The 57,671-nt window shown below is 45.0% G+C and carries 35 protein-coding genes (2 of these 35 running past the window's edge); 31 read left to right on the top strand and 4 right to left on the bottom strand.

From position 1 onward, the window contains the following. The 23 genes from STSP1_RS02830 to STSP1_RS02720 form a co-directional block, all read left to right on the top strand. A protein-coding gene (locus tag STSP1_RS02830; protein WP_085754903.1) for a LamG-like jellyroll fold domain-containing protein crosses the window boundary here: on the top strand, window positions 1–111 show its 3' end. Its footprint begins 2,202 nt before the window's first position; the window shows 111 of its 2,313 coding nt (coding positions 2,203–2,313); the start codon falls outside the window, past its left edge; it ends in the stop codon at window positions 109–111. A 188-nt stretch (window positions 112–299) separates the two neighbouring features. Continuing rightward, on the top strand, window positions 300–1,913 hold the full coding sequence (locus tag STSP1_RS02825; RefSeq protein WP_085754902.1) for a LamG-like jellyroll fold domain-containing protein: 1,614 nt from the start codon (window positions 300–302) through the stop codon (window positions 1,911–1,913). 113 nt (window positions 1,914–2,026) lie between these two features. Beyond that, a complete protein-coding gene (locus STSP1_RS02820; protein WP_085754901.1) occupies window positions 2,027–2,215 on the top strand; it encodes a hypothetical protein in 189 nt (62 codons plus the stop codon). 202 nt (window positions 2,216–2,417) lie between these two features. Next, complete coding sequence (locus STSP1_RS02815) at window positions 2,418–5,414, top strand: GH92 family glycosyl hydrolase (RefSeq protein ID WP_085754900.1); 2,997 nt, start codon at window positions 2,418–2,420, stop codon at window positions 5,412–5,414. A 69-nt stretch (window positions 5,415–5,483) separates the two neighbouring features. Continuing rightward, window positions 5,484–6,782, top strand: coding sequence for a sulfatase-like hydrolase/transferase (locus STSP1_RS02810; RefSeq protein WP_085754899.1), 1,299 nt, complete (start codon window positions 5,484–5,486; stop codon window positions 6,780–6,782). Between the two features lie 175 nt (window positions 6,783–6,957). Continuing rightward, window positions 6,958–8,598: a sulfatase family protein gene (locus tag STSP1_RS02805; RefSeq protein ID WP_226997498.1), complete on the top strand. Its 1,641-nt coding sequence runs from the start codon at window positions 6,958–6,960 to the stop codon at window positions 8,596–8,598. A gap of 103 nt (window positions 8,599–8,701) precedes the next feature. Beyond that, window positions 8,702–10,003, top strand: coding sequence for an FAD-dependent oxidoreductase (locus STSP1_RS02800; RefSeq protein WP_085754898.1), 1,302 nt, complete (start codon window positions 8,702–8,704; stop codon window positions 10,001–10,003). An 8-nt stretch (window positions 10,004–10,011) separates the two neighbouring features. Beyond that, a complete protein-coding gene (locus STSP1_RS02795) occupies window positions 10,012–12,273 on the top strand; it encodes a carbohydrate-binding protein (RefSeq protein WP_085754897.1) in 2,262 nt (753 codons plus the stop codon). Window positions 12,274–12,361: 88 nt separating this feature from the next. Further along, complete coding sequence (locus STSP1_RS02790; protein ID WP_085754896.1) at window positions 12,362–15,958, top strand: glycosyl hydrolase; 3,597 nt, start codon at window positions 12,362–12,364, stop codon at window positions 15,956–15,958. A 38-nt stretch (window positions 15,959–15,996) separates the two neighbouring features. Next, window positions 15,997–17,400, top strand: a complete 1,404-nt coding sequence (locus STSP1_RS02785; protein WP_085754895.1) for a sulfatase family protein — start codon at window positions 15,997–15,999, stop codon at window positions 17,398–17,400. Between the two features lie 160 nt (window positions 17,401–17,560). Beyond that, window positions 17,561–18,028, top strand: coding sequence for a glycoside hydrolase domain-containing protein (locus STSP1_RS02780; RefSeq protein WP_085754894.1), 468 nt, complete (start codon window positions 17,561–17,563; stop codon window positions 18,026–18,028). 71 nt (window positions 18,029–18,099) lie between these two features. Next, window positions 18,100–19,251, top strand: coding sequence for an MFS transporter (locus tag STSP1_RS02775; protein WP_085754893.1), 1,152 nt, complete (start codon window positions 18,100–18,102; stop codon window positions 19,249–19,251). Between the two features lie 1,068 nt (window positions 19,252–20,319). Further along, window positions 20,320–21,483, top strand: a complete 1,164-nt coding sequence (locus STSP1_RS02770) for a GntR family transcriptional regulator (RefSeq protein ID WP_085754892.1) — start codon at window positions 20,320–20,322, stop codon at window positions 21,481–21,483. 166 nt (window positions 21,484–21,649) lie between these two features. Beyond that, the gene (locus STSP1_RS02765) at window positions 21,650–22,450 is read left to right on the top strand and encodes a LamG-like jellyroll fold domain-containing protein (RefSeq protein WP_085756644.1); all 801 of its coding nucleotides are present in this window, start codon (window positions 21,650–21,652) and stop codon (window positions 22,448–22,450) included. Between the two features lie 98 nt (window positions 22,451–22,548). Next, entirely contained in the window at window positions 22,549–24,927 is a 2,379-nt protein-coding gene (locus STSP1_RS02760; RefSeq protein WP_085754891.1) for a LamG domain-containing protein, read from the top strand. A gap of 73 nt (window positions 24,928–25,000) precedes the next feature. Further along, window positions 25,001–25,867 carry a type II secretion system protein gene (locus STSP1_RS02755; RefSeq protein WP_085754890.1) on the top strand — a complete coding sequence of 289 codons (867 nt, stop codon included), beginning with the start codon at window positions 25,001–25,003 and terminating at the stop codon, window positions 25,865–25,867. A gap of 37 nt (window positions 25,868–25,904) precedes the next feature. Then, complete coding sequence (locus STSP1_RS02750; protein WP_161491575.1) at window positions 25,905–27,770, top strand: exo-alpha-sialidase; 1,866 nt, start codon at window positions 25,905–25,907, stop codon at window positions 27,768–27,770. Between the two features lie 143 nt (window positions 27,771–27,913). Further along, complete coding sequence (locus STSP1_RS02745; RefSeq protein WP_161491574.1) at window positions 27,914–29,020, top strand: sialidase family protein; 1,107 nt, start codon at window positions 27,914–27,916, stop codon at window positions 29,018–29,020. A gap of 16 nt (window positions 29,021–29,036) precedes the next feature. Next, on the top strand, window positions 29,037–30,680 hold the full coding sequence (locus STSP1_RS02740; RefSeq protein ID WP_161491573.1) for a sialidase family protein: 1,644 nt from the start codon (window positions 29,037–29,039) through the stop codon (window positions 30,678–30,680). Between the two features lie 69 nt (window positions 30,681–30,749). Continuing rightward, window positions 30,750–31,667 carry a dihydrodipicolinate synthase family protein gene (locus STSP1_RS02735; RefSeq protein ID WP_085754887.1) on the top strand — a complete coding sequence of 306 codons (918 nt, stop codon included), beginning with the start codon at window positions 30,750–30,752 and terminating at the stop codon, window positions 31,665–31,667. Window positions 31,668–31,677: 10 nt separating this feature from the next. After that, entirely contained in the window at window positions 31,678–32,604 is a 927-nt protein-coding gene (locus STSP1_RS02730; RefSeq protein ID WP_085754886.1) for a dihydrodipicolinate synthase family protein, read from the top strand. A gap of 43 nt (window positions 32,605–32,647) precedes the next feature. Then, on the top strand, window positions 32,648–33,769 hold the full coding sequence (locus STSP1_RS02725; RefSeq protein WP_085754885.1) for a uroporphyrinogen decarboxylase/cobalamine-independent methonine synthase family protein: 1,122 nt from the start codon (window positions 32,648–32,650) through the stop codon (window positions 33,767–33,769). A gap of 93 nt (window positions 33,770–33,862) precedes the next feature. Continuing rightward, complete coding sequence (locus tag STSP1_RS02720) at window positions 33,863–36,523, top strand: sodium:solute symporter family protein (protein WP_226997497.1); 2,661 nt, start codon at window positions 33,863–33,865, stop codon at window positions 36,521–36,523. 696 nt (window positions 36,524–37,219) lie between these two features. On the opposite strand, the gene STSP1_RS02715 is transcribed toward STSP1_RS02720, so the two are convergent. Both STSP1_RS02715 and STSP1_RS02710 read right to left on the bottom strand, forming a co-directional pair. Next, on the bottom strand, window positions 37,220–37,585 hold the full coding sequence (locus STSP1_RS02715) for a helix-turn-helix domain-containing protein (RefSeq protein ID WP_085754883.1): 366 nt from the start codon (window positions 37,583–37,585) through the stop codon (window positions 37,220–37,222). An 11-nt stretch (window positions 37,586–37,596) separates the two neighbouring features. After that, window positions 37,597–38,292, bottom strand: a complete 696-nt coding sequence (locus STSP1_RS02710) for a recombinase family protein (RefSeq protein WP_085754882.1) — start codon at window positions 38,290–38,292, stop codon at window positions 37,597–37,599. A gap of 1,653 nt (window positions 38,293–39,945) precedes the next feature. Here STSP1_RS02710 and STSP1_RS12805 point away from each other — a divergent pair. After that, a complete protein-coding gene (locus tag STSP1_RS12805) occupies window positions 39,946–40,083 on the top strand; it encodes a transposase (RefSeq protein ID WP_118158563.1) in 138 nt (45 codons plus the stop codon). Between the two features lie 294 nt (window positions 40,084–40,377). On the opposite strand, the gene STSP1_RS02705 is transcribed toward STSP1_RS12805, so the two are convergent. Next, complete coding sequence (locus STSP1_RS02705) at window positions 40,378–42,660, bottom strand: beta-L-arabinofuranosidase domain-containing protein (RefSeq protein WP_085754881.1); 2,283 nt, start codon at window positions 42,658–42,660, stop codon at window positions 40,378–40,380. Between the two features lie 118 nt (window positions 42,661–42,778). Then, window positions 42,779–45,286 carry a glycoside hydrolase family 127 protein gene (locus STSP1_RS02700; RefSeq protein WP_085754880.1) on the bottom strand — a complete coding sequence of 836 codons (2,508 nt, stop codon included), beginning with the start codon at window positions 45,284–45,286 and terminating at the stop codon, window positions 42,779–42,781. Between the two features lie 624 nt (window positions 45,287–45,910). On the opposite strand from STSP1_RS02700, the gene STSP1_RS02695 reads away from it, so the two are divergent. From STSP1_RS02695 to STSP1_RS02665, 7 genes are all read left to right on the top strand, one after another. Further along, entirely contained in the window at window positions 45,911–47,854 is a 1,944-nt protein-coding gene (locus STSP1_RS02695) for a glycoside hydrolase family 127 protein (protein WP_085754879.1), read from the top strand. A gap of 140 nt (window positions 47,855–47,994) precedes the next feature. Then, window positions 47,995–48,867: a type II secretion system protein gene (locus STSP1_RS02690; RefSeq protein WP_085754878.1), complete on the top strand. Its 873-nt coding sequence runs from the start codon at window positions 47,995–47,997 to the stop codon at window positions 48,865–48,867. Window positions 48,868–48,945: 78 nt separating this feature from the next. Beyond that, on the top strand, window positions 48,946–50,583 hold the full coding sequence (locus STSP1_RS02685) for a hypothetical protein (RefSeq protein ID WP_123806961.1): 1,638 nt from the start codon (window positions 48,946–48,948) through the stop codon (window positions 50,581–50,583). Between the two features lie 167 nt (window positions 50,584–50,750). Further along, the gene (locus tag STSP1_RS02680; protein WP_123806960.1) at window positions 50,751–54,389 is read left to right on the top strand and encodes an Ig-like domain-containing domain; all 3,639 of its coding nucleotides are present in this window, start codon (window positions 50,751–50,753) and stop codon (window positions 54,387–54,389) included. 89 nt (window positions 54,390–54,478) lie between these two features. Next, complete coding sequence (locus STSP1_RS02675) at window positions 54,479–56,044, top strand: sulfatase (protein WP_085754875.1); 1,566 nt, start codon at window positions 54,479–54,481, stop codon at window positions 56,042–56,044. 52 nt (window positions 56,045–56,096) lie between these two features. Then, complete coding sequence (locus tag STSP1_RS02670; RefSeq protein ID WP_085754874.1) at window positions 56,097–57,596, top strand: sulfatase; 1,500 nt, start codon at window positions 56,097–56,099, stop codon at window positions 57,594–57,596. A gap of 20 nt (window positions 57,597–57,616) precedes the next feature. Further along, window positions 57,617–57,671 carry the 5' portion of a DUF5695 domain-containing protein gene (locus STSP1_RS02665; RefSeq protein ID WP_085754873.1) on the top strand. It continues 2,735 nt past the right edge of the window, so 55 of the gene's 2,790 nt are visible here — the first part of the coding sequence; the start codon lies at window positions 57,617–57,619; its stop codon lies off the right edge, out of view.

Below are 57,671 nucleotides of genomic sequence, written 5' to 3'. Positions count from 1 at the left end.
GTTGATGTCAGCGGGCCTGAAGGAGAGCCAGACTGCATGATAGATATGCATGATTTCGCATATATAGCTGTGAATTGGCTAAACAGCGGAATTTATCCAGTAGTTGAATAAAAGCATCAATAATTATTATCGGCGGGCTCTCTGCCTGAGAGTCCGCCGATTTTTTCCGTTATCATGCGTAAATAATTGATAACTGAGAAACCGCATATTTTGTAAAGATATGGCAATAAAAGCATTATATCCTATTGTTTCCGCTGCAGCCATGAAAACCAAATCAAATTAAATTTAGGTATTATTTTATGAATTATTTTGCATCCAAAGCGAATTTGAACACTTTTATTCTGGTGTTAATAGGATATGTCTTTGCGTGGCCGGCATCGCTTTCGGCTGATATTACTTATAAACTTTATCAGCCAGATGATTGGCCCGCGGATATTCGCAGTGAGATCGAAACTTCCATCAAGGAAGCGGTTGACCTCTACAATAAGTACGGTTCGTTTAATAAAAATTTGTCTATCCGCTATGCTCCAGGTGTGCCGACAGCCAATGCAAATATACTGGGAATCATTAAATTTGGCGGGTCAAGGAGTACACGGACAGCCCTGCATGAGATTTCTCATACATTAGGTGTGGGGACGTACAGCGGCCTATATAATAGCTGGGACGCAAACCGCGACGGTAATGTGTGGACAGGCGAATATGCTACTTCGCAGGTAAAGGAGTTTAATGGGCCTGAGGCAGTGCTTCATGCAGACAGTACTCATATCTGGCCGTATGGTTTGAATTATGCCAATGAAGATGGGCAGCTGAAACGAGTCCGTCATATCCGAATGGTGGCAGCGCTGCGAGGCGATATGGGCCTTATGACCTTTTTAAAAGAACCAGATTTGCAATTGGCAGAGATTGGCGGTTCGGCCGTTTTTCAGGTGCAAGCCGCTAATTTTCAGAATTGCCAGTGGTATAAACAGGGTGATCCCGAGCCTGCTGCTCTGGCGAACAATGAAAAATATTCCGGAGTCTCAACAGATACCTTGCAGATATCCAATATTCAAAATGCAGATGAAGGGCAGTATTTCTGTAAGATAACGAACTCGACGGGCAGTTCGCTCAATTCAAGGCCGGGGAATTTAGTTTTGGAAGGTCTAGCAGCGCATTGGAAGATGGATAATGACCTAACTGATTCCAGCGGGAGCGGATTTGATGCAGCACATACTAACCCGCCGGCAGTTTTCGCTGCTGGTAAAGACGGAATCGCTTTATCACTCATTAACGACCCAAAGCATGTTCAGGTTCCGGGCAGTGAAGATGCATTCAATTTCTACCATCTCGGATTAACTGTTAATTTCTGGATGAAATCTGATCTGGAAGGATGGCACGGCTTAGTATGCAAGCAGGACCGTGATGGCTACAGCCCATGGCGAGGATATGTAATCGAGACAAATGGATTAGGGCAGGCAACTTTCGGCTACCGTGAGGTAGGCGGAGTTACGAGTGATGTCGCTGTTACTGATGGGCAGTGGCATATGATTACTGCAACTTATGATGGCGAGACGGGTGAAATGAAGCTCTATATCGACGGCGAAGAGAATGCCTCTGAAGCATATCCGAATGCAGAGCCGTTGCTTTCTGATAATCCGCTGGTAATAGGAGCCGAACAGGTTACAGGAGGAACACCTCTTGAAGGATTGATCGATGATGTACGGGTTTACACTTATGCAAAGGCTGATACAGAAATTCTGGATCTTTACAATAACCTAACCGAGCCTGATAAACATCTTTGCCTTCTTGATTACAGCGAGGCTGTTGATGTCAGCGGGCCTGAAGGAGAGCCAGACTGTATGATTGATATCCACGATTTTGCGTATATAGCTCTGAATTGGCAAAACAGCGGAATTTATCCCGCATCTGAATAGATAGTCTAAAATCTTTTGTATAAATTTGATTTTGTGGCCTTATGATGAAACCGAAGTAAAAAACACCTCGTGTCAGAGGCAATGGCTCCGGATTTGCGCCGGACAATGCCCATTTGTTTGACGTGGTTGTTCTAATTGAGAAGGTAAAACACCATACTGCAAAACGATGTCAGTTCAGGGAAACAACACGCAGCGAATACGACAATCAGATGTATCAGGATAAAAACGCTGTTCCGAATACTGCTTATCGCTATCGTGTCTGCGCTGCTGGACAGAGCAGCGAAACTTCTAAGAAATTATGATAAAAAACGGGTTCGGCCAGTGATACGGATAAGCAGTAATGATTTCTTAAGAAGCAGCTTTAACTGTGATAAAAAAATCGTATTATTGTGAAATCCGGCCTTTTCTAAGATATACAGATATGACAATTGATTTCAACGCAAGATGGAACTTATGCAGAAATATATTTCGTGATTCAAATTTAAAATATTTAAGCATGGAGAAATGATGAAGAAAAGAATTTTTCAGATGATAATGTTTAGCTTCTTACTTACGCCCTTTGCGGCCTTTTGCGAAATGGGAAGCGTAAAAGATGATTTTCCGCTTGTTCAAAAGGTAAACCCGTTTGTCGGAACAGATACAGTAGGCCACACCTTTCCCGGTGCAACTGTTCCTTTCGGTATGGTTCAGCTCAGCCCCGATACAGACAATAAAGGCTGGAATCACTGTTCAGGCTATCACTACAAAAAAGGCACAATTATGGGTTTCAGTCATACGCATCTAAGTGGAACGGGCGTTCCCGATTACGGCGATTTCCTCTTTATGCCTACAACTGGAGATCCTAAGCTTGTTCCCGGCAGCGAGAAAAATCCGGAAAAAGGCTACCGCTCACGATTTTCTCATGACAGAGAAGATGCCTCCCCGGGATACTACAGCGTTTATCTGGAAGATTATGATATAGATGTTGAGCTTACTGCCACAGAAAGGGTTGGCTTTCATAAATACACTTTCCCTGAGACAGATAAGGCTAACGTGATCGTTGATGTTACTCATATTATCGGTTGGGGCAGGATTGTTGAGAGTGAAATTGAAATTATTGACAATCGTCAGATTCAGGGGTTTTTCCGCAAGAACGGCTGGTCTAAGAATCGTTACCTCTACTTCACAGCAGAATTTTCACGTCCTTTTCAGAAAAGCGGTTTGAGAATCAACGGCCGGCTTGATGAATCTGCCAAGGAGGCGAAAGGAAAGAGCCTTCAGGGATATTTCCGTTTTGATGCAAGGGAAAAGCAAAATGTAATGGTGAAAGTTGCCCTTTCAAATGTTAGCTGTTACGGGGCGGCCAAGAATATGCAGGCCGAATGTCCGGGATGGGATTTTGAAAAGGTTCACAGCGAGGCCAAGTCTCTATGGCAAAAGCAGCTTTCAAAATTTGAAGTGAAGGGCGGGTCAGAATCGCAGCAGCGCACTTTCTACACTTCCGTTTACCACAGCTTCCTTGTGCCTAATATATTTATGGATGTTGACGGCAGATACCGCGGCATGGACAAAAAGATTCATACTGCTGAGGATTTTGATTACTACACAGTTTTCTCACTTTGGGACACATTCCGTGCCTTACACCCGCTTTATACAATCGTAGAGCAGGATAGGACGAACGATTTTGTGCATTCAATGCTGAAGAAATATGACCAGAGCGGCCTGCTTCCTTACTGGGAGCTTGCCTCCGGCGAAACGTGGTGTATGATCGGCTACCATTCGATTCCCGTAATTGCCGATGCATGGGTAAAGGGCATACGCGGCTACGACCCTTCTTATGCCTTAAAAGCTATGAAAAACTCGGCGATGCAGGACCATCAGGGTCTTAAAGCCTATAAAAAATATGGCTATATCCCTTTGGAGAGCGGAACTCAATCTGTCTCAAGGACTCTTGAGTATGCCTACGACGACTGGTGCATAGCTGCAATGGCTGATGATCTTGGAAGAACTGAAGACTGGAAAAAGTATCAGCGTCGTTCGCAGAACTACCGAAACGTCTTTGATGTCTCAACTGGTTTTATGCGGGGTAAGAATAAAAACGGTTTTTGGAGACAAAACTTCGACCCTGCAAAATTCCCTTCACAGGGAGCTTCTGAATATACTGAAGCTAATTCATGGCAATATACTTGGTTCGTTCCTCACGATGTTAACGGCTTGATCGATCTGATGGGAGGAGACGATGCGTTTATAGGAAAACTCGATAAGCTTTTTAATCCCTCAGCTGCTAAGGGCGAAGACGGACATAGCGATGTTGATATTACAGGAATGATAGGCCAGTATGCCCACGGCAATGAGCCCAGCCACACCTATGCATATTTATATTCCTATGCTGGGTCGCCATGGAAAACGCAGGAGAAGATTGCTCAGATTGTAAACACACTTTACAGCGACCAGCCAGACGGTCTATGCGGTAATGATGATTGCGGGCAGATGTCTGCATGGTATGTATTCAGCACAATGGGTATGTATCCGGTTTGCCCGGGGCAGCCGATTTATGTGTTTGGAACGCCGATGTTTCCAGAGGCGAGCATAAATCTTGAAAACGGAAAAGAATTCCGCATCATAGCTGAAAACCACTCAGACAAGAATATCTATGTTCAATCGGTTACTCTCAACGGAAGGCCTTACTCAAAAACATATATTCATCACGATGATATAATCGGCGGCGGTGAACTTGTTTTCAAGATGGGTTCTGAACCTAATAAGAGTTGGGGCTCTTCTCAGCAGGAAAGACCTTCTTCAAATCCGGGCAAAGAGCTAACTCTTATGCCCTATCTGAAAGAATTGGATCAGGCTTTTACTGAAGATATTATTGTTAATATCAACTGTGATGACAGCGAAGCTGAAGTATATTTTACGCTGGACGGAAGCGAGCCTGACAAATCCTCAAATCACTATACTGAGCCGTTTAAGCTCAGCGAAACTACAACGCTAAAGGCAAAAGCATTCAAACGCGGAGCAATGCCCAGCTACACCCTCTCAGCTCTTGTTGAAAGAAAAACCCTTGAAGAACCGGCAGATATCTCAAGGAATGAGCTTGCCAGCGGACTGAATTACTCGGTTTATGTAGGCAGCTTTAGAAGCGTATTAGACCTTGCAGATTCAAAGGTTAAAAAAAGCGGAACCAGCGATAATATCGATCTAACAGTTACCAATAGGCGAGACAATTTCGGCCTCAAATTTACCGGTTACTTTAAGGTCGAAAAGGAAGGTATGTATAGGTTCAAAACTATATCTGACGACGGCAGCAGGCTGTATGTAAATTCTGAGCTTGTTGTTAATAACGACGGCTTCCACGGTGCTCAGGCTGCAGATGGTATGGCTGCGTTAAAGGCCGGTTTCCATGAGATTAAGGTGCTTTATTTCGAAGGCAATGTTGATGAGGCGCTGAGCGTGGAGGTTGCTGAACCGGATGGAGATTTCAGGCCGTTTTCTCACTCTGAGCTGTTCCGAAAAAAGTAGCTTAACTTTTACTTTAACTTTAGTTTTATATGATATGGTTGAATCAAATTACGAATGGAGATAAATAAAATGGATAGAAGAAAATTTTTGCAAGGGTTAGGAGCTGCAGCAGCAGGTTTGAGCTTTAGGGGCATATGCGAAGCCTCTGAAAGAAAGCCCAATGTAATTATCATTTATACAGACGACCAAGGCTCAATAGATATGAATTGCTACGGGGCTGAGGATCTGAAAACGCCGAATATGGATAGCTTAGCCGAAAAAGGCGTTCGGTTCACGCAGTTTTATGCGGCTGGGCCTATGTGCTCGCCTTCCCGAGTTGGATTACTAACAGGCCGCACCCCCCAGCACGGGGGCCTCTGGGGCAATGTATATCCCGGTTCTGAAGGGATGCCCGGTAAGCAGGTAACAATCGCAGAAGAGCTCAAGGATGCCGGATACGCCACAGCACTTATCGGCAAGTGGCATCTGGGACACTCTGAAGACACTGTTCCAAACGGGCAGGGCTTTGATTATTTCTTCGGCCATCTACTCGGCTGCATGGACAATTATTCACATTTCTTCTACTGGAACGGGCCGAACAGGCATGCCCTATATCGAAATCGCGAAGAAGTTTATCGTCCCGGGCAGTATTTCCCTGATTTAATGGTCAAAGAGGCGGGCGAGTTTATCGATAAGAACAAGGATAATCCGTTCTTCCTTTACTTCTCTTTGAACAACCCGCATTACCCATATCAGGGTACACCTGAATGGCTGGAGTATTATAAAGACCTGCCATATCCCCGCAATCTTTATGCAGCCTTTCTTTCCACAGCTGATGAAAAAATAGGAGAGCTTCTTAAAAAGGTTGACCAGTACAATCTTAGAAGGGACACGATCATAATTTTCCAGTCCGACCAAGGGCATTCAGAAGAGGTACGTGCCCATCGCGGCGGCGGCAGCGCTGGGCCATACAGGGGACATAAAGGCCAACTGTATGAAGGCGGAATTCGAATTCCAGCAATCATTTCCTGGCCCGGGCATCTTCCAGAGAAAGAGGTGCGGACTCAGATGGCAACCAACTGCGACTGGTATCCCACACTCCTTGAGCTATGCAAGCTCCCGCCGGCAGGCCACCGTTTGGATGGAAAAAGCCTTATGCCTATAATCAAATCTGCCAAGGCGCCGACTGCCCATAAACATTTCCACTGGAAGTCAAGGGGAACTACTGTCGTGCGCAGCGGCAAATGGAAGTTGCTTATGTTCAAGAAAAAAACTGAGCTTTACGACATCCCCAGCGATCCGGGCGAATCCAAAAATCTTGCTGAAAAACACCCTGAGGTTGTTGAGGGTCTGAAAAAAATCAGCGATGATTACTGGAATAGCATTTAGCAGCAGCTGGAGACGAATCTGCCCGTACTGAAAAATTGTTTTTAGTTTCTGCAGGCAGATTTCCCCGCTTAAGCTTAAAGCGAGACGAAATTGAAAATGAACTGAATATATTCAGCAGGTTTTTATAAGACGGCCTGCTGAGGGTAATATAATAATTAGCATTGCAGGAGATAATATGAAAAGACGCAGTTTCTTAAGATATATGGGTATCGGTGCTATAGGGGCTGCAGGTGCAGGCTGTACGGGAGCGTCATTATTTAATCATTCAGGCACCGAAAGGCCTAACATCCTGTTTATCTTTTCCGACGACCATTCTCTCCAGACCCTCGGAGCATATAAGGCTCGTATGCAGAATTTTATCAAAAAACATAATATCACGCCCAACATAGATAAACTTGCCGAAGAAGGTATGCTCTTTGAGAACAGCTTTGTATGCAATTCAATTTGCGGGCCGAGCAGGGCAGCTATTCTAACCGGCAAACACAGCCACATAAATGGGTTTATGGAAAACGGCAATCGTTTTGATTCATCCCAGTGGACTGCACCCAAAGAGCTCCAGAAGGGCGGCTATCAGACTGCTGTGATTGGCAAGTGGCATTTGGGCACAAGACCAACCGGCTTTGACCATTACGATGTGCTGCCCGGGCAGGGAGCGTATTACAATCCCGATTTTATTACCAAAGGCAGAGATAAAAAGATCCGGAAGCAGGGATACTGCACTGACATTATCGGAGATATGACAACAGAATGGCTGGATAAAAAGTGGGATAAATCCAAACCGTTTTTCCTGTGCAGCTGGCATAAAGCACCTCATCGTACATGGATGCCCCATCCAAGGCATTTTGAATTTCTTGATGGATTGGAAATTCCGGAGCCTGAGAATCTTTTCGACGACTACGAAGGAAGAACGAAGGCCGCAAAAATGCAGGAGATGACAATCAAGGATCATATTAATATCGCTTCAGACCTCAAGGTTACTCCTCCCGTCGCTAAGACCCCTGTAAGCCGGATCAGGGAGAAAGCCCCTAAATCTAAATCCATGGACCCAGCCACTTTCGGAGAATTCAACCGGATGAACGATGAGCAGAAGAAGGCTTGGGATAGCTATTATGTTCCTCGAAATGAAGAATTCAGATCGCAGAATTTGAGCGGCAAAGAACTTGTCCGCTGGAAGTATCAGCAGTACTTGAAGGACTACATAAAATGCATTAAGGCTCTCGATGAAAACGTTGGGAAGGTTTTGGACTACTTAAAAGCCAAAGGCCTTGAAAAAAATACGATGGTTATATACAGCTCTGATCAGGGTTTTTATAATGGTGAGCATGGGTGGTACGACAAACGCTGGATTTATGAGGAGTCTTTGAGGAATCCGCTCATTATAAAATGGCCGGGAAGCGTAAGGCAGGGCAGCCGCTGCAGCGAGATGGTGCAGAATATTGATTATGCTCCAACGCTCCTGCATGCGGCGGGAATGAAAGTTCCGCAAGAAGTTCAGGGCAGATCTCTGATGCCTCTGCTAAAAAATAAAACTCCGAACGATTGGCGGGAAAGCATTTTATATACTTACTACGGAAAAGATGCGCATGCAGTGGTAAGTCATTGGGGCGTTCGAACTGAGCGGTATAAGCTGATTGAGTTTTTCCCGCTTGGTGAGTGGGAATTTTACGATTTAAAGAAAGACCCCCTCGAGATGCAGAGCGAATATAACAATCCCGATTATCAGAATGTAATTGCTGCACTAAAGAAAGAGATGGAAAGGCTGTTTGCTCAATACAAGCTCAATCCTGCTCCTCGAAGAAAGAAATATTCCGGCTGAATGAAATTGCGGTCCTCTTTGCTGCTAGCAGGGAATTGTCAATGTTATTTTGAGAAATCAGTTTTCTAAAAGTGAACTATAGTGACACAATAAAGGTTAAACTATGACAAAGAATAAGGTTTTTGCGTTTCTGATTGTTATCTACTTGGCAGCAGATCTTTTCGCTTCACAAAATATGATTGACTTTTTCAGTTTGCCTGAAAATGGGGTGAAGGTTTTGAATAATTTTTCAGGAAAACCTCAAGGCAAAAATGGTTCTCTGGTAACTTATGATATAAGACTGCCAAAGTTTAAAAACGGTGTTTTTACAAGTGCAGACATAGCAAGGTGGCCTACTGATACTAATCGTTGTCTTTCTTGGGTATTTGAAAACGATTTTAAAAGTCTTTTCTCAGAAGGTATCGAAAAACAAACCGTTTACCGGAAATACAAAAAACATTGGCTCGACAGACCTAACAGGGAATCGCCATTTGTTTTGCTTCAGCTAAACTCAGGGGACTATCTTGCTTTAGTTCCATTAGCTGGGCCACAAAATATTTCTTGGCTTTATGTTAATCAGGATGGTGAATTACAGGTAAAAGCAGGAACGCTGGGAACAGATTCGGTTTCCGGTGATGTTCCTCTGTTAGCTTGGAGACGCAGTCCCGATGTTTATACTGCCTGCCGCGAGGCGTGGGAAATAGCGGTCAACTCTGAGTCCATTAAAGGGCGTACTCGACTCAGGCACGAAAAAGACTATCCGAGCAATTCCTACAAAAGCCGCAGGGGTTTGAAAGGACTCGGTGTGTGGTATTGGGAGAGCGGGTTCAATCATGATCCGTTTGAAAAGTCGGAATATATTCGCGACTGGAACTTCAGGGCAATGTACGGGGCGTGGGACACCCTTAAAAACGTTGATAAACTTCATAAGAACCGGGCGCTGGGTTGGGCAGCTTATATCTCAGGTAAGCGTGAATCCCGAAGGCTGATGGGTGATATTATCTTAACAAAGAAAGATGTGATCGATTATAAGTGGTACGATGACGCGCTTGTGCCTACGGGATGGAAGATAGATGTGCATGTTTCTGACAAGGCTTATGATAAGGGTTTCGAAGGGGATGCTTTTATTTCAAAGGCTTTGTTTACGGATTATTCAATTCCATATTATGTGCCGTACCGATGTCTGTACTCCCGTACTATCGACAATTTGTTCATGGCAGGCCGTAATATTTCGGTTACACACGAGGCGTTGGGGACAGTACGGGTAATGCGCACGTGCTGCCTGATGGGGGAGGTCGTCGGACGTGCGGCATCGTTGTGCAGAAAATACAACGCTGCGCCGAGAGAGGTTTATCATCGGCATCTTAAAGAGCTGCTAGAGCTGAATGGTTATGCGAAGGAAATAAAGCATCTCAAAGAAAATTAGGTGAATCTATGGTATTGTTGAAAAAAGTGATTATGAAAAAGATAAAATTAATTGGAGTCATAGGCGTATTTTGTTTTGTCCTGTCGTCAGGATTTGCCAAAGAGTATCATGTTGCCATTGACGGCAATGACCAAAACAGCGGTTCTGCTATGAAACCTTTTAAGTCAATTTCGGCGGCGGCTCAGGCTGCAATGCCCGGAGACGTAATTACAGTCCATGAAGGGGTCTATCGAGAACGAATTAATCCACCCCGTGGAGGGGAAGCGGACTCAAAGCGTATCACTTACAGAGCTGCCGAGGGTGAGAAAGTTGTCATTAAAGGCTCTGAAGTTATAAAGGGCTGGACGAAGGTTAAAAATGATACTTGGAAGGTGAGAATCCCAAAGACATTTTTTGGTGATTTCAATCCCTATGAGGATTTGATACGCGGCGACTGGTTTAATCCGAAGGGCAGATCACATCATACCGGAGCGGTTTACTTGAACGGCCATTGGCTGACTGAAGCTGCCGAAAAAGAAGATGTCATGGCGCCGGCGGGTAAAGAGCCGCTTTGGTTCTGCAACGGTAAACAGGCTCATGGAACTGGTTATCTTTTCAATATCTCCAGCTTCACCATGGGGGATACGACAATCCCAGCTACAGCCTATGAGTCTCAATGGGGAATACAGGAGGAGCCCTCATCTGAAGGAGGAAAGTGTATTGGCTATATCAATGCTGGCGACGGGGCGAGATACGAACGCATTCACACCAGTCAAAATATCGATAAGGTCAAGTTCCGTGTGGCTTCCGCAACAAAAGGCGGTGTGATTGAATTGCGTCTAAACAATGCGAACGGTGAATTGCTTGGATCCTGCACTGTACCCGAAACCGGTGGTTGGCAAACGTGGCAGACAGTTGAGGCAAAAATGAAGCCGCACAGCGGAATAAAAAATCTCTGCCTCGTGTTCAAGGGTCATGGACAGGAAAAGACGCAGGATGACGAGCACACCATCATCTGGGTGCAGTTCAAAGATGTCAATCCCAACGAGGCAAATGTGGAAATCAACGTTCGACAATCCATCTTTTATCCTGACAAGCCGGGAAGAAACTATATCACTGTTCGCGGTTTTAAAATGATGCATGCGGCCACCAACTGGGCACCGCCTACCGCTGAACAGATTGGACTGATCGGTACCCATTGGAGCAAGGGCTGGATTATTGAGGACAACGATATTAGCTATTCGGTCTGTACCGGCCTTACACTCGGCAAGTACGGCGATGAGTATGATAACACTTCGCAGAACAGTGCAGAGGGGTATGTAAAAACAATCAAACGGGGCTTGGCCAGAGGCTGGTCCAAAGAGAACATCGGCAGCCACATCGTCCGCAATAATAACATTTCACACTGTGAGCAGGCTGGAATCGTCGGCAGTCTCGGGGCGGCTTTCTCGACCGTTATTGGTAATACCATCCACGATATTCACGTCCGTCGGCTGTTCGGAGGAGCGGAAATGGCAGGGATCAAGTTTCACGGCGCTGTGGATACTCTCGTCAGTAATAACCATATCTACCGAACAAAGCTCGGGATCTGGTTGGATTGGATGACACAGGGCACGCGTGTTACCGGGAACCTGTTGCATGATAATGGCCCTGGCCGGGATTTGTTTGCGGAAGTCAATCACGGACCCTTCTTGGTAGATAATAACATTATGCTGTCAGGTGAAGGTATCTTAATAAATTCGCAGGGAGGCGCTTATGTACATAACCTGATTGCAGGGAGCGTGCATGTCGTAGTTGATGAGAACCGCCGAACCCCGTATCTCAAAGAACACTCTACCGAGATTGCCGGGCTGGCCCCGAATCTCAGTGGTGACGATCGACACTATAATAATATCTTTGTCAATTCCGGATTGGAACCTTATGACAAAGCTGTATTGCCGGTCTTTATGGGTGGAAATGTTTTTTGTAACGATGCCAAACCATCAAAGCATGAAACCGGCTTAATTATACAGCCTGACACCGATCCCGCCATTAACCTTATCCCAAAAAATGGGAGTGTTTATTTGCACATTAATCTTGATAAGACATGGTCTGAAAAGGCAACTCGAAAGCTGGTTACAACTAAACTGCTCGGGAAGGCAAAAACGCCTGATCTGCCTTATTTACAGCCTGACGGTTCTCCCTATCAAATTGATACGGATTATTTCGGTAATAAAAGAAATGTTGAGAATCCTTTCCCCGGCCCTTTTGCAAAGCCCGAACGAGATGAGAATGATCTCAAAGTGTGGTAATAAGGAATGAAAAGAGGAGATTGATTAAGATCTCTCGATAACGAATAAAGAAGTTATAGGCGATTAATATTTTAAGGAATGGCAAATTATGTTTAGTGAACGACTAAGTGAGAAATATAAAATAAAAGTAAATCTGTTTTTTTTAATTTGCCTGAGAAATTTTCGCAAAACTGTCTTGACCCTTGTTCTACTTGCAATCGCAGGGCAAGCTCATTTGTTTGCCGGCAGCCTGAAGGAAAGTTTCTTAAATCCGCCCAAATCGGCCATGCCCCAGACGTTGTGGTACTGGTTAAACGGCAGTATTTCCCGAGAGGGAATTACCAAGGATCTGGAAGCAATGAAAGAAAATGGGATCGGCGGCGCCATTATGTTCAACATCGGCCGTGGTGTTCGTCTTGGGCCGCAGGTGCCTTTTATGTCGAAGCAATGGCTTGATCTTTTTCTGCACTCCGTGCATGAGGCAGACCGCCTTGGGCTTAACATGGGGATCAATAACGCTCCCGGATGGTCTAGCAGCGGAGGCCCATGGATAGACCCCGAACATAGCATGCAGATACTCACGTGCAGTCGGGCAGAGATTGAGGGTGGTAGTGAACACGAGATTACACTGCCCAAGCCGTGGAACACCTTCGGCTGGTATCAGGATGTAGCAGTGTTGGCGTATCCGGCAGGCAAAACGATGCAGCAGGCCAATCCTCGCATTACTGCTTCAAGCCCTATAGAAGGCGAGCTCCTTATGGATGGCTGCTTCAATACAAAGGTTGACCTGCCGCAGGTTAAGAAGGGGCAGAAGCGGTTCGTCCAGATTGAGTTTGAAAATCCGGTTTCTGCGCACGGCTTATGGTTCAGAGATTTCCAAAGCCCCCTTGGCGGCGGGCGTTTGCAGGTGTCCAGCGACGGAAAGGAATTTCGCAATATCTCGCATTTTAGCTTTCTTCGCCCGGGAATTGTTTTTAAGGGAAATATGATTCATATGGCGTTTGAGCCCGTGGAAGGAAAGATTTTCCGACTTGTTTTTAACAGGCCTCAGGGCGGGCCTTGTCGTATTGGTGAGTTGGAGCTGTTAATGCGGCCGGCAGTCAAGGGTTTTTTGCATAAAGCGGGCTACCGAGCCCCCTCTGCTTCAAGAGGTGCAGAGCATTATGCTTGGGGAGCCACCCGCTATAAAGGTGATATGATCAGTTCGGAAAAGATTATTGATCTTACCGATAAGATGGATTCTTCAGGGAAATTGAAATGGCACGCGCCCGAAGGGCGCTGGACGATACTGCGTATAGGCCATACCAGTAACGGCGTTTCGCCAGGGCCTATTCCTTGCGGCGTTTGGGAAGGCGTTGGATACCGGCCCGACACGCCGGAGGCACGCCCTGATGATGGAATCAGCAACTCACTTGAGAGCGATAAGTTCAGCAAGACAGCAACACGCATTCACTATGAAGCCTATGCGGGAAAGCTGGCCAAGCTTTGCGGTCCGCTTGCCGGTGAGGTGTTAAAAAATGTCCACATTGATAGTTGGGAAGTGGGCGCGCAGAACTGGACAGCAAAATTGCCGGAAGAATTTCAGCAAAGGCGCGGCTATTCGCTAAAGCCTTATCTGCCCCTGCTGCTTACAGGTTGTGTTATTGACAGTGTGGAGAAAACCGAAAGATTTCTCGAGGATTTTCGTAGAACGCTCCAGGAGCTTTTATTAGAGAACTACTTCGCTTACTTCCGCAAGCTGGCAAACAATGACGGTCTTGAGCTTTCTGTGGAGGCATACCACCATCTTTTCTGCGATACTTTGGATGTCCACGGCGTTGCAGATGTGCCGATGTCAGAGTTCTGGGTGTACCCATGGTCTGCAGAGCCAACAACGCATTGGTACTGGAGCGCGAAGGCTGCTTATTCTGGTTCGATGGTGTACGGCTCGCCTGTTGTAACCGCCGAGGCCTTTACCTCGAAGGCAAAGTATAATCTATCGCCCAAAATGCTCAGACGCAGAGGAGATTTGATGTTTGCCGCTGGCGTCAATCAGTTCTTTTTCCATGTATTCGAACACCACCCTAGGCTTGATGAGAAACCTGGAGCTATGTGGTTTGCTGGGCTTTATATGAACCGCAGTAATACCTGGTGGAAGGAAAGTGCGGAATGGATTGATTACATTAAATCTTGCCAAGGGGTGCTTCAGCAGGGGCGAGGCATCGCTCAGGTAACGGTGTTGACCCCGCGTTACCGACCTGTAGAATGGAGCATTGTCAGGCCGAAGGACAAGGAGATTCAAAAACAGTTGCCCCGTGGTTTCGGTTATCTATACTGCTCGCAGGACGGTTTGCTCAATAAGGGCACGGTCGATAACGGCACGCTCCGCTTTGAATTAGGTGAGGGCTGCCGTATGGTGGTTCTTCCTGATACTGATCGGGCATCCCCGGAACTGCTCAAGAAGTTTAGGCAGTTGCTCAATGCCGGCGTGTCTGTATATGCTACTCATCGTCCCAAGCGGGCGATAGGAATGCAAGATTCCCAAGAGCGAAACGCTCAGGTCTCTCGTGTGGCCGATGAACTTTGGGGGGATGTTGATGGTAAGAAAGTTACCTCCCGCCGGGTCGGTAAGGGATTGCTTATTCAAGGCGTACCGCTGGGCAAGGCCTTGGATATGGCTGATATACAGCCGGACTTTACTTACATAAACGCCGACGGCAGTTCTGTTGACAAATCCCCCAGCAGTGGGAACCTTCCCCCAATCAATTTCCTCCACCGCCGCACTGAAGAGACCGATTTCTACTTTGTAGCCAACTATACCGAGCAGCCTCAGCGTCTGGTCGGAAGATTCAATATTACCGGCAAGACTCCTCAGCGGTGGGATCCATTGACATCAGAGGTGGAAAAACTCGCTGCGTGGCGATGCGTTGACGGGAATACGGAGATTCCGCTTAACCTTAGGCCGGGCGGTTCTACATTCATCGTTTTTCAGCCCGAACAGAAGCCGTTAGATAATATTGTTTCGCTAAGCGTTGGTCAAAGAGGGCTGTTTCCGCTTGAAGAGAGTGATGATACTCCTTGCGATTGGCGGCTTACAGCCGAAGACAATGGGCGTTTGTGCCTGCAGACAACTATGGAAGGAACATTTAACGCCATTTCTGAAAGTGGAAAGACTTTCACGGCTGAAGCTCCCGAACTGCCTGATTCTGTTGAGGTTTCTGGGCCTTGGAAAGTTGATTTTGAGCCTGGGCTTGGTGCGCCGGCTGCCGCTGAATTTCCGAGTCTAATATCATGGAGCGAGCATTCTAATGAAGGCATCCGGTATTTCTCCGGCCATGCCAGCTATCACACAAGTTTCCATGTGCCTTCTTCGCTGCTCAGTTCCGAACGGAAGATATGGCTTGATCTCGGCAGGGTTGAGGTTGCTGCCACGGTGAAAATCAACGGTAAAAACCTTGGTGTTCTGTGGGATTCACCTTACGTCGTTGATGTTACCAATATTTTGAAAAAAGGTAAGAACGAGCTTTATATTCGTGTGGTAAATCTCTGGCGCAATCGTCTCATTGGCGACAAGCGCATGCCCGATGCGCAAAATATTGCCTATTGTGAGACCCCGATGTGCAAAGCCGGCGATAAACTTACCCCTTCCGGACTTTTGGGACCGGTTGAATTGCGTCCCGAGTCGAAGATGTTGCTCAGCCCAAACCAAAAAAAAGGCTGCAATTAAACAGCCTGATTGATATATTCACGAAAGGATAATTGTTAATGCAATCAAGAAGATATTTTCTAAAAAGTGCCGGCATAATGGTGGCTGGTGCGGTGGGAACAATCGGAAATGCTGGCTGCAGCGCTTCCCGCATGGCTATAGCGGGTGCAGAGAAAAAAACAAAGCCAAATGTTATCATTCTCTTGATAGATGATTTGGGCTATGGCGATGTCGGTGCATTTGGCTGCGAGGATATACCTACCCCCAATATGGACAGATTAGCCGAAAGGGGCGTAAAATGCACCAATTCTTATGTAACTAATCCTCCTTGCAGTCCTAGCCGTTGCAGCTTGATGATGGGTATGTATGCCCAGCGGTTTGGTAAATATGGTATGGCTCGCGGGCTGCCCTTGCCGGAAAATAAACCTACATTGGCCGAATATATGCGGGATGCAGGCTATGCTACCGGAATGGTTGGCAAATGGGACATCGGCTCACCAGAGCAGCCTCCGATGAAGTGCGGCTTTATGGAGGTTGCCAAAATCCCTCCCACAGAGGGCAAGAATCGTTACATTTGCATTAATCAAGACGGCTCTAAGGGGTGGCGTACTGATATTGAAGGTGATATGATGACCGATTTCATAGCCCGGCACAAAAATGAACCGTTCTTTCTGTATTTTTCCCCGCAGGCTGTTCATTCTCCAAGCAGTGAGGTTCCGGAGGAGTTGCGAAAGCGGTCAAAGGCCTCCGGTAAGCGCCGGGCACTGGCAGGCAATATAATTTCTGTGGATGATCAGGTTGGTAAACTATTGACCGCCCTTGAAAAATATGGACTGAAAAAGGATACCTTGATTTTTCTAACCGGAGACAACGGTCCGAATCTTTACGAAGGTGGCAGCTCCGATCCATATCGAGGCGGTAAAGGTTACGGAACCCAGCAGGAAGGCTGGGTTCATACGCCGACAATTATTTCGCATCCGGGCACTATTCCACAGAACAGTTTCTATGAGGGGCTGATGTGTACCTTGGATTTTTATGCCACAACTGCGGCCGCTGCCGATATCCCGATTCCTACGCATTGTGATGGTGTGGATCTGATTCCTTACCTGAAGAGGCCTGATTTGGGGGATGCTCATCCATTTTTGTTTTGGCTGAACAAAGACCCCACCGACCCTAAGCACCGCCATTTAACCGCTGTACGCTGGAAAAAATGGCGATTATATAAGCACAAAAATCTTGGATGGCAGTTATTTGATTTGGAAAGAGATCCTAAGGAGAAAAATGATTTGGCTGATAAGCATCCTGAGATTGTTCGAAAAATGGCTTCAAAGCACGCTGAGTGGGCAAAAACGCTTGCTCCAGTTAAAACCGCCTCCGCGAATGGGCTTCCTCAGGACACTGGAGGGAAAGTGCCTGTCGGTTATGGCTGGACATATGCGGTTGAAATCAATAACAAGGTTTAAGTGTAAACATTTTTGGTCTTACCGCATTAGGTGTCAGGCCGATTTGATTCTGCACAGGAATGGCCATTGCCAGCAGTGATTTAATTTGAAAGTGTCACTAGTCTCAGTACTTGCTCTCATGGGCCTCGCGACTGTGTAAGAAATATGAAGAGTTTCTGCTATGAAGAACTTTTGTGAAAAATGCTGCAACTATGCAGGCCAGCCTTGGAAGGCGCAGAAATGGATCAGAGAGGTTATGGACAGGCTCTACCAGCCCACCCCTGACGGTCTTTGCGGGGATGAGGATAACGGCCAGACCTCAGCGTGGTATGTATTCTCAGCTCTCGGCTTTTATCCGGTATGCCCTGGTTCAGGTGAGTTTGTGATAGGAAGCCCGATTTTTGAAGAGGCTGAAATGAAGCTCGAAAACGGAAATACTTTCACCGTGGAAGCGGAAGATAACTGCAAGGATAATATCTATATCGAAACCGCCCGTTTGAACGGCAAGCCGTATTCGAAGACTTATCTGAATTATGAAGATATCCAAAACGGCGGAAGAGTATCCTTCGATATGTCCGATAAACCAAACAAAGACTGGGGAGATGATCCTTCCGATGCACCTTACTCAATGTCTAAAGAATTGGAGTAAGAGCAGAGGCAGGCTTTAGAGTGTTAATGTACAAATCGCAATGACTGGTTAATTAAACGAAAGGAAGAACCGTGAGAATCCAAACAATTCCAATACTTTTTGTATTTCTGATGATGGGCGTTGCAGATGCAATGGGCCCGATGTCTGAGGCAGTAAGGGAGAATTACGAACTCAGCAACGTAACAGCAACCCTCTTATCGTTCTTTGTATTTATAGCGTTCGCTGTTTTCAGTGTACCTGGCGGTCTTCTGGCAGCAAGAATCGGCAAGAAAAGACTTCTTCTTCTCGGCCTTGGCCTCAATGCAGCAGCTATGCTGATACCGTGCCTTGTGGATCCTACATTTGCCGTTCTTCTCGGCTGCATTTTCGTTCTGGGGATTGGAACAACGTTCCTTCAGGTAGCCGGAAATCCTATTATGCACGATGTGAGCGCTGAAGGCAAATACGGCCGCAATCTCAGCTTCGCTCAGGGCTTCAAGGGAATCGGAAGCTCAGTTTCCTCATATCTGGTAACGGCTGTTGCAGGTTTTGCGATATTCAAAACACTTGGCTGGAGAGGCGTATTCCCGATTTTCTTCGTGCTTATGGCAGCAGCTTTTATTTGGGTTTGCACTATCAAAGTAAACGAGACAAAGGCAGACGTTCCACCAAGCCTGAAGTCCGGTCTTGGTCTTTTGAAAAAGCCTGTTTACGCTTTAGCGGTTCTCGGGATCTTCCTTTATGTGGGCTCTGAGGTATGTATGGCAAGGTTCCTCCTTCCTCTTCTTGAAAAGATGGGTCTTGAAGAAACCACAGCCTCAAGATTCGGCCCTGCATTTTTCTTCCTTATGCTGACAGTCGGCCGTCTCGGTGGGGGTGCTGTATTGAACTTCCTCTCTCAGCGTACCTTCTTCAGGCTCTCAGCCCTGATGGGTCTTGCCGGCGGGTTGATACTAATGTTCGGTGCGGCGAAGATAGCAGTACTGGGCGTATTGCTTGCAGGCCTCGGATTTGCTAATATCTGGCCAATGCTCTTCTCAATTACAGTAGAGAAGGACCCAGCGCGCGGAAGCGAGCTCAGCGGCCTTATGTGTATGGCTATCTCCGGCGGGGCGCTCGTGCCGCTGGTTATGAGCAAGCTTGTTGATATGGAGCTCGGCACTAAAGCCTTTATCGTTCCTGTAATCTGCTTTGTGTATCTTCTGGTACTTTCCCTTGAGAAGGATAAGCCGAAGCAGGATTGAGTAGGGTGGTTGAGAGATGTAAGTGCTTGCTATAAAAGAAGAAACCCCGCCAGAGAAGCTCTCGGACGGGGTTTCTTGTATAATGCGGGTAGAGGGAATCGAACCCTCATCTCCAGCTTGGGAAGCTAAAACTGTGAAATAAGGTGAAAAACAGGCCATTCATAAAACCTTGTTATATTGATGTTTACAAATGATTTATTGCGTATCAGCAAAGGTGTTCCGCAATGAAATTCCTAAAATTGCGGAACGCTGCTTATTCCTCAAATATTTTTTGCAGTCTATAAAGCCGCCTTGAATTGATGGTTTGTTTGCCGGCTGAAGGCAAAGATTTGCAAGGTTGCAGCATTATAAAAGTTTTAAGTTTGCCAATGGTTTTGTGCGGTTTTACATTAGCGGCTCAATCCTCTTCTTCCTTGATGGAGGGGGGCTCTTAAATGCTTAGGATTTCTCAGAGGCAAGAAAACCCTTTTTCATTATGCCATTTTGCAACTGGCCATCCCCATCCCTGCTCACATAGTTTTGATGCGTTCTTTATTGTAATCAATCAGCCGGCTCTTGTTCTGCGGGGGCTGGATTGTAACCATATGCAGGATTTTTATCATTCCAGTACCTTTCGAGTATCTCGTTCTAAGCTTCAGTCTTTGGATTTTTATGCGATCCCTCGCTTGCTTTTATTAACGTTTGCCTAATTTTTTTGCGATTCTTTAGACTTGCTAAGTTGTATCCCGCCTTAATCAAATTACTTTTAGTATACAACCCCAGTAGGGTTTTTTGTTGCATAATTTTCAAACTATTATGTATGTGTAGTGTATATGATATGAATAAGAGATTTTGCTAATAATGTTCAAGTCCTGTGTCTAAAAGGTTTGTATTTTTGATTTGAATTGTTGAAGCAACAAAAAATCGCCTCATGCGCTTTGAAAAGTTATTATTTAAATTTTTAAAAATTTGCTTGACTTTTATTTTTTAGAATAAATAATGAATAAGTAATGAACAAGTTGTGCGACATATTGGCATATGAATCAAATATAATTATGCCCTCCAGAGCAAGAGGGTGGGAGCATAGAGATGGCAAAATCATCAACAGAGCAGATTGAACTGAGCGGCAAACTAGCCGGGTTGCGAGGGGCTATGCGTTCTCGGCCTAAGTATGAAATCATAAAAGAGTTTCTAATTGAAGAGCTCAGCAGCGGAAACTATCAGCCCGGGCAGGCCCTGCCCTCTGAGAACATGCTTATTGACAGGCTTGGTGTTGCGAGGAATACTGTCCGCAATGCCATAGACGAGCTTGTTAAGGAAGGTTATGTTCGGCGTGTTCACGGCAAGGGGAATTTTTTCACGAAAAACCCCAATAGCAGCAAAGAAGAACAGCTTGCAGTTCTAAGCCTTCTGCTTCCTGAAATCTCACATGGTATATACCCTGTTCTAGCCAAGGGGTTTGATCATTGTGCAGGCCTAAAACGCCATCAGGTTCTTCTCTGCAATACCGACTTCAACATCAGCAAGCAGGGCGATATAATTCTACAGATGCTTGATAAGAATGTCTCCGGAGTGGCGATGGTTCCAGCACTTAAGCCTCAAACGCCGGCATATCATGCAGCTCAGCTCCAGCGTCACAACATACCCGTTGTGTTCTGCCATCGTCCAGTAGCGGGCGTTTCAGCGCCTCTTATCACTTGGGATGCGGCGGAAGTTGCAAAGCTGGCCGGGCGTACTCTTGTGGAAAATGGCCACAAGCGGATAGCTTATTTTGCACGCACAAGATATTCACTGACAGCAGTTCATGAAAATGCTTTACGGCAGACACTCGGTGATTGCGGATTAGAGCTGCCCGCAAAGAATATATTTTACGGTAACGGCCCCGGGGAAGGACCTGATTATCAGCTTCAGAAACGTATGGATGCCCTCAAGCCAATGGTAGGCGGGGCGGATCCGATTACTTCGATTTTCTGCAATGACGATGAAGAGGCCGAACTTGTTCAGTTTGCCCTGAAGGAGCTGGGGCTTCGGATACCGGAAGATGTTTCTTTGATCGGCTTTGGAGACCGCCATGCGAGGAACGGGGTGTTTCTCGACAGGCTTACATCTGTAACGATTGATGAATACGAACTGGGCGGCAGAGCGGCTAAAGTTCTTGATGAGATGCGAACCGGACAGAGGCCTTTGGATTCTGATGAAGTGATTTACAAACCACTTGCCCTTTATCAAGGCAAGACAGTAGCACAGATTTAGCGTTTTGAGTGATAAAAAATGAATTAATTATTTTCAATAGTTTTGCGAAAGAGTTTCAAAGAAAGGAAGGTGGCTATGTGAAATATTTTTGTTGTTTTTTTAATGATGTTATTTGGCAACATCAATTATTGAAGAATTTAATTATTAAGAGTAAAAGGTGAATATTATGAGAAAAATATTGATTGTGCTAATTTTGGGATGTCTAATATCAGCAGGAGCTCAGGCAGGACTTATAGCGCATTGGGCTATGGATGAAGCTGCAGGTGCATCGGAGGCGGTTGATTCGGTCGGAAATGCAAATGCAGCTCCATCATCAGCTTCTAACGGCACAGATCCAGCTTCTGGTGCACAGGGGAGATTTGGTAAAGCTTGGGAATTTGACGGCTCTAATGATAATCATCTTAATGTAGCCCCGCCTGATCAGGCGGTTTTCACCACTCTCGGCTTTACAGGATTCTCTTACAGTGGCTGGGTTAAGGTATCCGACGGAATGAGTGATACTATTTTCAGTATTTCTGATGCCGCAGCGGGCAGCGAAGAAGCCGCTTTGCGTGTTGTAAGCGGAAACCTTAATTTCCTTGGAAGACACAACAGTAATGACAATGTTGACATATCCGGTGGAGCAAGCCTAATGGATGATGAGTGGCACCATGTAGCAGTATCAAGCAGCGGGCAAACAGGAACACTGCTTTATCTTGACGGCAGTGAAGTGGCATCAAGTTCTTTCGGTGTTGACATTGATACTTTTACTACCAATGACGGTAATGTAGCTGTGAATTTCGGCGCTAACAATGACAACGGCAGCGGCCTGCAGTGGGAATACGGCGGGCTTATTGATGAGTTTCGTGTTTATGATCATGCATTGAGCGAAACTGAAGTAGAAAATTTGGCTGTTCCCGAACCTGCTACAATTTCATTACTGGCAGCCGGCTTAGGATTTTTTGCAGGCAGAAATAAGCAGAAGTAATTTTCAAGCATATAGAAAGTGAAAGGAGGTGCTGAGAGTATTTGAGTTTAATTTTTAATAGTGTTTAATTTGTTTTATTTAATTTAAGGAGATCTTTAATGAATTCTCGAAAAAAGAAACTTGTAATCTTATTGCCGATGCTGGTACTGTTTATTGCAGCTCTGCCGGCAAGCGGAGCTAATCTTGTTGCCCAGTGGAAACTGGATGAAGGCAGCGGGCAGGCAGTCGCGGATTCCAGCGGCAACGGCTATGACGGCCAACTGGGAGAATTTCCGTTGGAAGATATGCAGGACCCGCTTTGGGTTTCCAGTTATACAGATGCATTCGGGACACAGCGAGGCCCTGTTCTGGAATTTGACGGCACCTATTTCAACAAGAGATATGTAAATCTTGATGCCCAAGTAAATTCCTTTGCGAATTTGCCTACTGGTACTATTTCAGTATTTTTCAAGAAAGACACTTTAGCTGAATCTGATCCTAGTCCTGTGCATGTAAATAATAATCAGGTTATTTTCAGTCTGTCTGACAACTCTGCTCCTTCATGCGAGTTTGTAATGATTGTTGAGTCTTCGGTTTTGAAGATTATGAGCCGAGGCGGAACTGCAGATTGGAGTCTTCAGAGCGAGCCTGATATGTCTGGAGAAGATGTTGGGCTTACAGACGGCAATTGGCACCACGCTGCAATAACCGTTGATGCTTTGGGCAATGCGGCTTTATACGTTGACGGAGAGCAGAAAGCTACGGCTGAAGGTGTTTCATTCCTTGATAATGTAAGCAGCGGCGTTTACTCAGCAAACACCATGGCTTTGGGTGCAAACGACGACAGCGGCGGAGGCAAGCAATGGGCATTTGACGGTCTGCTGAGTGATGTGCGGGTTTATGATGATGCATTAAGTGAGGCAGAAGTTCAAGCAATTATCCCGAGAGCGGGTACTGTTACTGAAACTGATGATTCAACAGAAGTAACAGAAGGCGGCGCAACAGATACTTTTGATATTGTTTTAGACAGTATGCCTTCCCAGCCTGTTACGGTTATTGCAGACCCGAACGACCAGCTTGATCTGGGTAACGGAGCGGGAGCTCAGAAGAATATTGATTTTGATTCAACCAACTGGGACACGCCTCAAACCGTTACTGTTACTGCTGTAGATGATTTAATTGGCGAGCTTCCAATGGATGTAGATATTCTGTTCAGCGTAAGCTCTTCAGATCCCGGATTTGATGAGGCGTGGCTCTCTCCGCGAAGTGTATCTGTTACGGTGTATGATAATGACGCCAGCAATTCTCAGCTTGTTGGCCATTGGAAACTTGATGAAAATACAGGACAGACAGCGGCAGATTCAAGCGGAAACGGTTATGACGGCGTTTTAGGTTCTACAACTGGTTCAGATGATCAGGATCCTGTCTGGACAGATAGCTTTACAGACAGCTACTCATATACGAGAGGGCCAACCCTTGATTTCGACGGCAGATACTATGATCAGCAGTACGTTGATCTAACAAACTACGTGAACGATTTTGAAGATCTTAGCGCTGGTACAGTATCAATGTTCTTCAAGCAGGATACAGAGGAAGAAGACCCGGGCGTATCTCATACTACCCATCTGAATCTCTTTGGCATATGCAACAGCAACATGGGAAGCAGTGAGTTTATGCTGTTTACAGATAGTAATCGTCTTGCAGTGCTTTCCCGCGATGACGGCGATGTTGTTCTTTCCATGGAATCTGATGTATCTCTTCCGGTTGATGGAAACTGGCATCATGCAGCAGTTTCGGTAAGCCAGACAGGAAGCGCATCTTTGTATCTTGACGGCGAACTTGTTGCTATATCTTCAGGCGGATTCTTCAGCTCAATACAGGGCCTCAACGTTATGTATATCGGTTTGAACGAAGATTCCGGAGGCCAGCAGTGGGGCTTTGACGGTCTTATCAGCGATGTGAGGATATATGACAACGCCCTTACATTCAGTGAGGTTAAGGAGCTTATACCGATGGTTGCTGCAGTCACTGAAACAGATGATTCAACCAGCGTAATGGAAGGCAGCACTACAGATTCTCTTGATGTTGTCCTTACAAATGCGCCAAGCAGCAACGTCAGTGTTACTATTGAAGGTAATGAAGAACTCGATTACGGTGAAGGTGCAGGTAATCCGAAGACTCTTACTTTCACTCCTTCAAACTGGGATACTACTCAGGCAGTAACTCTATCAGCGGTTGATGATTTAGATCAGGAAGGTAACGAAACTGTTGAGATTACTTATTCCACCTCAAGCTCTGATGAGGCCTTTGACAATGGCTGGGCAGAGCCGAGAACTACAACTGTAACTGTACTTGATAACGAGTGCGGCGTATGGGGATACAACGAGATGGACTTCAATGAAGACTGTTATGTAGATATTGCAGACTTTGTTATGTTCGCTAACGACTGGCTCAAATGCACCGATCCTCAGGGATCCGGATGCGAAAATCTTAACTAATTAAAAACACAAAAGTGCCCCGGTTATCAGGGCCGGGGCCTTATCCTTATTAAATACCTTAATTGGAGATATAATGAAAAAGAAATTAAACAGGCATGGTTTTACTCTCATTGAACTGCTGGTTGTTATTTCTATCATTGCGCTGCTTATGGCAGTGTTGATGCCCGCATTAAGCAAAGCAAGAGAGCAGGCCAAGCTTGTTGTATGCGGAAATAATCAACACCAAATGATTCTCGGGATTCAGTCTTACCAGTCTGACAATGGAGGCAAGCTGCCTCCCTGCACGCAGGGAAGGGCAAACGGAAGCTTTACTGTGCCCTGTCATTTAAATTACCATACAGGAAATTTCAGTGGTTCACAGCCCATGAACGGCGGTTCTGTTGGGAGTTATCTTGCAAAATACTTGCCGAATTCTGAAGTTTTTAACTGCCCTCTTTCAAAGTGGGACAATAAAATGATGTGCTACGACACTGTAAATGGCGGCAAAGCTACTGTTGATGAATTATATCGCAACGGAAGCAATTACTGGCTGAAATGTTCGTATTTTCTGCTTTGGAATTACGGCGGCTTCGATTTTACCGGCCGTGAAAATGTACACGGCTACAAACCTTTCAAGGGGCCGGGATATAAAAATTCCGACCATACCCTGCTCACAAGCGATGTGCTTTTTTATAATGACGTGAACTTCGGCCCGAGAAAATGGCTCAGCTCACATCCGGCAGACGGCTTTGCACAGCCTCCGGAGCGTTCTCCTGTTCCCCAGGATGACAGCCCTCACCCTTATTACCAGAAAGAAAGCCCGGACGGTCAAGATGTGCCGGAAGTAACTATGAACGCAGGCTATCTTGATGGAAGTGTTCAGCGATATAAAATCGGACCTGAAAGCGCTACACATGGCAGCAGTAATACGAAGTATTACATACCGCTAAAGTACAAATAATATTTTGCCTATTAGCCCCGAGATGAAAGGATTTATTTTGAAAGCATTTTTTACGGCTGTTGCAGTGTTTCTTTTACCCTGCTTTTTAGTTGCGAGTCCGCTTCAGGATGATGTTCTCTTTGAGCAGGGAGAAGAGGGATATAATACGTTTAGAATTCCCGCGCTGTATGAAACTTCCAGCGGAGCGCTGCTCGCATTTGCCGAGGGGAGAGTAAACGGCGCAGGTGATACAGGCAATATTGATACTGTACTGAAACGAAGCATTGATGGAGGAGAAAGCTGGCTTCCTATGCAGGTTGTCTGGGATGATGGTGGAAATACCTGCGGCAACCCAACTGTACTGCAGGATCCTTTTAATGGCCGCGTATGGCTTTTTATGACCCATAATTTAGGTCAGGATCATCAAAGCGAGATTTCAAGAGGTACGAGCGACGGCGTTCGAACGATATGGTCTTGCTGGAGCGACGATGACGGGAAGAGCTGGTCTGTCCCAGAAACTCATTACCCCGAAATTGATCCTTTTGACGACCCACCTAACGGCTGGGATGCTACGGGCCCAGGAAGAGGAATTGTTTTGAAAAAGGGAACAAACGCCGGCAGATTAATCATACCGGCGATCGAAAGAAATATATACAGCGACGATCACGGCCAAACATGGCAGGAGAGCTCTTTTCTACCGCCCGGTTCTAGCGAATCACAGATTGTTGAGCTGTCTAACGGCACGCTTCTTCGTAATGACCGCAACGTATGCTGTAAAGAAACCAACAGAAGATTATTATGCTTCAGCTATAATCAAGGGCTTTCTTGGACATCATTATTAGTTGCAGATCAGCTTATAACTCCAATATGCCAAGGCAGCACTATAGCACTTTCCTCAAGCATAGGGCAGGGAGGTCAGATGTATACCTTTTCAAACCCGGCCGCTACAAGCAGAATCCGAATGACAGTGAAATACAGTTACGACGATTGCAGCAATTGGACAAAGGAAAAATTGATTCATTCCGGCCCTTCCGGATATTCCTGTCTTACAGGAATTGCAGAGAATTATATTGGACTGCTTTATGAGGCCGGAGAAAGCAGATACTACGAAACTATAAGATTCGCAAAATTCAGGCGGCAATGGGTCCATGAAAATACTGTTTTTCGATGGGATTTTGAAGAGTTTGATGCGTCTCAAACATTAGCAGCGGGTTCTGATGTTCAGGACAGCCTTGGTTATGGATACAAAGGTGAGCTTTCAGATTCGCTGGAATTGATATCAGCGCAAATAAATTCCAAACCCCAGAAAGCCGTAAGTTTTAGCGGACAGAGCGGACAGGGAATTGTGCTTGGAGACGGCGAATCTCAAAATATGCTTGATGTTGGGATTGATGAGCCGATTACAATTAAGGCTGTTTTTAGAACTGAAAACCACAAAGAAGGGGGTTCGGTGGGAGCGGGAGCCATTGTCTCCAAGGATGTTGGACCTAATGTGCCTTCATGGTGGATGAGGGTTCAGGATGGCTTTGTTCGTTTCTATATGGAAGATGGTAGCAATCCTGTTTCTCTTTGGAGCAGCAGCGAGGTATGTGATAATCAGTGGCATCAAGTTCGGGTTGTTCGTGACCCATCACAGGAAGAGGTGTATTTGTATCTGGACGGCCAGCTTGAAGACTCCCAAAGCGACCAGCTCACCGCATCTGCGGCAAATTCAAATGATATTGTGGTTGGGGCTTTTAATGCTGTTCAGCGAAATTTTATCGGGGATATTGCCTCTGTTCAGATTTACAAATCAGCAGCATTTACAGATGAATGCGGCGAATGGGGCTATAACCAGATGGATCTCAACAAAGACTGCTATGTTGATACGTTTGATTTGTATTTGTTTATGAACCAGTGGCTTGATACCACTAATCCGCTTTAAACACATTTATTCAGCAGTCAAACAATTAAATATAATAGAAATATAAAACTGAGGTTTTTATGCAGCCGAAAAAAATTACTTTGAAGTTAATCTTGTGTATTTTTGCTATTTTTGTTTTTGCCGCTATAACGGGTTCGGGAAAATTGTTTGCAGGAGAATCTCCCGGCATTGAAAAGAAGGATTTATTTATCAGCAGCGAGGGCGGATACGATACTTACCGTATCCCTGCATTGGCTGTAACCAACAAAGGGACAATTCTCGCCTTTTGCGAAGGACGAAAAGCAGGTGCGGGGGATGCCGGCGATATTGATCTCTTGATGAGAAGAAGCACAGACGGCGGACAAACTTGGAGCCCTCAGAGAGTTGTATGGGATCACAAAGACAATACTTGCGGGAATCCATGCCCTGTTGTTGATCAGCATACCGGTACTGTTTGGCTTTTTTCAACTTGGAATCTCGGCAGCGATCATGAAAGTGCTATTCTGAAAGGCAAAAGCAAAGATACCAGAAGGGTTTTTGTTATGCATTCCAAAGATGACGGCAAGAGCTGGTCGAAGCCGGAGGATATTACAGAATCTGCCAAAGCGCCTAACTGGCGATGGTATGCCACAGGCCCAGGCCACGGCATTCAGCTCAATCATGGAAAGCATAAAGGAAGGCTCGTGGTGCCCGCTGATCACTCCTTCCAGCCGGTTGGAGGGAATAAATACGGGGCTCACGTAATATACAGCGATGACCACGGCAAGACTTGGCAGTACAGTGATGCAGTTTTGCCCGGAGCAAACGAGAATGAAGTAGTGGAGCTGATGGACGGGCGGATTCTAATGAATGCCCGTAACCATCGTTACCGCGGCACGCGCATCAAGGCTTACAGCTCTAACGGAGGGCAAACTTGGACAGAAGTGCACTATTCCTCCGAGCTGCAGGAACCTCGCTGTCAGGCGAGTACGATCAGGTATTCTCCGGGAAGGTATGTCGATTCGCAGAAGGATATTATCCTTTTTTCCAATCCCGATCATTCAAGCAGAAGAATTAATATGACTGTAAAAATGAGTTTGAACGGCAGTGAAAACTGGCATTTCAAGAAAACCCTTCACAAAAATGCAGCGGCTTATTCCTGCCTCGCTGTTTTGCCTGATGGCAGGGCTGCTTGTTTTTATGAATGCGGCGAAGACTATCCTTACAAGAAAATTACTTTTGCTGCATTTACGCTCAAATGGCTAACCGGTCTGGAAGATGTTATAAACTAATTGAATGGATATTTGTATGAATAAGGAAGCAGCTTATCCCCGGAATAATTTTACGGCGGCTCTTGTCATTGCCGGAATTTTAGCGTTTGCAAATCAGCCGCTTTTTGCAGAGGCAGCGTGGTTCGTTCAAGAAGGCAAGGCTGTAGATATAGTTGATGCCGGAGACGTTTGGAGTGAGGGTTCTGACGGGTTAACCGCCTCCGGAAGCAGAAGTCGGCTGGATGCCGGCAAATGTGTAGGTTCTGGAGATTTCAATATAATTGCTGTTCTCAAGCTGGATGATATAAAAAAAGATAATGCTTCATTTATGATTGATGCCGGGAAAGGGCTGGATGTTAGCGAGCTCATTTTTGCCCGAAACGGCAGAGTGGTTGTACGCGGATTTTTCTTCGGAGACCGCACACAGACCGCTCGGAAACTCAATGGCCTGATTTCTTCAAAAAAATGGTTCAAGCTGAATATAAAACGAAAAGACGGAGTTGTATTTTTTTTGGTTGAGGGTGAGCTTGTTTGGAAGATGCGCTACGAAAACAGCAGGCCATTCGGCAAAGTATCTCTCAAGCCCGGCAGGGCTGAAATGACAGTTCGGCATTTCGGTATGCGTGGGAACACCTATCCTCTGGATGAATGGACTCCAAGGCTCGAAAGAGATTATTCAGTTGCAGGCAAATACAGCACAGATGTGTTTGTAAGTGGTGAAGGGGGCTATCATACCTACCGCATCCCTGCTGTTGTACGTTCAATAGAAGGCACGCTCCTCGCTTTTGCAGAGGGCAGGAAAGACAGTCATCACGACCATGGGGATGTGGATATTGTTCTACGCCGCAGCGTTGATAACGGAAAAAGCTGGAAACAAATGAAACTCGTTTATGAAGAAGGAGACACTGCTAAAATAACGATAGGTAATCCTTCTCCTGTAGTTGACAGGGAAACAGGCCGCATTTGGCTGTTTTTCTGCAGAGACAATAAAGAGGTTTTCTCAACCTACAGCGATGATGATGGATTGAGCTTCTCTGAGCCAGTCAATTTGACAGGCAGCCTTAAAAAAGAGAATTGGGGAAGCTGGTATGCAACAGGCCCCTGCCACGGGATTCAGCTTGAAAGCGGCAGGCTCGTTATCCCCGCAAACCACAGTGAACCAGAAGGTGGACGGGTACATATGATTGTATCTGATAATCACGGCCAGAGCTGGCAGATTGCTGATGTGCTTGATCCCGGCACAAACGAAAACTCTGTAGCCGAACTTCAGGACGGCAGGATATTTGTTTCTATTCGCCGCGCAGACCATAATAATAAAAAGCAATACTGCCGGAAAGTGGCCTGGAGCAAAGACGAAGGAGATAACTTCAGCAGTGCAGAACTTGTAAGCTCACTTGTAGGTCCGATATGCCAGGCGGCAGTTCTCTCTTTTGATTATCAAAATAATGAATCAGTTCTTCTGCACAGCAATCCAAAATCACAGCGTAGGGAAAGAATGACTGTGCGCGCAAGCAATGATGGCGGAAAGAGTTGGAATGAAGGTCTGCGCGTTTATGAAGGATCTTCTGCGTACTCAGATATGGTGCAGGTAAATCCAAACACTGTGGGCTTGCTCTTCGAGCGGGATTTATACGGCAGCATTACTTTTACTTCGTTGGATATCGAAGAAATAGTCAGATAAAACTTAATGTTGAAACTTTGTATTTAGTATTAACCCAAACTTATGGCAGCATCTTAGATTGGAATTATTATGGAAAATGTAACAGAAAAAAAAGAGATTAACGGAGGGGTGCTTGTTCCGATTATTACCCCTGTAGATGAGAATGAGAATGTTGATGAAAAAGCCTTCAGGGCAGTAATCAGGCATTGTATTGATGCTGGTGTGGATGGTATCTTTGCCGGTGGTTCAGCCGGGATGGGGCCTCTGCTGGCTGATGATCAATGGAAGCGTGCGATGGAGATTGCCAGGGATGAAGTGGCCGAGCAGGCTGGGCTCGCCGGCGGTGTGATAGCCACTTCCACACGCAGAGCTCTTGAGAAGATTGACATACTCAGCAGGCTGGATTTTCCCAGTATGGTAGTAACCCCTACATACTACATCGCTCTTACAACAGAAAAGGAAATGCTTTCGCATTTTTCTGCCTGCCGTGAAGCGACAGATATGCAGATGATAACCTACAATATTCCGGGCTGCGTTCAGAGCACTGTTCCTGTTTCGGTGATTGAATATATGGCCGAGAAGGGCTGGACTAATCTGATCAAGGAAAGCAGCGGAGATAGAGACTACTTTCTGAAAGTGCTTGATGTATGCCGTCGTCATTCAATCGGCGTAATGCAGGGCAATGAACCTGATATTGAATGGGGGCTTAAAGCCGGTGCAGCGGGTATAGTTCCTGTTTGCGCAAATTATGAGCCTGAAGCTTTCGTTACTGCTGTCGAAGCGGCAAAGCAGGGAGACTCACAACAGCTCTCAGAAACTCAGGAGCATATTTCAGCTGTTCGTGAAGTTCTGCTTCTTGGAGAAGAGAAAAACTGGATTGCTGGAATTATGTACGGCTTGTCAACACTTGGTATGGGAATAGGAAGGCCTGTCCGCCCGATTCAGGAATTAACTAAAGATCAGAAAGCCCCTATCGACCAACTTAAGAGCACATCAACAGTTTTTTAAGAGGGAAGATGTGCGAGCGCTTAATGCAGATCAGATAAAAGGCAACTGGGCTACACTGCTTTCAGCATGGAATTCGGACGGCTCGCTTGATATGGAGCGGGTTGCAGATGAGGCGGATGTCCTGATTGATATGAATGTTGATGGAATCTATTCTAATGGAACTACAGGAGAATTCCACTGTCAGAACGAAAAAGAATTCGATAGGATCTCAGAATGCTTGGCGGAAAAATGCAATAACGCCGGCATGCCGTTTCAGATAGGCGTGAGCCATATGTCTGCCCAGATATCTCTGGAGCGGCTGAGGCGGGTTGTTCATTTAGCCCCTTCTGCTGTGCAGGTGATCCTGCCGGACTGGTTTCCCGTTAGCGATGAAGAGGCAGTTGCTTTTCTGAAACTTATGGCGGAGGCAGCTGAGGGGATAGGGCTCGTGCTCTATAATCCGCCGCATGCCAAGAGGGTTTTAGATCCTGAGCAGGTAGGGCGTCTTTCAAGGCTGGTGCCCGAGTTGACAGGCTTAAAAACAGCCGGCGGAGATCAGATTTGGTATGCCTCAATGCGGGAGCATATCCCACACTTGAGCGTTTTTGTTCCGGGGCATTTGCTTGCAAGCGGCATACAGCAAGGGGCCAGCGGTTCTTACTCAAATGTTGCCTGTCTGAACCCTGCTGCTGCTCAGAGATGGACAGAACAAATCTATCAGGATATGTCTTCAGCTCTTGAGCTCGAAAAGCGTTTGAAGGAATTTATGAAGAATTACATCGCCCCTTTCATTACTAAAAAAGGTTTCTGCAATGGCGCCTGCGACCGATTTATGGCTGTTGTAGGCGGATGGGCTGATGTTGGGAGCATAATGAGATGGCCGTACAGATCTATACCTGAATCAGAAGCCCCCCGAGTTCGTCAAGCGGGACAGAGGCTTATACCTGGATTTTTTTAATAACTGATAACTTGAATGATTATATAAGAAGGATGATTGATAAATGATTGAACCACTGAAAAAACTTCTTGATCACTTAAACAGCATACTTGACCCTGACCGACAGGAAGAGATTGAACAGCGTCATAAACGGGCTTTGAAATGGCAGCAGACCGACAGGCTTCCGCTAGTGATGTGTTATCCTTTAGATAAACGGGCAGATTTCCTGCCTTTCCCGCACAGGGAGATCTTCGAAAGCCCTGAGAAAATGTTTTACAACGAACTCGTACACGCATTTGATACAAGCATCGCAATGCGTGATAAAATCAATGACGATTTGCCTTTAACTGTAAGAGCAAATTTCGGAACAGTTTTAGTGGCTTCAATGTTTGGCTGTGGAGTAGAAATTGCAGATGATAATCCCCCATGGGCAAGACATCTTGAATCAAAGGATGAGTTTGAAAAATGCCTTGATAATTTCGACCCATCTGATTTTTCAAGCCCTTGGATGGCTAAAGCGGAAAAAACGCTGAAGGTTTACAAACAGATACTTTCAGAATATCCAAAGCTTGAGAATATGATTCAGATTGTCTTACCTGACCTTCAGGGACCGCTGGACAACGCGGCTATGGTGCGAGGGAGCGAGTTTTTTGTAGAGCTGCTTACCGAGCCGGAATTAACTGCTAAAGCGATGAAGCTTGCCGCTCAGGCTCAGGCTAAAGCAGCCGAGCGTTTTTCTTCTTATCTTACCGAAAAGGTAAATGGTTTTGCTCACCAGCACGCTGCGATGATACGCGGGAATATACTCCTTAGAAATGATTCTTCAGTTATGATCTCCCCTGAAATGTATTCTGAGAAGATAGCCCCTTATGATGAGCTGGTTCTAAAATCTATGGGCAGCGGATCCATACATTCATGCGGCAGGATTGGCCATGTAGCAGAAAAGTTTACAGAAATACCGCACTGCCTTTCTGTTGATTTCGGCCAGCCCGAGATGAATGATTTAGATACTATTTACAGTATTGCAAAAGAACGAAATATTTCGCTTATAAGAGTTTCTGTTTCCAAAGAACAGCTTATAAGTGGTGAAGTGCAAAAACGCTTCCCTACGGGAGTTTCGCTGGTTTACAGGGCAGACTCTTTTGCCGAGGCCCAAGAGTTAATGAAGCAGTACTCCGGCAGTTGAGTTTGCAATTGAAAAATGACTTACGCTTTTGAATAGCAGAACCTGTTTGCAGTTTTGTTAAAAGAATGAAATAATTTTATGAGAGTTGGTTTTATGAAAATTATTGCAAAAGTAATGTTTGTATTTGTATTTTTATTCTCTTTGGCCTGTTTTGCGGCAGAGGAGAATTCGATATCACCAGAATATATGGACTGGACTGAGCTGCCGGACTTGCCCGATTCACTCGGAAGGGCAGGGATGTTCTCTGGAGTTCACAACGATGCCCTTATCCTCGCAGGAGGGGCGAATTTCCCAAAGCCTATATGGGAATCCGATAAGCAATGGCATAAAGACATTTATGTTTTAACTAAAGACCCAGAGTCTGAATCCGGCTTCCAGTGGCATAATGGTTTCGAGCTTTCCCGTCCTCTAGCATACGGAGCATCTGTATCCACCGAACATGGCGTAGTATGTATGGGCGGTAACGATTCGAAAAGGGCTTACTCTGATGTTTTTTTGCTGAGCTGGAATCCGCAGAGCAATTCAATTGAAAAGCAGGAGCTTCCGTCTTTGCCATCTCGCTGCGTTTATGGAGATGCGGCAAAAATAGGCAGCAAAATTTATTTTGCCGGCGGAACGACGGGCAGCGGCCTCGAAACTGCAATGAATAATTTCTGGTGCCTTGATTTATCTCAGGTTGATGAGCCTGAAAATCTCAGCTGGCAAAAACTCCCCCCATGGCCGGGTATGCCCAGAGCGTTCAACATTACTGCCAGCCAGCATAACGGCAGAACAAACTGCATATATGTAATGAGCGGACGCTGCAGCGGAGAAGACGGCAAGGCAAAATTTCTAAAAGATGTGTATGAGTTCAATCCGCTGGTGTATGACCCGGCGCAGTATAATTCCGAAACACAAAACTATAACGGGCCAATAGATCCATGGCGTAAACGAAAATCACTCCCAAACTGCATAATGGCCGGCACGGCTATCGGTGTTGGTCAGAGCCATATATTTGCCTTTGGAGGAGCAGACGGAACATACTGGGGACGCGAGAATGAACTGAAAGATGAGCATCCCGGATTCCCTGAGAGAATGTACGTTTACCATACCATCACCGATACATGGGTGGAATCAGGCAGCCTCCCGGCCAATCAGGTAACGACTAATGCAGTCCGCTGGGGTGATGACCCTGTAAACGATCCGATAATAATCCCTTCCGGCGAGGTTCGTCCAAGAGTGCGTTCTCCCAAACTATACTCTGGCACCCCTGTCCAGCTAAAGAAGGCAATCGGCTGGATAGATCTTTCCACAATCGTAATCTATCTTGGGTTGATTCTTGGCGTGGGTGTATTCTTCTCATTTCGAAACAAAAATTCCAACGACTATTTCCGTGGCGGCCAGCGTGTCCCGTGGTTTGTTGCAGGGCTCAGTATTTTTGCAACAATGCTGAGCTCCATAACATTTATAGCCATTCCTGCAAAGGCTTTTATGACAGACTGGGTTTACTTTTGGGTGAATATGTGCGCTGTCGTTTTAGCGCCTCTTGTTATAATCTTCTTCCTTCCGTTCTTCCGCAAGATTGATGCAACAAGCGCTTATGAGTATCTCGAGAAACGCTTCAACCGTTTTGTCCGTCTGTTTGCAAGCGCATCATTTATCTTCTTCCAGATTGGAAGGATGGCAGTAGTTATGTATTTGCCGGCTCTCGCCCTTGCAGCTATTACTCCTCTATCGCAGATACAGTGTATTATGGCGATTGGCGTCTTGAGCCTGATTTACTGCACTATGGGCGGTCTTGAGGCTGTTGTTTGGACCGACGCAATACAAACATTCATCCTTCTTGGCGGGGCTTTCTTGAGCTTTACCTTGATTATTAATGGTATTGAAGGAGGTTTTGGAGGTTTCATCGAAACGGCCTCTGCTGATAACAAGTTCCATCTGGTTAACTGGGATTTCTCTTCAGTGAGCTTTGCCACCACGGCTCTATGGGTTGTTGTGCTTGGCGGTCTTGGCCAGCAGCTGGTTCCTTATTCTTCAGATATGGCTGTAGTTCAGAGATATATGTCTGTGTCCTCTATGAAATTTGCCAAAAAGTCTATTTGGACCAACTCAATAACTATCATTCCGGCATCAATACTTTTCTTCGGCGTTGGAACAGCTCTGTTTGTTTTTTATAAGGACAACCCTGCCCAGCTCGACCCTACTTTCAAGAATGATGCGGTCTTCCCGCTTTTCATTGCCCGCGAGCTTCCTGTGGGGATTGCTGGGCTGGTAGTGGCAGGCGTGTTTGCTGCCGCTCAATCAACTGTTTCCACAAGTATGAACAGTACCGCAACGGCATTTGTAACCGACTTCATAAGGCCTTTCAACTTGTTGAAAGGAGAAAAAGCCTTCCTTCGTTTAGGCAGGATTATGACTTTCACATTCGGGTTGCTGGGCGTTGTTCTGGCTCTGATGTTTGCCACCTCAGACATTAAATCACTGTGGGATATGTTTATGACAATCCTCGGCTTGATGGGAGGCGTGATGTGCGGTTTGTTCTGTCTGGGTATATTCACCACGCGGGCAAACGGCGGCGGCGCTGTGATAGGGGCAGTACTCGGAGCCTCAGGGCTCTATTGGGTGCAGAAAGCTACCGATGTGCATCTCCTGCTCTACGGCACTATAGGAATAGTCCTGTGCGTGGTAATCGGATACGCTGCGAGCCTGTTTATGCCGAAAACTCCGGAAAAGACCGAAGGCCTTACCATACATACATTAGAACCTAAGTAAATAGAAATGAGCAGATAGAAAATTAGCTAGACAGCCAATTATAGAAGGAACATACTTAAGCCTCTCAGGCTTCTGGCAATTTACTTTGAATCGCATTTTTTATCCGTTCCAGAGTTATTGCTTTGGAGTCTGATAGTTTGAACGTTTTCTTGGTCAATTATTGATTAAGGCGACAGCGTTTACAAGTCTGTAACCCCGATTTCTCACTTAGGGGGTAAAAAGTGCGTTTTCACCCCCGTCAGAGGGGTTGGTCTGTCGCCAAAGATGTGTTATTTTTTCAGCTGACCGCTGTATATTTTCGGCGGTTTTTGCGGCGGCAGTTCTATCTTCAATTTTTGCAGCAGCAGCTTGTGTTCGTCTTCCGGTTCGTTATATCTCTGCATCAGCAGAGTTCAGCTGTCTTGGGTTTCTTGGCTATGCTGTAGTAAGAATTGGTTTTGTCATTCTTCTTTCGGCTGTGTTTCTTCAAGTACATAACAATATTATTGCAGATGAAAAATCACTTGCAATAGGGCAGGTCTGTACCAGAGACTAAAGCGACTTTGAGACGCCGATTAAAGCGAAGAATCAAAGAAAAAAAATTGATTTTTCACGATTTTGAACGCTATCTGAGAAATCGGGGTTGACAAAAAAAAGAATTGAAACAACAATTTACTCAGATGAATCTTAATCAAAATGTGTAACTGGCAGGTAAGGCTAATCGCCTTTCTCAGCCATCTCATCAGTAATCGCTTTAATCTTCAGCAGGACTTCTGCCTTCCCGACTGGATCGAGCTTATCATACATATCAAGCACCGCTATAGCATCTTCTGAAAGCATATCCCTAAGCTGCCTTGCAGGCTTGCCCTGATAAGCTCCGCTTTCCTTCCTCAGCTCTGCCAGCTCTATATTGAGCGCATCAGCCATTTTCTCGGCAGTTTTACGATACACATTGTGCATACCTTCTTGACACAGCCGGCTGATCCGGAATTTGCTAATGCCGGTTTTTTCGGCAAACTCAAATTGCTTAAACCCTTTGTCTGCCAAGGCCTGTTTTAGAATGTCTCCGTTAATTCGTTCCATTAGACTCTAACCTATCTATTCTTAAGCCCTGGAGCATAACGCTCTATTATTCGCATAATCGCAACGTGCGACCATTTCTTTGCTCTGGCGGGAAAGCCATTCTCATTAAGCCATCTTGCAATAGCCGACCATCCCATTCCCTGCTTTCGCAGTTCAATAACTTTCTTAATGACAAGCTGCTCGTTTTCGTCCTCGACTAACCGGCTGCTGTCTTCGGGGGCTGGCTTGTAACCATACGGCGGATGATTACTCATTCGCCTGCCGGCTTTCTGATGTGCTAACATAGAGTATTTAGTCCGCAGTGCGATAACCTTTCGCTCATACTCCGCAAAAGCTGCTAACACCTGCCGGATTAAAACTTCTTCGTTGCTCTCGCCATTTCCTCCGCCGCCATTAACCGCTTCTATATGTCCGCCTGCTTTCTTTACGGCTCTGCGGATAACCTCTGAGAGATAAACATCTCTCGCTAACCTGTCGTGCCGGTAAACTACAAGCACATCACCTTTGCGGATGCGTTCAATGGCCTGCCAAAGCCCTGGGCGGTCTAAATCCTTGCCGGATAGTGCCTCGTCTCTGAAAACTGCTTTCACATCAAAACCGCTGTCTTTGCAGTATTTCCTGCATAGCTTCTCTTGCGTCTCACAGGATCTGCTGTCCTCAGCATTCTTGCGGGGTGAAAATCGAGTATAAATTACTGCTTGTGTCATAATTGCTGTTAATTAGCCAACTTTGCGTATTCTCTCTATATGCTAAGTAGTGGCATAATTTAATCTCTTTGTTAAAATTTGTATGTTAATTGTACGCTATCGCTTATTGTTGTACGTAATCATTTATTCGACAAAATCCATTATACAAATTTTACGTACAAGTCAAGGGCTTGTTCTAAAAAAATTTTGAACACCCCCAAAAAAAAGTGGTACTGTCAAAATTGTCAAGAAGTGTCAAGCCGATTTTTGACACTTTGAGCGGGGTAAAATCCCCTCTCATAGGCTTATATTTATTTTTTTTTTTTTTTTAACTGTCAAGGTGTCAAAGGGGGGTTGGTATTTTCTATTTGTACTTTAATTATTATGTACTAATATTGTCTTTATATACGTACAGATTATGGCTTGTACGAGGGTAAATATTTGTGGGTGTGCGAGGCCGGGAAGATATGGGGGTGTTTGACATTTGGAGGGTAAATTTACATAAATTCTTTTATGACAAGGGTTTATATCAAAAAAAATGTGTCAAAGGCTATTGACATCTTTATAAGTCTTGTATTGTAAGTGTATATAATACAAGGATTTATGTTGATTTGTTAGGTATGCCTAAAATTTGACACTTGCTTGACACCCTTTGACACCTGCCGCGATGGCTGGTCTGGAGGAGGATAGCCGGCTGCTCAGCTGGTCGGCTGCTCAGATGCTCAGATGCTCAGATGTTAGCAGGTCGGATGCTGCCGATGGGCGGGGGCGAGGGATACCGAAACGGTCTTACATTCTCCGCTGGCCTTCACGTATCCATTGTGTCCAGAACTCGACAGTTTGTCTTGTCTAACATTTGTTAGTCTTGGCTAACTTTCTCTGTGCTAACACAAGGATTTGTACAGTGCGAACGCATTGTACATATTCCAAAGCTCAAATTTGCCTTGTGTGGCCTTCGAATGTGTTACCCCTGTCTGACTACCCATCAACCCCCGAATCGCTCTCCTGCGCAAACTCAGGCCGCCTGTGATGTAGTCAGGGTTGCTGGATGTATGCTGCTGGGCTGCTGCTCCCCTGCTCAACCGCTGCTCAGCTCCAGAAGCAGGGTAACCGGAGGGGGAAGGGCGGAAAAGGAAACGGGACTCCGGCGGAACTGGAGAAATTTTAACCAGACCCCCACCCTTTTGAGCCTCTTAAAGGTATATGCTACCCTCTCTCCCTTATACAATCATTTTCCTAAATTTTTTTTGACATATTGCATCCTCGCCTTGACTTCTTGCCGCAATCTATTATCATTAAACTCAGATTTGCTTAAAACACTGTACAGGGCGGCGGGAAATGAAAGTACCAACGAAAACACCAGAACAAATGAGAAATCGGCTTGTGCCTATATCCTTTCCTTATAAAGTCATAATTTGCCAGTTTGCCCTAAGTACCGTTTTGGGGTTTAACGAGTTAACATTCAACTGATGATCGCAAATCTGCTGAGCCGTCCAACTTTGAGCTGCTGATTTTTTGTTTTAGCTGTTTTTTAGTCTTGAATAATACGAGCCTCGAACTGTTATATGAAGGGATATCTGTATAATTATGGTTATTCAAAGACAGGGGAGAGGCACAAAAACAATATAGATTATGCAATTCAAACAAAAATCAAATTTAAAGAAATAATCTTGCATGATCGAAGAAGCGGAAGTCAGCGGGAGCAAGATTCTGAAGAAAGCCGCTAGTAGGATAAGAGCTTGGAGAAACCATATCCTTAACTGGTATGAACATAAAATAAGCAACGGCAAAATGAAAGCTGCTAAAATATGAACCCTGCAAAAAAAGGCTTATGGATACAGAGACAAGCAATATTTCAAACTCAGACTGTTCAACTTCCGCAATGAAAAGTACGCATTATTCGAATGCACCGCTTTAACTCAATGTTTTGCAGCATACTTAAAACGCCTCATTTGTCCTAATAATAATTACTGCAGGTAAATTTGAAGACAAAGACTGAATTCCAAAACAAAAAATCCTATATGCAACGCATTGCGGAGTTTGAGATCAGCTTCAACAAAGTGATGGACGAATTGCCGTCCTTGAAAAACAAGCTGCTCAACTAGTTTAATATACTGTTAAACGTCGTATGTTAATTTCTGTTGCCTCAGACTTAGGGTTCTTTTCAGATAAAACACTCACCTTGATTTCGTGTTCGCCGCCGCCCAAGTCTGTTATTGACCATCTGAACGGTATTTTATGCTGGTCAATTCGTCCCTTAAATGTATAACCGTACTGATCGACCTCTGCAACTTTTTTACCATCAATGCATATTTCTGCTTTTCCGCCCTCTTTAGTTCTTAAACCTTCCCAAACTACAGTTGAACCCTGGAATTTTCCTTCAAATGAACTTCCTGGCTCCTCTGTATAGTGAAGCTTATCTTCCGACTTCCAAACACCATTGAAAGACAATTTCTCCGAGGGTATAATTTTTTGACCATCACGCTCAAAATACATCCGGTAAAATTCACCCGGCTTGATATCATAGAAAGGACGAAATACTTCATTTGATCGGAGTCTGCTTCCTCTGTTTACTGGAGCCTTCATTGAAGGTGAAAATGAATATCTTATCCTTCCACCCCGTCCGGTAAGCCAATCCGCAGGAAATCTTAAATTCTTTTTTGTGGGAATGAATTCATTTGACCAACGCGCTGTGGATTTGACCATTACAGCTGGGCCGCACATTACGGCTACCGGTGATACGTATCCAGGCAAAGGTTCTATCCGCGGCGACAGGTCAAATTTCAGCGTCACGGTATCATTGCAATGCCATTTACGTTTGATGCACGCCCATTCACCGGGGATAGTTTTTATTTCAGTTGGAGTACCGTTTATCATCACCTCTACACCCTTGTGAGCCCACATAGGAATCCGGAACTTCAACCCAAATCGACTCTCCGGCTTTTTCGGTTGAATCTCGAAACAAACAGTTTCATCTTCAGGGTATTGCGTTTTCTGAATTACTTTAACCGTGCCATCCGGACCATGCCATTGCACTTGGGATGGTACAAAAAGATTGACATACAAGTTTTTATTATCCTTGTAGTATATTAAGTTATGATAATCAGTAACATCCAGAGGCCGTGTCCCCTGACAGCAGAACCACGTGGTAGTAAGGGTTTTTTGAGCACCGCATAAATGGTAACGGGAACCATACATTATCATTCCCATTTTGTTCATTTGCGGCTGAGCACCGATGCCGTTATAAACCAGCCGTTCAGCCCAATCACCATACTTTGCTTGTCCAGTAAATTCCATCAAATAACGCGATAGCTTGAAGCCTGCCCAGGAACCACAGGCCGTTTCAAAATGAAATACCAGATCAGAATCCCACTTGCCATTATATACGGGGAGCAGTGTTTCAGGCAATCCTTCAGGAACAATAAGCTGCTCTTCAGGACCATAACCTCCTGTTGCAAAAAGCTGAGTATTTTTAAGAAACTTATAAGCATTGACAATCGTGTCCAAATAATGTCGCTTACCTGTTACTTTATAAGCCATAGCAGCACTGCTAAAAGTGTTTACGTGACTATAGGCATGATAACCCTTGTTATCTCTATCAATTTTTTTCAAAAGTTCAAAAACGTTGTTATCTTTAGCAAAAGCTCCCCAATAATCAGTGTATTCCCAGACTTTTGCGAAATCGAAATAACGCTTGTCGCCGGTAAGTTCGTAAGCCCGATAGAGATTTTCTGAAAGGGTGTACCATTCTGTAGGAAGTGCATAGGGGTTCGAGCGGTCCAGGTTCTTCTCCGCCCAGCCCGTTATTTTATCGAGACACCGTTTAGCTCTTTCGCATCCGACATATTCATACATATCCACCAGGCCCTGGACAAATTTATCGTAGACATAGTGAGGATGGCCAAGCTTCTCTTCAGTGTTAAGGAAATATCCATCGTCTTCAATGGTTCGCGCCCATTCATCCATAATATACATGGCTTTATTACGTATGTCGGGATCGCCGGTAACTTTATACATTCGAGCAAATGCTCCCAACCACTGTCCAAAAGTAAGCGCAGTATTGCTGTAAGCACCGCCTATTTCTCTGCCCGGGGCATACATTCCCGCACGTTTGCGAAAACCGTAAAGAATATTATTATTCGGCAGGGATAGATAAAAATCTTTAACCCTATCGAATTGTACTTTCAAAGGTCCATCTAACAATTGAACCCCTTCATAATCGAATGGAGTAATTACGATCTTATTATCTGATGGGGGGTTAGCAGACATAGAAGCGCGGGTGGGACTTTCGGCCTGAACAGACTGGACTGAGCAAGTTAGAACTGTTAGTATAATAACCGTAATTGCCAAAAGATTTTTGTATAACATCTGATCCTTTACTATTCCCATTTCAAAGTTTCCTTTCACAACAAAAATACAAATCAAAGGGTTTTGCTCTACAATAGCCAATTATATGGTGTATTAGACCTTGTTGCTTAAAAGCAATTTTTAGAGCTACCATAAAGGATTAATCCTCTTTGGTGCCAACATTTACAGATAGTAATCCTACGCCAAGGTCTTTTCTCTTTGGGGTCATAACGATCTTGATATAACGAGCCTTGAGTTCCTTGTCTGGCTGAACGGTATTGTATGTGTCCAGCTGCGTGGTGTAAGAGTCTGTATTGTAAGGAACCATTTTCACCCATTTGTCATCTTTGCTCTTACGTGTTTCAACATGCCACTTTTTTGGAACAACGATCCACTTGTCTTTCCCCGTATCATAGAAGTAAGGAGCGACATTTTCAATTTCTTTCACTTTGCCAAGGTCCAGTTCTACCCAATGCTCTTTGCCCCAGTCGCCCCATGAGCTCCAGCGAGGAAGTCTTTCATGCGAGTTTTCAGGGTCGAGCCATTTATAAAGGCCCTTTGTAGAGTTGTTACCCTTGTCATTTTCATGGATTGAGGCGCGGATATTGGCGTACTTTTTAAGTCCCAGTGCTTCATAGTTCGGTTTTGTCAGTTCCTTTTTCTCTGGAACCCATACGGTCATCGTGCCAATTTTACGATTGGAACGAGCATAATAAGGAATAAGTTTCAGAGAAGAGGATTTAACGTCATCAGGCAGCGCTTTTTTTGCAGGAATCGTTATAGAAGGAATGCCCGAAAGGACTCCGTCCATTTCTTCTATGGTAACATCAGAGCCAGCGGGTTGTTTGTCTATGAAATATTGCTGAATGTAACCGTTGTCAGGTTCTTCTGCACAATACACCAAAGGCCCGCGAGTAACGGCGAATCTGTCATGGTTTGCTTCAACTTTGTCAATCGTTTTGTTGATTCGTACCGGCATTGGCATAGACAGTTCTATCTTATCGCCTTTTTTCCATTTACGATTGATTCTGGCAAACCCCTTCTTAGTTGAATATGACTTGCCATTTATTTTTTTGCCATTGACTTTGAGAGTGTAGCCGGTTGATTTTGAGGTGTAATCATAAAGTTCGCCTGGTGTAAACTGCTGGCCGGTCCATGTAGGTATACGAACATTAACAGCAAAAGCCTTCTTCTCATCTTTTGGTGAAACTTTGATTTTAATGTTGCCCTTGAAAGGATATTCTGTGATTTGTTTCAACTCAACTTTTTGACCATCTTTCAGTTCAATGCTTGTTTTGCTGCCGGCATACATTAGGCAGTAGATATCATTTTTTTGCTTAGCGTAGAGATATTTTCCAACTTGAGGAATCAGACGGGAAATATTTGCTGGGCAACAAGCGGTGCCAAACCATTCTGATCGTGCCTTTTTGTTATAGAGGTCAGTTTCGAGTACATTTGAATAGTAGAAAGTCTTGCCGTCAAGACTAACGCCACCGAGACAGTTATTGTAAAGTGAAGTTTCAGCGGCATCGATGTATTTTGCATCGCCGTATTTGAGAAACATGCGGTAGTTGAAAAATACGTTTGCAACTGCAGCACAGGTTTCGTTGTATGCACTGCGGTTAGGCAGGTAGTATTCCGGGCCGAAGCCTTCCATGCCTGCGCCAGAACCAAGTCCGCCAATAATGTAGAAGCGAGTGTCAACGATATTGTGCCAGATGCTGTTGAGTGCCTTGCTGTAATCGTTCTCTCCAAGTACACTGTCAACTTCAGCCATAGCAGCGTAGAGATAGCCGGCACGCACTGAGTGGCCTTCTGCGCGGCGCTGTTCGGCAACTGGTTTGTGCTGTTGGGCGTAGCGTGGAAGCATCACGCCGCGACCATCGTATTCAGGCTGGTAAGTTACTCCGCGGATTTTGAGGAATTTTTTAGCCATTTCGATGTAGAGTTTATTGCCTGTTACTCGATAAAGCTTGACAAGGCCGAGTTCGATCTCTTCATGGCCGGGTGCCTGCATGACAGGTTCGCCGTCATTGTAATTAGGGTCGCCTTCGAAGATTACTTTATTAATGTGCTTAGCACTTTTCTCAGCAATTTTAAGGAAATTGTCTTTCCAAGTTGCCTGATAATAGGCCACGGCTGCTTCATAAAGGTGTCCCATGTTATAAAGTTCGTGGCTGTGTACGAGGAAATCATAAGGACGTTTTCCCATCATGTCATAGTTAGTTTCTGGTTTCCAATGCTTGCTGTAATTCTTGGTCTGATGCGTAACATAGAGATAGCCATCTTCACGCTGAGCACGTGCGATGATATCAATTATGCGGTCCATTTCCTTTTCCATTTTCGGGTTGGGTTTAACTTTGAGAAGCAGGGCGGCACCTTCCATTACTTTTACCAGATCGGAGGTTATGTAACGATGAGGGATTGGTAATGGCATGCCATCCTTTTTGTCTGCTTCGCGCCATTCAGCTGTTAGACGCAGACGTTTTACCGCTTTTTCTGTGTTTCCTAATGCATGAGGCAGTGTAGATTCGGCAAGCGTTTCGAGCTTAGGCTGCCAGAAGGTGTCTTGGATTTTGACCTCATAAAACGGTACTGGGTCTATGACATCGGCGGATGAAACGCCGACTGCTGCAAGAACGAGTGCTGCAATTAAATACTTCTCCATTTTTACTTCCTTTTGTGATAATATTGACTTATTTAATTATATACGCTAACTCTGCTACGCCGCAGAGTTTATGTGCTAAAAGACGTTCTAATAATTCATTATGGGCGATAATCGCACCCCAAGGGTGTTTCTGAAAAGTTTTTTGATTCTTGGAAGGCTTTAGAAAAAGCATGCACCATGTTCACATAAACACGATTTTTCTTCCGTGTCAGAAGTCGATCCTGATTGCTCTGGACTAATTGCCGCTCGTAACAGTTTTTAAAGAAATTGCAAGTAAATTGAATGTTTTATTAAACATGCTGCATCAGTTAATGAATTTAACATAAATTTGCCTGAATAAATAAACTCATTGCTAAACTTTCAATATTTTTAACAAAAACACTCGGAAAGTAAATGCCTTAAACCGGCAAAAACATTTGTAAAACAGTTTTTTGTAAAAGTTGGTTGGTTTTTCGGGGAGGGTATCATGGTTTCCGGTCGTTTGATTCTAAAGAATCTGGTTTTACAAATGTTTTTTCCGGTTTTGACTATTTTATCCTTTGATATTGTCGGTTAAGATTGTTCCTATGAAAAAGGCTTGTTTGCCTTTTAATTAATTTAACCCTTATTATATATTATTTTTTTATGGATTATGATAACAAGATTGTTGAAGAGCCGAAGATTCCAACAGATATCAAGGCTGTTGTGGGGTTAAAAGGCTGTTGTAAAAATGATAAGGCAAATAAAGATACAGGCATTCAGTGTGTCGACTTTAACGATGTAGTTATTACAGGCGGGATGTGGCAGCACAGGCAGAAGGTCAACCGGGAAGTTACGATTCGATTTGTCCTGAAAAAAAGTCTTGGCAACAGAATCGATAATTTTGTAAATGCCGCATCAGGCAACAATCATAGTTTTAAGGGTATTTTTTACGACGATTCCGATGTTTATAAGGCTATTGAAGGGGCGGCAAAGTGTCTCCATGTCAGTCCTGACCCAGAAATAGAGACCACAGTTGACGAAATGATCGATAAGATCGCTTCGGCCCAGTGGGAAGATGGATATCTTTTTACTTATTATTCCTTGCCGGAAAGACAACTGGATAAGATATGGAGCGATCTGGAGTTTAAGCACGAACTTTATTGTGCGGGACATCTGATTGAAGCTGCGTTAGCGTATTATAAGGCGACGGGTAAGGATAAACTTCTAAATGTGGCGGTCAGGTTTGCTGATCTTATCTGTTCTTTATTTGGCCCAGGTAAGCATTTGGGGGTTCCTGGGCATCAGGAGATTGAGATGGCGCTGCTGCTGCTTTACAGAGAGACGGGTAAAGAGCAATACTTAAATTTATCGAAATTCTTTCTCGAACAAAGGGGGAATCCAGAGCGAGGGACGCTTTACGGCACCTACAGTCAGGATCACAAGCCAATTGTCGAACAGGAAGAGGCTGTCGGCCATGCCGTTCGGGCGTCATATATGTACTGTGCAGTCGCTGATATGGCATTATTGGACAGGGATGAGGCTTATCTCGAGGCTCTCGAAAAATTGTGGAACAGTGTAGTTGACCGCAAGATGTATCTTACCGGCGGGGTGGGCGCCCATCACGATCTTGAGAGTTACGGCGATGACTACGAACTTCCAAATGATACCGCATATGCCGAAACGTGTGCTTCTATTGCAAATATTATGTGGTCAGATCGTATGTTCAGGCTCAACGGAGATTCGAAATACATTGATATTGTAGAGCGAATTCTGTATAACGGTTTCTTATCTGGAGTTTCTATTGATGGGGATAAGTTTTTCTATACAAATCCGCTTGAATCGGATGGCCAGTTCAAATTCAACAAAAATAAATCAACCCGTAAGCCATGGTTCAAATGTTCGTGCTGTCCGACAAATGTAGTGCGTTTTGTACCTACGATCAGCAGTTATATTTATGCATACGATCAGCAGAACATTTTCGTAAATCTTTTCATAAAATCAAAAACCTCATTGAAAATTACCGACAGTCAAGTCGATCTTGAGATGAAAACCGATTATCCCTGGGATGGTAAGGTTCGTCTTGAAGTTAACCCCCAAAATGGCAGTTATTTTACTTTGAGAATGCGTATTCCAGGCTGGTCGCAGGGAAAACCTGTACCCGGAGACCTATACAGATACACAAATGATAAGGCTGAGAAGGTGTCAATTTGTGTTAATGGCAAAGAATTTGATTATCAGGTAGAAAATGGCTATGCCCTTATTAATCGATACTGGGATGCAGGCGATTTTGTTGAAATGAAAATTTCGATGCCAATTCGCATAGTCCGGTGCAATGAAAAGGTTGTGAATAATCGCGGCAAGGGCGCCTTGGAACGCGGTCCACTTGTTTATTGTGCAGAGCAAATCGACAATGAGTCCTCATTAGACAATATAAAAATTGGCGATAATATTAATTTGAATTCAGAATATATAGATGAGATTTTAGGCGGAATTTGCGTCCTTTCAGGCCTTGTTGACAACAAGGGGACTGAGTTTAAGTTTGTGCCTTATTATTCATGGTCGCATCGCGGCGAAGGGGCAATGAAAGTATGGTTTACTGTGAAATGATTGCGTTTTTCCGGTTTTACAAAGGTTTTTGCCGGTTTTAACTATTTACTTTGTTAAAAATTAATCTAAAGTGAACAATGTACTGAAAACTTAAAGTTATTTTAACAGTGTATAGTTTATCTAAATCAAAGGATTATGTTATGATGTTTACGAAACGAAATACTGACGGCTTGGGGTCAATAAGAAGACGGTCGAGCCAAAGAATGGGTTTTACTTTAATTGAACTTCTTGTAGTAATATCAATTATTGCATTGCTTATGGCAATACTTATGCCAGCGTTGAACAAAGCTAGAGAACAGGCTTATGCCATACCCTGTATGTCAAATATGCGGACCATATCATTGGCCTTCTACATGTATCAGGAGGACAATGATGGAAAGATCGCTGGAGGCGATGCATGGTTTCAACCAAGTAATTTTGGTGTTGGCAAAAGATCTTACTCGTGGGTTGCCTGTCCTTTGGACGAAAACGGCAATGCGCGCAGAGGAGAATTCGCCAATGTTGAGTATGAGAGAAATGGTATCAGGGCTGGCGTTCTTTGGGATTACATTGGAGAAATGGAGGCTTATAATTGCCCAAGTGATAATCGAGCCCAAAGGGCTGATATAGGCTGGAGAAGCTACTCTATGGTTGTAGGTCTTGACTCGGAATTTGTGGGGCACTTTCCAAGAGACAAATCTGTTACTAGATTTAATGAGATTAGCTCCCCCAGTACTTCTTATATTACCGTGGAAGAAGACGAACGACACCCTGATGAAGATAATAACAATCCATGGTGGAACATGGGGTCATGGGTTATAGACATCGAAAACCAGCGATGGTTTGATCCTGTAGCAAAATGGCACTCAAATGGCGGTAATCTGGGTTTTGCTGACGGTCATGCCGAAAGGTTCAAATGGAAGGATGAAAGGACTGTCACTTGGCTCGAAAATGGTGGCGAGAAAAGAGTTGATCATCCTGGCAGCTATGATATGGAATACATGCTAGAGCATGTTGCAAAGAAAGGTAAATAAAATTTATTTGCCGGTTTTTGTTTCAGGTGTGTTATCTGATTTGCAAAATATCGGCTGTTTTTTTAGGAGACATTTATTATGAAGATGTTTTTATGTAACAAGATGTTGTGTTTGGTGATGGCTGTTGCTGTGGCTGGCGGTTCTTTTGCCGGTCAGAGTTTCCATGACCTTGGTGATGACCATCTGTTCAGCAATCCTGACAACTGGGCACAGGGCAAAGTTCCGGACGACTCAACTACGAATCCTGGCGACCTTGACCCGGCTTTTTACACTGACGCTACTATGTGGGACAACGGTGCAATTTGCGTTATTAATGACGTACATGAATGCTACGGCTTGAGCATTGGGGCGTTTAACGGTTCTTTAGAAGTCGTTGTCCAGTCTGTTGAAGGTGGTGACTTGACTATAGGTAACTGGGGCCTTAATATTTCAAGAAATAGCCACCATTCAAAACTCTTTATGACTGGCGGAAAGATTACTACTCCCTACATCAATATACCTAATATGGATGACCCCCAGAAGGGTACCCTTATTATGCAGGATGGTGTCATTGATAGCGGTTGGATGAATGTTAGTCCTGGTGTTGATGCAGTTGGTGAAGTGAAACTCTACGGCGGTGTAATCAATTTGACTGGCTTCCTTGAGATAGACACACCAAGCGGTTTGATTGAAGTAGGCGGTGGTTCAATTGTTATAGATGGGGACGTAACAGACCTTCTCGGCGATTATATTGATGGCTTTGGCGGTACAGAAGATCCAAGAATTGTGCCTTTGCCGGGTTATTCGGTCGAACTTGACTATGATGTAACCAACCAAGGAAGAACTACTCTAAAAGCCGTTTCTGACCTTGCACCTCAGCCAGCCAATCAAGCTGAGATCCCTTACGCTGAGATATCATCACTTGATTTTACTATGCCGGATCCTCTGGTAGCTGGCGGTTCTGTTTCATGTGATGTTTATTTCGGCGACGCTGTTTGGCAAAGCCTGAACAATACTGGCGCCGAAGATGCTTATCTTGCAGCTGGAGGTGTTGACGGCGATTGGATTCCGGAACCTAACAATCTCCCTCTGATAGAGGCAGATGTTATCGACGGCTCAGTTGACGTTGCTGCTACTGAAGCAAAAGAATATCACTGGCAGGTAAAAGTTTATGATGATACTGTTGATGGTGTTGTTGGCGGTCCAAAAGAATTGGCTGCAACTTATACATTTAAATTTGACGCTGTTGCAAATCAGGCACCTGTAGTTGAAGCTGGTGATGACATTTATACATGGTTAGATGGCGGCACTGCTTCTGTAACACTCCAGGGTGTTATGGTTGAAGACGACGAAGTTCCTGAGCCTGCCGTTGCTACTTGGTCAGTTATCGAAGCTGTGGGACTGGTTCCTGAAGGTGGGGGTGAGGCACCGGATATTGATCCTTCTACTTACTCGTTTACACCAACTGACGGTACAGGCCTCAATGCTCAGTTAAATGTAAGCGTATCTGGTTACTATGAGCTTCAGCTAGACGCAGCTGATTCTGAACCTCTTTCTGCTTACCCAGATACAATGACGGTTTATGTCCGCGATGATTCTTGCGAAGTTTCAAAGATTCATCCTGACTATGAACCTATGATGGGTGATGCTAATGAGGACTGCTATGTTGATATGGAAGACTTTGCAGCTGTAGCTGCTGATTGGCTCGGCAGCGTTGATGCTTTCTTCCTTAACTAGAAAGTTAAAATAATTTTTGAAGCAAGTTACTGTTACGGCCTTTGCCGGGAACTCCTGGCAAAGGTCGTGTTTTGTACTAACACGTAGAGAATAAGCGTTTTTAAATATTTTAGTACTAATAAATTTGGGAATTGATTATGAACTCTTTTGTGCTTAAAAGAATTGCTTTGTTTTTTTTGGCTGCATTTTGCTGGTCAGTTTTCGCTAATACTTTCACCGGTACCGGCGCAGATGATCATTGGAATACGCCTTCAAACTGGTCGTCCGACGTCCCTTCAATGACAAGCAACGAGTGGGCAAATATGACTGTCGATGGTACCAAGTGTGTTATTGACAATACTCATCTCGGCTCAGAAGCGGCAGAGGCAAAAGGTTTCTATGTAGGATGTTATGGCGGAGATAACGAATTTGAGATGACAGGGGGAGAGCTTACGTGTGATTTTTTTGATGTTGGCAGGGGTAAAGATTCAGGCACCAATGCATATGCCAAGATAACAGGCGGGGAAATATCCTGTACGCACTTCAATATTCCAAATCAGTTCGATCTCGATCCCGGAACAAACCAAATCATCGGTCACGTTGACCTGCATGGTGGAGTTGTAAATGCCAGCTATTTTAACATGGGCGATCATTCGGATGCTTTTGGCGGCGGTATAGGAACTATGGATATTACCCAGGGTGTTTTGAAAATCAATGGCGATCATAGATCGAAGATCAATAATTATGCCGCCCCTGATGATCAGGGCGTAAGGTGGATTACAGCATTTGGCGGAGATGGTGAAATCAAGGCTGATTATGACGGCATGATAACAACGGTTTACGCTGTTTACGGCAGTGAGGTTGGAGTCATAGATCCAGCTGATAAGGCTGAAGGAGTTTCTGTTAATGCGGATGTATCTTGGGAACCGTCGGATATGGCGATTTCACATGATATTTATTTTGGCACGATCAACCCTCCTCCATTTGTAAAAAATCAGCCCCTCGGCAATGAAGTGTATGACCCCGGAGAGCTAATGTATGGTACAAAGTATTACTGGAAAATCAATACGGTTACATCGCTTGGCACCAATCCCGGCCATGTCTGGAGTTTTAAGACTGGTCAAGTCCCGGGGGCAGCTCAGGTGCTGAGGCCGGCTGACGGGCAGACAGGTGTTAAGAACAACGCAAATATTATCTGGACGCCTGGAGACGGTTCGGTCAGCCATGAGGTTTATTTTGGTACTGATCTTGCGGCGGTTGCAAATGCGGCTGACCCTGATGTTTTGCCCGGCAGGGGCAGTTTTGATGTCTCTTTTTATGATCCGGGGCAGCTTGCGCCTGAGACTACGTATTATCTGCGAATTGATGAGAGAAATTCGCACGGGGTGAATCAAAGTGTTGTGTGGAGTTTCACTACTGCTGCTACGATTGAAGGCGATATCAATTTTGACGGGGCGGTGGATACTGAAGATCTGTTTTTGCTGACTGGTAGGTGGCTTGATTATGGCTGTGTCGCTCCTGACTGGTGTGGAAGGGCGGATATCAGTAAGAGCAGTGAGGTTGACATTTTTGATTTTGCTTTGCTTTCGGCTAATTCCGGGCCTGACGAGAATGAGCCCGCTTATACGGATTACTGTGACATGCTGAGCCAGGAGGTACAGGGTAAGAAGCACGGTTTTCTTGCGGGCAACCTTAACTATTATATAGGCGGTTTTCACGCCTGCTGGAATCCTACAGAGGAAGAGACGATCGGCTTTACGCATCCGTTCCATCACGATCTTCGAAGCAGGGGCCATGGCATGGTTCAGGATCCAAACACTGGCTACGGCCATGACTTTACCGGATGGGAATTTTACAAACACACAAAGGTCGCGTACGGCTCAGTCTATGTAGGCCAGAGAAAATATGAAAATCCGGTTCCTGACCGTATGTACTGGCGTCCTGATAAGATGATATGTGAATACGAAGTTGGCGAAGTAAATATCCGTGAAGAAAAATTTATCGCCAAAAACGATGTCGCCTGTACGATCATTACATCCGATGAGCCCGTAACTCTCGAATTTTCGGGTCAGAGTTTTGCCAACGATGCCACGGTATGTACGACGGCGAGCTGCCTATTCGACGAGGCATCAAATTCGGTTCATGTTGTAGAAGGCGGCGTCGCTGAAGTTTTGCCTGACGATCCACAGAATAATGAACCTCAGCCTGGTGTTATGATGTATGACGGAATGAGTACGGTTATCTCAGCATCAAGAGACTTAACGGATTACCAGCAGTATCCGCTTAATGACACAATAGAGGGCCAAATAGGCTATTCATTCAAGGTTTCTTGTGACAGTTCGGGCACTGCGGTTGTCTGGATGATGGACGACGATTATTCTAATGCGGTAACATTGAAAGACAAAGTGCTTGAAGATCCTGCTGGAGCAATGGCTGCCAAGACCAAATATATGAACGATATTTTGAACTATCAGATCCCATACTTCAGGTGTTCGGATCAGCAGATGGTTGACGTTTATTATTACCTTTGGTCGCTTTACTTTATGTATTATATTGATGTTGGCGAGGGGTTTGAACAGTACGCTCATACTCAGACTGCAGTGAATAACTTCCTTGGAATGCACTGTTATGATGCTAACTTCCAGACGGCTGTCGGTGCTTGGATTACTGACAAAGAAGCTTATTCGTATGGTAACATACTTCTATGGAGCGAACTTCTTCATGTTGCTGATTTTTCCGAAGGCCTGATTCCCGCTGACAACATGGGTATCGCATGGTATTCAGGTCTTTGGTGTGGTCCTACTCCACACATTTTGGCGGCTTGGAAAATATACAAGCATTGCGGCGATATTGACTTTTTGCGCCAAGCATACGATTATTTCAAGGCTCTTATGTGGGAATCGATACCGGGCCACTGGGGCTACGAATACGATGCCGCTGATCGCCTAAAGAAAATGGCGATAGAACTCGGCCACCCCGAAGATGTTCTGCACTGGCATGATATTGGCAGGCTCGACAATGTTCAGAACTTCCTTAATGACGGTTGGGAAACAAATGGTGTTGAGAAATTTTTCCGTGCGGGTTCAGACCGGCTTGATTGGTCAGGCTTTGCTTATATGGCAATGGATTCATTTCCGTCCGAATGGGTGGAACAGATGTCCGATAGATGGGCTGTAAATGAGGCGGACGGCTTCTTCCGCTTTGGTAGTCTTTCAACTACGGCATTTAAGGACTGGAACCAGCAGAGCGATGTTTTTGCCTTTACGCCTGATACTAACTGGTTTGCGATTACCGGCATGTATGAACACCACGCATGTAAAAATGCCAATACCTGCACGCTTGGGCATCTTAAAAATTACAACATCGAATGGGGCATTCCAGTTGCGCCAGAAGCATTGGATATCAACGGCGATCCGTGGGGTGATCAGTATTCGAACTTCAACGCCGGTAAGATCCTTCTTTATATCGAAGGTATCCTTGGCCTGAAGTATTCGGTTCTTGATGACAGCTTTACGGTGACTGACCATCTGCCTATGGAATGGGATTTTATGGAGACGATAGTTCCAATCAATTGCGATGGCAATGTGAGCTGGACGAAAATCAGAACAAGCCGGACAGAAGATGCGCAGGGCGTTGATAAAACAATCACCGTTGAAGGCAACAGTATGCATACTCTGCACGTAGCACCATGGCTGGAAGAAAAAGACCTTGTCTCTACAAGTGAGCCAGGCTATGCGAACGGTCAAACTAAGGGGCATATAGACTATACTTTTACTGATACATCAGATGTAAGCATCACGCTTGAACTTACAGAGTCGGGTGATTAAAAGTTTAGTCTTAATTAAGCTGACTAGAGAGCAAATTGAAAATGTCTTCATGAAATTTTTAAAAAACTATAATATGAATAGGGAGTATTATGGCTGTATTTAATGATAGCGCTGAATCTGCGCGTATTCACAGTAGAAGAAGTTTTTTGAAATGTGTTGGTGTCGGTTTTGCTGCATTGTCGCTGCCTTCCTTGGCAGACGTTGCCCTTGCGGCTAAACCTTCACGCAAAAAGCCCAATGTAATTGTGTTCTTCACCGACGATCAGGGATGGACAGACACCTCAGTTCGTATGATGAAGGATCGCAAGGATAGCAGGAGTTATTTCTATCAGACCCCAGCTCTTGAACAAATGGCACGAGAGGGTATGGTGTTTTCTGACGCATATTCACCAGCGCCGACATGTACGCCGAGCAGGGCGGGTGTTCAGTTTGGAAAAACTACAGCTCGGCTAAAGCAAACTGTGGTTCATGACAGACTCGCTTTCGACAGAGGTATCGACCTGAAGGACCAAGTCTCAATTCCTCATATGATCAAAAAAAATGATCCTGACTATGTTAATGGTTATTTTGGCAAATGGGGGTTTCATCCAAGAGGGCCTGAACATTGCGGCTATGATGAGCATGATGGAAATACTAATAACGGTGAAGGTGATTACCTGTCAGTACAAAATAAAACGCCGCTGCCTGCGGATGATCCGAAACGGATTTTCAGTATTACCGAAAAGGCTGAGAAGTTCATGGAAGATCAGGTTAAGGCGAAAAAGCCGTTCTTTTTGGAACTTGCACATTATGCCGTTCACGTTGATCACATGGCTTTAGAAGAGACTGTGGAAAAATACAGAAAACTGGCCGAAGAAAAAGGCCAAAAATTTGACAACGAAAAAACAGCTGTATATGCCGCTATGATAGAGAATCTCGATAGCGGTTTGCAGGCTGTTCTCGACAAGGTTGAGTCGCTTGGAATAAAGGAAAATACATATATAATATTTACTTCAGATAATGGAGGAGGCTTTGGAGGTAATGCCCCTCTAAAAGGTGGCAAAGGTTCGATATGGGAAGGCGGGATTCGCGTGCCGACTGTGGTATGTGGCCCAGATGTCCTAAAGGGTTCTTATTGTAATGTGCCTGTTACAGGATGGGATATTTATCCGACTGTCAATGAGATAACTGGCGGCCGTCCCTTGCCTGAAGAGTATGACGGTGGCAGCTTGCTTGATCTGTTTAAAAAGGGCAACAAAGGTAAAATCCCTCGCGGCACGAAGGAGTTGATCTTCCACTATCCCTGGTATGGTAATATGCCTCCAATGTCCGCGATAAGAGATGGTGATTATAAGCTGGTGATGAGCCTTAACAATGATGAATATCGTTTGTATGATCTTGCTGAAGATATCGGCGAAAAGAACGACCTAAAATCCCAAAAACCGGAACTGGCCAAAAAGCTGCACAACAGGCTCCTTCAGTACTTAAAAAATGTAGATGCCGAAGATGTAGAAGATATGCGACATGCCCGCAAGAGAGAAGTAGAAGGCTATCGCGCAAGAGAACTTGAAAAAGAAAATCCAAGCGAAGAACGCCTCAAAAATTTTGAGAGAGAATTGCAAATGTTTGAGGATAACCGAAAATTAGGCCTTGATGGAAAAATTATAAAGGATTAGCCTTCAGATCATATAAAATATATCTAAAACTTTTAGGGACGCAAAATTAATTATGAAAAAAAACTGTGATTCGCTAAGTCGTCGTAGTTTTTTGAAAGGTACGGGGCTGCTTGTTTCTGCGGTTTTCTCAGGTGGTGGATGTGTTGGCGGAAATTCGCTATGCAAAAAAACATCACGGCAAACTAATGTTATCATAGTTCTGGCTGATGATCTTGGCTGGGGCGATCTCGGCTGTTACGGCAGTGATTTTATCGAAACCCCTAACATTGACAAACTTGCCAGCGAAGGTATGAAGTTTACTGAAAATTATGCTCCTGCGCCTGTTTGCTCTCCAACACGGGCAGCTTTGCTTACAGGGCAATATCCAGCAAGAGTAGGGATACTGGATTATCTGCGACCTGAGGATGGAGGCCTTTCTAGGGATTATGTTACGGTTGCTGAGATGCTTAAGCGTAATGATTATGCAACTGGCATGATCGGCAAATGGCACTTGACGGGTTATGCTTATCATGGTGCCAAGGATGAGGTCAGGGCAGTTGACCATGGTTTTGATGAGGAACTGGTTACAGAGATTAAAGGTGTTGGTAATGGCGCCAACTATTACCCTTATGTTTTTCGCGATCAGGAAATTTCATGGACCAGTGTAACCGAAAAGAAACTTCCCGGCGAGGAATATCTAGTGGACAGGATGAATTTTGAGGCTGTTAACTTTATCGAACGCCACAAAGACGAGCCGTTCTTCTTGTACCTCAGCCACTTTGCACCGCATACAATTGTCAACGGCAGAAAGGATCTTGTTGAGAAGTATCGCAAGAAGCACAAGCCAGGAAAAAGCGGCCGCGAAAACTGCTATATTTGTCAGGATGCCGGATTAGAAGGCGATCCTCTTAATCACTGGGCAGTCGATCATAATCCGCACCTGGCTGCGATGATCGAAAATGTTGATGAAGGTGTAGGTAAGATTGTGCAAAAGCTGGATGAACTGAGGTTGGCGAAGGATACGATTGTTATTTTCACCAGTGATAATGGCGGTGAGAGTAATATTACCACCAATGCACATTTGCGAAAGGGTAAAAGCAGCCTTTACGAAGGTGGAATTAGAGTGCCGCTTGTGGTTCGCTGGCCGAGTTTTGTCAAAGCAGATACTGTAAGCGACAGTTTCGTTAACATTATGGACTTTTATCCGACGATTTTAGATGCTGTTAGTATTAATCCAGATCCGAAGCACAAAGTTGACGGCATCTCGTTCTTGCCGGTACTTAAAGATCCTACAGTTCCCGGGCGTGATGTGATGTACTGGCATTACCCACTTGATAAACCCCACTTCCTTGGCGGCGTCTCCGCCGGTGCTATTCGCAAGGGCAAGTGGAAACTGATAGAATTTTTCGTTACCGGAAAAGTTGAACTTTATGACCTTGAAGCAGACGAAGGTGAGCAAAATAACCTCGCCGCTAAACATCCGGAAAAGGTAAAAGAATTGCTCGATATGTTAGCTAAATGGCGATCCGAAGTTGGCGCCGAAGTTCCAAAAGGCCAGATTTCTTCAAAATAACCAAAGAAAGGTAAATTCAAATGTCTAAGTTGAAAAAAAACGTTTTGTTTTTATTGATTGCTTCGTGTGCTTTAG

The sequence above is a fragment of the Sedimentisphaera salicampi genome (assembly GCF_002117005.1).
GTDB lineage: Bacteria > Planctomycetota > Phycisphaerae > Sedimentisphaerales > Sedimentisphaeraceae > Sedimentisphaera > Sedimentisphaera salicampi.
The sequence above is the reverse complement of the archived record's forward strand: the minus strand, read 5'-3'. Positions and strand labels throughout refer to the sequence as shown.

Excerpts from the sequence above, each read along its gene's own strand:
- STSP1_RS02825 (WP_085754902.1), top strand. The coding sequence starts at position 300 with ATGAATTATTTTGCATCCAAAGCGAATTTGAACACTTTTATTCTGGTG.
- STSP1_RS02815 (WP_085754900.1), top strand. The coding sequence starts at position 2,418 with ATGATGAAGAAAAGAATTTTTCAGATGATAATGTTTAGCTTCTTACTT.
- STSP1_RS02810 (WP_085754899.1), top strand. The coding sequence starts at position 5,484 with ATGGATAGAAGAAAATTTTTGCAAGGGTTAGGAGCTGCAGCAGCAGGT.
- STSP1_RS02805 (WP_226997498.1), top strand. The coding sequence starts at position 6,958 with ATGAAAAGACGCAGTTTCTTAAGATATATGGGTATCGGTGCTATAGGG.
- STSP1_RS02800 (WP_085754898.1), top strand. The coding sequence starts at position 8,702 with ATGACAAAGAATAAGGTTTTTGCGTTTCTGATTGTTATCTACTTGGCA.
- STSP1_RS02795 (WP_085754897.1), top strand. The coding sequence starts at position 10,012 with ATGGTATTGTTGAAAAAAGTGATTATGAAAAAGATAAAATTAATTGGA.
- STSP1_RS02790 (WP_085754896.1), top strand. The coding sequence starts at position 12,362 with ATGTTTAGTGAACGACTAAGTGAGAAATATAAAATAAAAGTAAATCTG.
- STSP1_RS02785 (WP_085754895.1), top strand. The coding sequence starts at position 15,997 with ATGCAATCAAGAAGATATTTTCTAAAAAGTGCCGGCATAATGGTGGCT.
- STSP1_RS02780 (WP_085754894.1), top strand. The coding sequence starts at position 17,561 with ATGAAGAACTTTTGTGAAAAATGCTGCAACTATGCAGGCCAGCCTTGG.
- STSP1_RS02770 (WP_085754892.1), top strand. The coding sequence starts at position 20,320 with ATGGCAAAATCATCAACAGAGCAGATTGAACTGAGCGGCAAACTAGCC.
- STSP1_RS02765 (WP_085756644.1), top strand. The coding sequence starts at position 21,650 with ATGAGAAAAATATTGATTGTGCTAATTTTGGGATGTCTAATATCAGCA.
- STSP1_RS02760 (WP_085754891.1), top strand. The coding sequence starts at position 22,549 with ATGAATTCTCGAAAAAAGAAACTTGTAATCTTATTGCCGATGCTGGTA.
- STSP1_RS02755 (WP_085754890.1), top strand. The coding sequence starts at position 25,001 with ATGAAAAAGAAATTAAACAGGCATGGTTTTACTCTCATTGAACTGCTG.
- STSP1_RS02740 (WP_161491573.1), top strand. The coding sequence starts at position 29,037 with ATGAATAAGGAAGCAGCTTATCCCCGGAATAATTTTACGGCGGCTCTT.
- STSP1_RS02735 (WP_085754887.1), top strand. The coding sequence starts at position 30,750 with ATGGAAAATGTAACAGAAAAAAAAGAGATTAACGGAGGGGTGCTTGTT.
- STSP1_RS02725 (WP_085754885.1), top strand. The coding sequence starts at position 32,648 with ATGATTGAACCACTGAAAAAACTTCTTGATCACTTAAACAGCATACTT.
- STSP1_RS02720 (WP_226997497.1), top strand. The coding sequence starts at position 33,863 with ATGAAAATTATTGCAAAAGTAATGTTTGTATTTGTATTTTTATTCTCT.
- STSP1_RS02715 (WP_085754883.1), bottom strand. The coding sequence starts at position 37,585 with ATGGAACGAATTAACGGAGACATTCTAAAACAGGCCTTGGCAGACAAA.
- STSP1_RS02710 (WP_085754882.1), bottom strand. The coding sequence starts at position 38,292 with ATGACACAAGCAGTAATTTATACTCGATTTTCACCCCGCAAGAATGCT.
- STSP1_RS12805 (WP_118158563.1), top strand. The coding sequence starts at position 39,946 with ATGATCGAAGAAGCGGAAGTCAGCGGGAGCAAGATTCTGAAGAAAGCC.
- STSP1_RS02705 (WP_085754881.1), bottom strand. The coding sequence starts at position 42,660 with ATGGGAATAGTAAAGGATCAGATGTTATACAAAAATCTTTTGGCAATT.
- STSP1_RS02700 (WP_085754880.1), bottom strand. The coding sequence starts at position 45,286 with ATGGAGAAGTATTTAATTGCAGCACTCGTTCTTGCAGCAGTCGGCGTT.
- STSP1_RS02695 (WP_085754879.1), top strand. The coding sequence starts at position 45,911 with ATGGATTATGATAACAAGATTGTTGAAGAGCCGAAGATTCCAACAGAT.
- STSP1_RS02690 (WP_085754878.1), top strand. The coding sequence starts at position 47,995 with ATGATGTTTACGAAACGAAATACTGACGGCTTGGGGTCAATAAGAAGA.
- STSP1_RS02685 (WP_123806961.1), top strand. The coding sequence starts at position 48,946 with ATGAAGATGTTTTTATGTAACAAGATGTTGTGTTTGGTGATGGCTGTT.
- STSP1_RS02675 (WP_085754875.1), top strand. The coding sequence starts at position 54,479 with ATGGCTGTATTTAATGATAGCGCTGAATCTGCGCGTATTCACAGTAGA.
- STSP1_RS02670 (WP_085754874.1), top strand. The coding sequence starts at position 56,097 with ATGAAAAAAAACTGTGATTCGCTAAGTCGTCGTAGTTTTTTGAAAGGT.